Origin of the sequence: Dyadobacter sp. CY356 (assembly GCF_021440195.1) — a bacterium.
Lineage (GTDB): Bacteria > Bacteroidota > Bacteroidia > Cytophagales > Spirosomataceae > Dyadobacter.
Genome location: NZ_JAJTSZ010000009.1, coordinates 57,672 through 115,342 on the forward strand (window position 1 = coordinate 57,672; position 57,671 = coordinate 115,342).

Below are 57,671 nucleotides of genomic sequence, written 5' to 3' on the forward strand. Positions count from 1 at the left end.
CCGCTTTTTTCCTCCATGTACCTCATCCTGACTTATCAGTGTGATGGCTCCGATATAGGCGATTGGCAAAAGTGCTACAAAACCCCACTGCTGAAAAGATTCCGGCAAGACGCTCATGCCCAGTAATAAATTTCCTCCACGACACATACCCATAGTAAGCGGTCCAAAGAAAACATGATGTTTGGCGAAGCGGTTGTATAAAACGGTTAAGGCAGCTACCACAACAGCAATCATTCCGCTTTGAAAACTGAACAACGCGGCGGCTAAAACACCTCCAAAAAGCAGCGTCATACCGAGCATGGTTGCTACCTTCAAGGTCACTTTTCCACTTGGAATCGGACGTTCAGGCCGTTCAATAGAATCCAGTTTTGCATCAAAAACATCGTTCATCACGACACCGCCGCCGTAAAGTCCAAGAGTGGAAACGACCAACAAGGCCGGATCAAAACTTGAAAATGTAAATTGTGCGATTGCCATCCCTGCCAGAATATCCGCTACGGCCGTTACCAGGTTCGCTGGCCTTGTTAATTGTAAATAAGGTTTTAATTCGGCCACAATTATTGGATTACTAATGAATCTTTTGAAACGTCTGGCTGCTGTCCGCCGCGCAAAATAGAATTTCCATGAAACTTCTCTGTTTTTTCAACTGAAAGTCCGCCTTCAAAATCAGAAACATCAATTTGTCCGCTTTTACCAAATGCGTCAATGGCATTTTGGTAGGTTACCATACGAATTGTTTCATCAGAAATACCGCGCATTTTCATTAATGCAGCCGTTTTGGGAATTGCCAACGGATCTGAAATTCCCCAGTCGGCAGCGGAGTTAACCATAATGCGTTCGGGTCCATATTGTTCCACAACTTTTACCATTCTTTCATTACCCATTTTGGTAAAAGGATAAATCGTAAATGCGGCGTAAAAGCCCTGATCCAGAACACTTTTAACTGTTTCCTCATTGTTATGGTCAATGATTACCCAGGAAGGATCCAGTCCATGTTCCAGAGAAATCGCCATACTACGTTCCGTTCCACGTTTTTTATCACGGTGCGGCGTATGGATCTGCACAGGAAGTTTTGCTTCTTTTGCCAGTTCCAGCTGCAAACGGAAATACTTTTCTTCAGCCGGAGTCTGGTCATCAAAACCGATTTCTCCAATACCGACAACACCTTCTTTATAAATATATAAAGGCAGGATTTCCATTACCTGTTCCGCAAGCGGCTCATTGTTTGCCTCCCGGGAATTTAGTCCCATCGTGCAATAATGTTTAATACCAAATTGTGAAGAACGGAAACGCTCCCATCCTACCAGGCTGCTGTAATAATCTTTAAAACTTGAAAGTCCTGTACGTGGCTGTCCAACCCAGAAAGAAGGCTCTATCAATGCGACAATTCCCGCCTGACGCATGGCCTGGTAATCATCCGTGGTCCGGGAAACCATATGGATATGCGGATCAAAAAACCGCATTCCTTTAATCAGTTCGTTATATTCACTCCATGCCATATCAATGTGAGCAGGAGAATTTGCCAGCCCGTCGCCTTCCTCGAAATGCGATGGATTGGGCGCGCTACTATCTTTGCAATGTTGGCACATAGGTATTTAAGTCAGTAAATTCAAGATTGGACCAGGTTAAAGCCCCTTCTGAAATCGATTTTTCGTATTCGGAATATTGAGATAATAAAACTTTGGCAGGCGCAAAATCAGCATCATAACAGGCCAGCGCAGCAGCTTCCTGATTTGGCGTTTGACCTGATTCAAATAAGTGCCTCATGTCAGATAAAAGTGCCTCATTCATGAATTTACTCACCAGACGCCATACGTTAGGCGCCACTGAGCGACCGGCTGCCCAGCGCTCATGTGCAAAATCTGAAAGGATAAGTGCCAGATTTGCATTTTCTCTTTCTTCCAGACCAGTTATAAAATGGACTGGTTTGTCATTGAAAATCGTTTTTAAAACAAGCTGGTTCCAGGCAAGTTCACTAAAATATTTGGCAGGATACGGATTGTGTAACGCAATGGCGTCAAATACAAAACCCATATTGGAACGAACTGCATCCGTTGCTCTGAAAAGCCATTGTTCAGGATATGCCAAAACCGGAAGAGCGGAATAAAGCGCCACCAGTTCATTCATTTCTGCTGTATCAAAAAGTGTTTCAATATTTTTGATAAAAGACTCTTTTTCCGTTTCGTCCAGTTGTGTTAATAACCAAACGCGCGACAAACGGACCAGGCTCCATCCATTAACTGAAAAACCGGGAACAATATCATCAAGTGCTTTTTCTTCCTCTATCTCAACATTGACTATTTTTTTTGACAAAAAACGGGGAGAAGAAACAAATGCGGTCATTAACTCAATGGGTGAGGCATTTCCCTTTTCAGTCAACCAATCTGACTCGGTATCAGAAGTATTCTGGCTGATGATTTCCCAGAGCGTTTTATTTATGAGGTGTGACATAATTTAATTAAAAAGTCAGTTCAGACAAGTTGTCTTCAACTGTTTAAGAAATGGGTTATGGGTACCGGTATTTTTTCAAACACCATTTTTTTTATACTGGTTTAATGATAACGTTTTTATTTGTACATGTGTCTCATTTTCTGAGTCAAATCGTAAAATCTAAGCAAAAATTAATACCAAAAAATAACCGGAGTTTACTAAAAGTCAAATTCTATAATGTCGGTATCATTTAAAAGATATTCTGTCAGTTTTTCGTGCGTCACGTTCGAGCCTTGCAGTAACCAGTTTCCTGTAATATGATTCCCCGATCTATTCTGTTCCGCACCAAGAATGGTCAGACCATAAAGTTTAAAAAGCTCCTCATAATCTTTAAGCGTTTTCTTGTGATAAATGCTCATCAAACGATAACTCCTGATCTGGTTTTTGTTTCTGATCCACTTCTGGATTGGTGATAAAATAACCAGGCACATCCCCGAAACAAGAAAAGCATATAGCGCAATCACATAAAACCCGGCACCGATGGCCATACCCAATGCAGCTGTCACCCAAACAATGGCTGCTGTGGTGATACCGACAACCCGGTTGTTTTCACGGAAAATAATTCCCGCACCGATAAAACCGATCCCTGTGACAATGTTGGCGGCAACCCGGCCGGCATCACCGCTGATCCGGATGGATACCAGGGTAAAAAGCGTTGAACCAACAGCAATTAAAATCAGAGTCCGTAATCCGGCAGACTTGCTCCGGTATTCTCTCTCGGCACCGATGATCGCACCCAGAAAAAAAGAAAAAAGCAGCTTATAAAGGTCTTCGGTATAAAACTCCATGGAATCAGTTCATTCGTTTATTTGACTGAAAAGCCGGAAAATTATAAAATCTCCCGGCTTTTCAGTCAAATTTTATAATTTTCAGGAATTCATGATTTCTTCAATTTCCTCTGCTTCGATAGGAATATGTCCCATCAAATCAATATTTCCATCGGCGGTGATCAAGATATTATTTTCAAGTCTAATTCCTAAACCTTCTTCTTTGATGTAAATCCCGGGTTCGCAGGTGAAGACCATTCCAGGTTCAAAACGGCGGTATTTATTTCCTACATCATGAATATCAAGTCCAAGAAAATGTGAGTTTCCGTGCGGGAAATATTTCTTATATGCTGGCCAGTCCGGATCCTGTTTTTCAATATCATGTTTGGTGATCAATCCCAAACCAAGTAATTCGCTTTCCATAATTTTGCCGACTTCCACATGATATTCGTCCCAAAGTCCGCCTGTAACAAGCATATTTCTTGACGCTTTGAAAACACGTAAAACTGCATCATACACATCACGCTGACGTTTTGTAAAACGGCCATTTACAGGTATACTCCTCGACAAATCAGAGCCGTAATTTGCGTATTCCGCTGCGACATCCAATAAAATCACATCACCGTCCTTACAAGTTTTGTCATTTTGAACATAATGCAAAACACAGGCATTTGCACCAGAAGCGATGATGGGCTGATAGGCAAAACCTTTTGAACGGTTTCGGATAAATTCATGAAGCAATTCTGCTTCAATCTCAAATTCCTCAACGCCGGGTTTTACAAATTTCAACAATCGCTCAAAACCAAGTTTTGTAATATCACAGGCTTTTTGCATCAAAGCAATTTCCTGCGGCTGTTTGATCGCGCGAAGCTGGTGCATCACCGGAGCTAATCTCAGTAACTGATGCAAAGGATATTTTTCCTTAAATTCTGTTATGAAACGTACATCACGGGTTATGACCGGAGAATCGTTTCTTGTGTGTTCGTTTGAATTGAGATACACGTTTTCAGCTTCGTAAACGATATTTCTGAAAACGGTTTCATATTGATGTGTCCAGTAAATCGTCTGGATTCCTGATACTTCCCGCGCCTGTTCCTTCGACAATTTTTCACCTTCCCAAACGGCGATCAGTTCATTTGTTTCACGCACAAACAAAACTTCTCTGAACTTTTCATCCGGATGCCCCGGAAAAACCAGCAAAACCGTTTCCTCCTGATCTACACCCGTCAGATAGAAAAGATCCGTATTTTGGCGAAAACCCATGGAACCGTCTGCGTTCGTAGGCATAATGTCATTGGAATTAAGGATGGCCAATGATTTTGCCTTTAACAAACTGGAAAGTCTGCGCCGATTTTCTATAAACAGGTTTTTATCAATGGCGGAATAACGCATAAGCTTTAATTTTTGTAACTGGTAATTTAATTCGTAAAATTACGTTTTCCTTCTTAAATAATATAAAAGAAAAGTCAAAGTAATCCATGAGAGCGGTCATTCATGAAGAAATTCAAAATTACCTGTTATCTTGGAATAAGATTAGTACGCAGGCAACCTAACAACTTTTAAACAATCAATGAAGCGAATTTTCCTACTGGCACTTTTGTGTGTCCCGGCATTACTATCTGCACAGCCGAAGTACTGGATATATCTGAAAGATAAAAATTTAGACAATTCCCCTGCTGTTTCTCAACTTACGTTGGAAACGCGCCAAAAATTTAACCTTGGCATTGACGATACAGATTTGCCGGTTCGCGCAGATTATCAAAAGCAGCTGCAAGATATTTCGGTTAAAATTGCCAACCGTTCCAAATGGCTGAATGCAGTTTCTGCGGTACTTACTTCGGCACAGGCTCAGGAAGTTCGGGAATTAGGTTTCGTGAAAGAAGTAGTTCCGATGACGTCCGGTTTTTACATTGCTCAAACTAAACCGGTTGAGCGTGCTCAAATGGCCCAGGTTATGTCGCAGGTTCAGGCCAATGCTTTTCAAAAAGCTGGAATTAATGGAAAAGATGTTACCATAGGCGTTATTGATGCCGGATTTTACGGAGCCGATTCGTCGCTTTCGTTAAAGCATATTTTTTCAAATAAAAGAATTCTGGGGATTCATGATTATGTAAAACCAGGAAGATCCGGCGAGTTGCTTTTCAGTACCGCTGAATCTTTTTCAGATATGCACGGAACAGAAGTTTTGACGGCGATATCGGGCATCGACAACCAGGATCAAATGCAATATGGTTTGGCTTTGAACTCGAAATTTTATCTGGCCCGCACTGATTACTCTTTGCGTGAATGGCGCGGTGAGGAAGATAACTGGATTGCTGCGATGGAATGGATGGATAGCCTGGGGGTTCGTTTGATCAACACTTCGCTGGGTTATGCCAAAGGATTTTCTGATCCGTCAGAAAATTACAAGCCCTCCCAAATGGATGGTAAAACGAGTGCTATCACGCGTGCAGCACAAATTGCGGCGGATAGAAAAGGTATTATGATCGTGGTTTCTGCGGGAAATGAAGGAGAAGATAAAAGCTGGGGAATTATTTCTGCTCCGGCAGATGCAAGAGGTGTTTTATCCATTGGTGCAACGAATGCAAAACTTTGGAACCGGATCGGGTATAGCAGCGTCGGCCCGGAATTTTTGAATTATGTCAAACCGAATGTATCCTGTTTCTCTTTGTATGGAACTTCACTTTCTGCTCCTGTTATTACCGGTTTTGCTGCCTGTATGATGCAGGTTAATCCAAAACTTTCAAACAAAGAAGTTATAGAACTTATTGAAAAATCGGCTCATTTATATCCTTACGGCAATAATTATGTAGGTTATGGTGTGCCGCTTGCATCGCGTGCTCTGGCATTGGCAAGAGCGCCTTATTTACCAAATCATTCCAAACTGGTTACGGCAACGGGCAGAAATTGTGAAGTGGATGTAACGACAGACGAAAATCTGGTTGCCATTTACAGAAAGAAAAACAATAAGGATGTGATCTCTCAGCAAACCGCAAAAGTGCAGAACGGAAAAATATCACTGAAACGCCAGAATGGTGAGCATTTCACAACAATTGATCTGAAAGATTACGCCGTGGAAGTGCAGTGGAACTGAATATAAATTAGTTGATAATTTGTACATTGAGTTTTCAAAACAAAATACTAAATCCTCAAATTGTCAATTATGGAATCTTATAATACGCTGGTTGAAGCCATTGAAGGATTGGAAAAAGCAGGATATTCCGAAGAATTCAATCTTAAACAAAATTATCTCGAAAGTAGTAACGGCAAATTTCAAATCCTGCATCATGAATTTGAAATAGATAAATTTTTCCGTTTTGAAGGCGAAACTGATCCTTCGGACGAATCAATTGTTTATGCCATATCTTCTGAAAAGTATAATTTGAAAGGCGTACTGGTAAGTGCTTATGGGATATATAGCGATCCCCTGGTGGATGAAATGATGAAGAAATTTTCTTTTACGAAGTGAGGTTTTAGGCGTTAGCGGCTAGCTGCCGGGCGGCAAAAAGCAAGATATTTGCTGATAAAATATTTTAAGATAAAAAATTTATAAAAAACTCCCTCGAATTTGTATTGAAGGAGTTTTTTTATTTTCACGGTGAATCTCTCAGACGGGCTTCTTCAAAGTCCAGTTCCCTTTCCCGGGCTTTTAGTATTTCGTCAGAATATATTCTTTCTCTTCTCAGTTTTTGCAATTCATCACGCTTGATTGAGACAATCTCAACCAGCATATTTCTGTATTTGGGAAGAAAATCAGCATTCGCACCTTTCGTTTCTTTCTCAACCAGACGATTATTTGCATTGTCAATCATTCGTTCATATCGTTCTTTCAATCTGCTGAAGGCATCAATCATTTGTACTTCCTCTCCATAGGATGACTGCATGTGACCAAGGCTGGCCGATGCCAGGCGAAGACGAACTGCAATTTCCTGCTCTTCCTCATTTCCACCATCATCGGTAATATTCAACCACTTTATAAGATATGGCAGACTTAATCCCTGCAATACAAGTGTGAAAAGTATGACAACAAAAGTGATGAAAAGAATCAGGTCACGTTGAGGAAATGCTGTTGTATTATTTGTCAAAGTAAGTGGCACTGCCAAACCGGAAGCCAACGAAACAACGCCGCGCATTCCGCTCCAACCTACGATAAATACGGTTTGCCAGGATGGCCTGGGTTCACTTTCCCTGACTTTTTTACTTAACAAATGCGGCAAATAAGTACTTGGAAAAACCCATAGCAAACGAATGATGATGGTAACAATACTTATCACTACGGCATAGGTGACCGATTCCATCACTGAATTTTGTCCTAATCCTTCAATAATATCCGGCAGCTGTAATCCGATCAGAATAAATACAATACCATTTAAAAGAAATACGACAGTTTCCCAGACATACTGCGATTGCATCCGGGAATTATACGATAGAATTTCATTGGATCTGTAACTCAAAAACAAACCTCCGCTCACCGTTGCCAATACGCCGGAAAAATGAAAATGCTCCGCAGAGATATACATCAGATATGGGGCTATGAGCGTCAAAGCAGTATCAATACTTGAACTTGTCGGGAAAAACCTGTGAACCAGATAAAGGATATGGGCAATGGCAAGACCGATAATAATACCCATAATGGAAACCAGGAAAAAGTCAACGCCGGCCTTCCAAAAAACGAATTGCCCTGTAAGTAATGTTCCCAACGCCACCCTAAATACGATTAGTGAAGAAGCATCATTTACCAGACTTTCTCCTTCCAGGATTGTCACAACCCGCCTTGGAATTTTCAAACCCTGCAAAACAGAAGTTGCTGCAACCGCATCCGGGGGAGAAATAATCCCACCCAGCACAAAACCCATAGCCAAAGTAAAATCCGGGATCATTGCATCGGATATATAAGCCACGGCAGTCGCTGTAAACACCACAAGACCAATAGCCAAAAGTCCAATCGGACGCTTAAATTGCCAGAAATCTTTCCATGAAGTATTCCAGGCGGCGAAGTATAAAAGCGGAGGTAAAAAAAGCAGAAAAACCCAGTCCGGTTCCAGGGAAATATGCGGAATCCCGGGAATGAAACTGATAAGCAATCCGGCGATAACCAGAAATATTGGATAAGAAATTCGTAATTTTTCGCTCAGCATAGTGAGCATGGAGACAACAAACAGAAGAGATATAACAATTAACAGATTATCCTGAATATTATCCTGAGCCATGAGCCAGACAGATGTTTTCATTTTCAATTTTAATATTCCACAAAGCCAAAGGAATGTATAATTTACGAAATTTAAGTTATCAGGTCACCATTTCCCCTGTGCCTTATCTGGAGTTTAACAGCACTTCCCAACGAATTTTATATTCATTTGGCAATAAAACTAAGAGATTTATTTATCTTTAAACCTTTGCCTATAATAGAATCCGGAGTTGCCAAACTCCTGGATTTTTTGTAAGTTCTAATATTTTAAAACCTAATCCCTTATTTAACATGAATACTTCTCGTAGAGATGTTTTAAAAATGGCAGGCGTGGCTCTGGCTGGCAGCGCTTTACCTGCTATCACGATTCTTAATCCAAATAAAGTCTTTGCCGGAACAAATGCTGATACGCTTAAAATCGGATTGATTGGTTGCGGAGGAAGAGGATCGGGAGCTGCTAACCAGGCCCTGAAAGCTGACCCGAATGTTGTATTACACGCAATGGGTGATATTTTCCCTGACAAATTACAATCTTCACTTGAAAACCTGACGAAAGTACATGGCTCAAAAGTGAAGGTTGATGACGGACATAAATTCATTGGTTTTGATGCCTATAAAAAAGTACTGGAATCTGGTGTTGATGTTGTGCTTCTGGCCACGCCTCCACATTTCCGCCCTGAACATTTAACAGCGGCTATCAACGCAGGCAAACACGTTTTTTGTGAAAAACCGGTTGCTGTTGATGCGCCCGGTGTTCGTAAGGTTCTGGATGCTGCAAAGCTTGCAAAGCAAAAAAATCTTTCTTTGATGTCGGGTTTCTGCTGGAGATACCACGAGCCAAAACGCGCCAGTTTCGGAAGAATTCTTGATGGTGCCGTTGGTGATATCTCAGCGATTTATAATACTTATGATACGGGTACTTTGTGGTCGTTCCCGCGCGTACAAGGCTGGACGGATGCGCAGTATGTTTTGCGTAACTGGACTTACTACACTTGGCTGGCAGGAGATCATATTGTAGAACAGGCTGTTCATAGTATTGATATGATGTCGTGGGCTATGGGTGGTAAATTACCTATTTCAGCAACCGGAACGGGTGGCCGTCAGGTGAGAACTGAGGAGCTTTTTGGTAATATTTTTGACCATTTTGCCGTAACCTACGAATATGAGAACGGCGTAAAAGGCTTCCACCATTCAAGACAACAGGCAAACTGCGAAAACAGTTATCTGGTTGAAACGATTGGTACAAAAGGAAGAGCGATGGTAAACTGTGCCCGTAATGTTCATGAAATATACGGCCAGAATCCATGGAAATATGAAGGGAAACAAAATGATATGTACCAGACTGAACATGACGAATTGTTCGCTTCGATCCGTAAAGGCACACCGTTAAACGATGGTGAATTTATGGCGCAAAGCACGCTTTTGGCTATCATGGGAAGAATGGCTGCTTACACAGGAAAAAGAGTAACCTGGGAAGAAGCAATGAATTCGACAGAAAAACTGGGACCTCAAAGCTCGGCTGATTTCAGCTTTGATATGAAGCCTCCGGTCGTTGAAGTTGCCAGACCAGGTATCACTTCTTTCTCTTAATACCAGTATGGATAGAAGAGAATTTATCAAAAATACTGCTTTTGCAACGGCTGCTTCATCGGGCGCTGTTATGGGAATAGGCACAATGACTGACGTCGTTGCATCTCCATCCAATATTATTCTTCCAGGGCAAACAAGCACCATATTGCCTCCCAAAGCCATGATCAAGAAAAGCTTGAAATGGGGTATGGTGAAAGAAGATTTGTCTGTGATGGATAAATTTAAAATGCTGAAAGATATAGGGTATGATGGTGTAGAGCTGGATTCTCCGAATGATCTGAATATGAAGGAAATTTTGGCTGCAAGGGACAAAACGGGTCTTGAACTTCCTGGAACGGTTAATTCAAAACACTGGAAGTTACCTTTGTCAGATCCGGATCCAAAAAAACGTGCTGAATGTGTAAAATCGATTGAACAGGCTTTATGGGATACGAAACAATATGGCGGGACCACGGTTTTGGTTGTTCCGGGTGTTGTGAATTCGGAAGTTTCTTATTCAGAAGCATACGAGCGTTCGCGGGCTGAGCTTACGAAATTGTTACCAATCGCTGAAAAAACGGGTGTAAAAATCGCTCTGGAAAATGTCTGGAATCAATTTCTGATAAGTCCTTTGGAAGCTGCGAAATATGTTGACGATTTCAAACATCCGATGATCGGCTGGTATTTTGATGTAGGAAATGTGCTGCGTTATAGCTGGCCGGTTTCCTGGATTGAAGCGTTGGATAAACGTATTTTAAAGATCGATTTGAAAGAATTCAGTTTTAAAAAACAAAATGACCTGGGTCTTTGGAAGGGTTTTGATGTTGAATTCTTCGAAGGTGACTGTAACTGGCCGGAGGTTAATAAGGCTTTGCAAAAAGTTGGTTATTCCGGCTGGGCATCTGCGGAAGTTAGCGGCGGCGACCGGAAAAGGTTACAGACAATAAAGGATTTTATGGATAAGATTTTTGCATCGTAAAACTTCTATATCCTTGTTGATAAATTATAAAAGGGCAATTACCGGGATAATCCCTTTAATTGCCCTTTTATAATTTATCGGAATTTCCGGGCGACCACAAGGGTCGCCCCTACCTCATGCTGTAACTTTTGGTCTGGCGGATTTTCAATTCATCGCCGATTACTTCCACGCGTTTAAATTCTTTGAAAACGTTTTCCTTATCCATAAAACCAATAATACACGTTAATGGCCCTGTTCCTTTTTTAACCTCTACCTTAGGTTCAATTCCCAGATTTGGAACAATCAAATCATCTTCCGCTTCCAGTTCTTTGTATTTTACTTTTATCTTATACTTAAAGGTTTGATCGGTCTCATATAAACTTACTGCAAACTTCCAGTCATTAAGACCGTCTTTATCTTTCACAGCTTCACTATAACTCGATACAGCTTCTGGTTTCACTTCTTTTCTTACATCAGAAATCTTTTCAGAAGCGGCGGTGCTATTTTCACCAGATTCGCTCTTTTTATTACAAGCCAACAGTGCCAGCAGGAAAAACAGATAACAGTACTTTTTCATATTTTAAAAGTCGAATTATTATGTTCGTAAAAAAGCGGAAGATAGGAAATCGACTTTTAAAAATGTCAGATCTTAGATGAATATTTCGTTATGTAACCATCCAATTTATTTTACGACCATTTCGGATTCGTTTTTATGCTGCTCCCGATATTCTCTTTTAACGATATCAGCCGTTTTATGATCTCCTGTATGGCTCCAGCCCGGTGGCATGAAAACGTATAAAAATTTATTTTTAAATCCTGGCGCATGGTATACATCTTTTACCAATACCACAATTTCACCAAAATAGGCATCCAGAAAATCACCCTTTTTCATAGGTCTTGAAATTCCATATTCAATATCCAGATCTCTTTTTTCTTCCTGTAAAGTACCAAAAGCCCTGTCCCAGACATTTAAAAGGTTACAGAAATTGGTATCCATGTAAAGTGGATTTTTGGCGTGGTGAACACGGTGATGTGACGGCGTCAGAATGATTTTGTTTAAAAAGCCAAGCCGGCCATCTTTCAAAACATTTTCTCCTACGTGAATAAAAGATCCCCAGGTCCCATCAATAAACATAATTAGAAAAAGCAACGGTGGATTCACACCCAGCAAAATACAAATTGATGTCCTGATAATATCCGCATAAGGCGCTTCCAGAAAAAAATGCGCATATGTCACCGACATATTCATGTATTCGGGGGCATGATGCGTTGAATGAAGACACCAGAAAATCCTGACCTTATGGCCTAAATAGTGATACACGAAATGTGCCAGTTCCCAAACCACATAACCGTAAACAAACCAGTACCAGGTCAGTTCCGTTTTAAAAATTGCATAGGGCTCAAATAAACCGATACAAAATGCCACCATGGCAATGGATATAAACCTGGAAACAAAACGGTTTAATACATAAGTGAAGAGCGAGATCTTGTAATGTGAAAATGTATAATTTCTGTAAAACAGACTTCTGATTATTTCAATCAAAAGTAAAACAGGAACAAAAGGGCCCAAAGCAGACTGGATTCCTTTCCAAGTAAGCAAGACACCGTAATCTCCGGTGTTGATAATCTCCAGCAAATTGTGATAGTTGAAGAAGCCCGTAAATTCTTTATAAATGGTTTCCAGAAATTCCATAATTTCTAATGTTGGTATGTCTATACATTTAAAGATAAAAGTACTTAACATCTTTGATTTACCCATTAGATGAGAAGCCTGAATTACAATCTCAGAAATTTACATTATTTTAGACCCTGGGATACCTTCCAGCCAGCGTATTTTAACCCTTTCGACCAACTTTTACTCCGACAAATGGCCCTTAATTATATTTTCATTGCCTTTTTCACAATAGCTTTTATTGTTGCCTTTGCCAAATTTTTGCTTTTCGGCGATACTGAAACTTTAAAGCTTGTTGTAGAAGGAATTTTAAGTGCCTCGAAAGTAGCTGTAATCGATATTGCCTTGCCTCTTGCGGGTGTTATGACGTTTTTTCTTGGTATTTTAAATGTTGGGGAAAAAGCCGGAGCAATCAATATTCTGGCAAGAATTATCGGACCTTTTTTTAGCAAATTATTTCCTGAAATCCCTAAAAATCACCCGGCAAACGGTCAGATGATTATGAATTTTGGTGCCAATATGCTGGGTCTGGATAATGCCGCAACACCTTTTGGTTTAAAGGCCATGCAAAGTTTACAGGATTTAAATCCAAGCAAAGATACCGCCTCCAATGCGCAGATCATGTTTTTGGTACTGCATACTTCCGGACTTCAAATCATCCCTTTGAGTATCATCGCCCAGCGGGCTATCCTGGGTGCCAAAGATCCTTCCGATGTTTTTATTCCCTGCGTCATTGGTACTTATATCACAACGGTTATTGCTTTAATAATCACTGCTGCCTGGCAAAAAATCAATCTTTTTAACAAAACAGTTGTGCTTGGCCTGGGAGGCGTAACCGCAGTGCTTGGTCTGCTGTTATGGTATTTGTCAGGTTTACCAAAAGAACAAATTGAAACAATCTCAGTCGTTTTTGGGAACTCGGTACTGCTTTTTCTTATCACTTCTTTTCTGCTGGGAGCACTTTACAAAAAAGTAAATGTTTTTGAAGTTTTTATTGACGGCGCAAAACTAGGCTTTGAAACATCTGTCAAAATCATGCCCTACCTGGTCGGAATGCTGGTTGCAATCAGTGCATTTCGTACCTGCGGTGCGATGGATTATCTGATAAACGGACTTCGGTATATAGTGATCAGTTCCGGTATTAATAGTGATTTTACTGATGCTTTGCCCGTTGCTTTAATGAAACCGTTAAGCGGCAGCGGAGCCCGGGCTTTGATGATTGAAGGCATGACAAAATTTGGCCCGGATTCCTTTGTAGGCCGCTTGGGTTGCATTTTTCAGGGATCAGCAGATACAACACTATATATAGTAGCACTTTACTTTGGATCTGTCGGTATTAAAAACTCCCGGTATGCCATCGTAGTTGGCCTGATTGCCGATTTAATAGGCGTGATTGCCGGCATTTGGCTGGGATATTTATTTTTCCACTAAGTCAATTTATTGTAAAATACCCATTTACCTACATATGCAACCGTCCGTACTAAATGGATGGTTGTTTTTTGTAGCATCATGTAATATTGAATATCTAACACAGAATAACATATGATGAATTCGTTACCTAAATCCGCATTCCTAGCCTTTATGCTTTGTGGACTTGTATTGTTTCAGTCAGTTTACGGACAAACGAATATTCCCAAGAAAGCAGATAATACCTATTCTCTGGAAGATTGTATCCGGATTGCCCTGGAAACAAATCCACAGGTCAAACAGTCTGAAATCCAGGTTCAGCGCGACAACAACATTCATGAACAATCACGCTGGCAGCGCTGGCCGAGTTTGAGTTTTAATGCCGCTCAGGGTTTTAACTCTGGTCGTAATATTGACCCGTTTACCAACCAGTTTGTTCAGCAAAACATAAGCCAAAACCAATTCCAGTTAGGTTCCAGTGTAATTTTGTTTAGTGGTTTTCAATTGAAGAATACTGTTAAACGTAATGAAATCAATATTAAGGCAAGTCAGAAAGATCTTGACGCTGCCAGAAATGATATAATGCTGAATGTTGCCCTTTCTTATTTACAGGTGATAAGTAACGAAGAATTGATCGGGGTAGCCCAACGCCAGGTAGATGCTTCCAATTTGCAGGTTGACCGTACAAAAAAACTTGTAGAAGCCGGAACGCTTGCCGAAAGCAATCTTTTGGATCTTAGAGCCCAGCTTGCCAACGACGAATTGACGCTGGTTAATGCGCAAAATAATCTTGAAACGGCAAAACTTAATTTGAAGCAATTAATGAACATGCCGGGAAGTGACGAAATCAATCTGATAAAAATACCAGTCGCAGATCCAAATCTAAAAGCTTATGACGCCACCATCCAGCAGATATATGAAAGCGCTATGAGCAATTTACCTCAAATGAAGGCGGCAGAATTGCGTACAGAAGCTGCCAAAAAGAACATCGAAATTATCCGCGGCTCAGCAATGCCAACCTTATCATTGAATGGTGGAATCAATACAACATTTTCAAGTGTTGCCCCAAAAGAAAGATTTATTTCGGATGGCTCTCCGAGCAAGTCGCAAGTTGTAACTTCTTCAAGCGATTACATCATTGTCAACGACCAGCAATATCCTATTGTACAAACGGTTTCGACGCCGGGTGGTACATTAAAGCATTTCGGTTATCTGGATCAGCTTAATTTCAACAGAAACTCTTCTGTCAATTTAAGTTTAAGAATTCCAATTTTTACTAATTTTCAGGTTCGATATAATCTTGCAAACGCGAAACTGCAACAGCAAACCACCGAATTCCAGGCCCAGCAGGTTCAGCTGACCATTCGTAAAAATGTTGAACAGGCTTATATTGATATGAACAATGCCGCCAAACGTTATTCTGCAACGGCAAATCAGGTTAGGGCACTTACAGAAGCTTTCCGGGTATCTCAGGTTCGTTTTGATGTAGGTGCGATAAATTCTGTTGAATACAACATTGCCAAAGCCAACCTTGACCGCGCAAATGGTAATCTTGTCCAAACAAAATACGATTATGTGTTCCGCACAAAAATCCTTGATTTTTACATGAACAGACCATTGTCTGATTTTTAAAAATCAATGCAAGTCTTATCAGAAAGACAAAATCATCAGAAAACATTAACCGTAGCAGAATTCCTGCTGGCCTGAAAAATAAATAACCGTAAACAAAAAACGAATTATGGCGCGTAAATCTTCAAAACGAATATGGTGGATTGTAGGAGGTATTGTTGTACTTCTTGTCGCCGGATTATTCGGAGCAAAACAGGCCGGATATATCGGACAACCGAAACCGACCGAAGTAGAATTTACAAAGGTAAAACGCGCAGATATTATTGAGCGTGTGAGTGCTTCCGGGAAAGTTCAGCCCGAAGTGGAGGTAAAATTAAGTCCGGATGTGTCCGGGGAGATTACCAACCTGTATGTTGCCGAAGGGGATTCAGTTGTGAAAGGACAACTTCTTCTAAAAATACGTCCGGATAATTACGAATCCTTAATGGCCCGCGCTCAGGCTGCGGTCAATTCCAGCAAGGCAAATCACGAACAAACGAAAGCACTGGTTTTACAGGCCGAAGCCAAATTGTCCCAAACAAAAACAATTTACGAACGGAACAAAAAATTGTTTAATGATAAAGTGATTTCTGCCTCGGATTTTGAACAGTTCAGTTCTAATTATGATGTTGCAAAACAGGATCTTGAATCGTCAAAAGCAAATGTTTCAGCAGCGCTTTATAATATCAAAAGTGCAGAAGCAAGTCTTCGCGATGCTGCTGAAAACTTACGTAAAACAACAATTTTCGCTCCGGTTAGCGGGATTATCTCTTTGCTTAATGTTGAAGTGGGAGAACGCGTTGTGGGAACTTCACAAATGGCCGGAACGGAGATGATGCGTATTGCCAATTTGAGTAATATGGAAGTACGGGTAAATGTTAACGAAAATGATATTGTCCGTGTTACCCTGGGCGATACTGCCGAAATTGACGTAGACGCTTACAGCTCATCCGGACGCAAGTTTAAAGGTATTGTAAAAGAAATTGCAAATACCGCCGCCGGACTTGCATCCTCTACCTCAACATCCGCAGCCAGTACGTCAACAGATGCTGTCACCGAATTTGAGGTTAAAGTAAAAATCCTGAATACTTCATTCAGTGACCTGATGTCATCACGAAATAAAAGATCTTATCCTTTTAAACCGGGTATGACTGCTTCCGTAGAAATTATAACAAACAGAAAAGATAGAGTTATTTCTGTCCCGATTGCATCTGTAACAACAAGAAATAACAAACCAGCTGTCGACGAAAATAAGAATCCGGATGAAGCAGAAGCTGCGCCGGAAAAGCCAAAAGGACAAAAAGAAGAGGCAATTAAAGAAGTTGTCTTTGTGGCAGTAAATGGAAAAGCCGAGATGCGTGAAGTAAAAACCGGTATCAGTGATTTTGAAAATATTGAAATTTTATCAGGATTAAAAGAGGGTGATCAGATAATCTCCGGACCATATATCGTTGTGTCTAAAACACTAAAAACCGGCGACTTAGTTGAGAAAAAGAAAGAAGAAGTGAAAAAAGATGAAAAAAAATCAAATGAAAACTAGAACGTGTGCGTTACAAATATGTAATAAGTTCGATTTAGTTTAGGTTAAAAAGAAATCCTTGCGGCTTTGCTGCAAGGATTTTTTATTTAATCTTTAATTCCAAAGCAGTAAGACCGCTTTTCACTATGTGACTGAGGATCACAAATTATTTTACTGCCCGATATTTTTCCACAGTTCAGAAACTGCAAAACCAATCATCACCAGACAAAGTAAAACCTGGATAACAATACCCGTCAGAAAACCGACAAATGAACCCAAAGCAGATTTTAGCGCAGCATTAATTTTCGCCCCTCCGATTAATTCCCCAAGCAAAGCGCCAATAAATGTTCCGATGAAAATCCCGATAGCCGGAATAAAAAAGAAACCGATAACCAAACCAACAGTCGCACCAATCGCCCCGTTTCTGGTCCCGCCAAATTTTTTTGTCCCCCAAACCGGAATATAATAATCGAGCACACCTATGACGACGGTAATAAAACCGAGTGTGTAAAGTGTGGCCTGACTGAATTCAGCAAATTTGCTCATATGCAACAAAATAAGTCCAAAGAAACTTAGTGCTGGCCCGGGTAGCGGTAATATGGCGCCGGCAAGTCCGGCAAATAAGCAGGCAATACCAGCAACGAGAAGCAAAATATCCATGAGGCTAATGTTAAATTAACGCTGAATTAACAAAAAAACCTTTGGCCGTCCTATCTTTGCAATTGAAAAGGCGATTATACAAGCAAGGAGCTTTTAGCAAGCTGGTTGTAACTTTATCGTCTGCAATTTGTGAACAAGTGATCCCTGGCATTCTATTTAATTCATGAAGCCGGTAAACGCATCGCTCATTCAATCATTCACTCAGTTATTCATTAAAAAAACAAATGTCCAAAGTTCTTATTATAGGTGCCGGCGGCGTCGGAAGTGTGGTGGCGCATAAATGTGCACTGAACAGCCATGTATTTACGAGCATTATGCTTGCAAGTCGTACAAAGTCAAAATGCGATAAAATTGCAGGTGAAATTAAGGAAATGCATGGAATTGATATCGAAACAGCTCAGGTTGATGCTGACATCGTTGCAGAAACTGTGATGCTGATCAAGCGCTTCCAGCCAAAATTGCTGATCAACGTTGCACTTCCATACCAGGATCTGACGATCATGGAAGCTTGTCTGGCGACTGGCGTTCATTATCTGGATACGGCAAATTATGAACCAAAAGATGTTGCCAAATTTGAATATAGCTGGCAATGGGCATATCAGCAACGTTTCAAAGAAGCTGGTTTAATGGCTTTGCTGGGATGCGGTTTCGATCCGGGTGTGACGCAGGTTTTCACCTCTTATGCCAACAAACATTATTTCGACGAAATGCATTATCTGGATATCATCGACTGTAATGCCGGTGACCATGGAAAAGCATTTGCAACTAATTTCAATCCTGAAATCAACATTCGTGAAATTACCCAGCCAGGTCGGTATTGGGAAAATGGAGAATGGGTTGAAATAGAAGCCATGTCGGTTCATAAACCTATTGAATATCCTGGAATCGGGCCAAAAGAAAGTTATGTGCTTTACCACGAAGAACTTGAATCTCTGGTAAAAAACTTCCCTACCTTGAAACGTGCACGTTTCTGGATGACATTCGGACAGGCTTACATTACACACTTAAATGTGCTTGAAAATGTTGGAATGACCAGTATCAAACCTATTAAATTCAATGGAATGGATATCGTTCCGCTTGAATTCCTGAAAGCGGTTCTTCCTGCTCCTGATTCATTGGGAGAAAATTATTCAGGACAAACTTCAATCGGCTGCCAGATCAAAGGAACAAAAGATGGCGAAGAAGCTACATACTACGTTTGGAACAACTGTGATCACGCTGAATGTTACAAAGAAGTTCATGCACAGGCAGTTAGTTACACAACCGGTGTTCCGGCCATGATTGGCGCAATGCTTATGCTGACAAATGAAGAGTGGATGAAACCAGGTGTATGGAACTGCGAAGAGCTAAACCCTGATCCGTTTATGGCACATCTGAATACACAAGGCTTGCCATGGAACGAAAGAATTAATATTCCGCTTCCCCACGAATATCCTGCCTGATAAAAAATAAATTTTAAAGCGCAAAATACTCTAAAACCAGAAAAGCCAACTCTAAAAGTTGGCTTTTCTATTATAAAAACTCTTTAATAATCTATCAATTTCAAGCTCAAATCATTAACCCTTAACAATTAATCATTAACAATTAAAAAAGATCATCCTTCCATCATAATCGTCGCCCGCGTACAAACCCCGCCAATGGGTGGATTAAATTTGGAAACCCTGACAGTTACTTTCTGTACATCAGGATAATGTTCTCTTACACTGGCGATTACTTTAAAACCGATATGCTCCAGTAATTTGGCAGGTTCCTGCATCACATTTGCGGCAATCTGGTAAAGTGTTTCATAATTGACCGTAGCACTTAATTTGTCTTTGACAGCCGCTTCTATGAAATCAGTGTCAATTGTGATATCCAGCGCGTACTTGTTACCAATTCTTTGTTCTTCCGGGTAGTAGCCATGATAGGCAAAAAACTCCAGGCCTTCTAATGCGATCGTACCCAATGTAAATTATATTTGGTCAAAGAATGATCCGCCAGTGCTTTTTGGCAAAACGGGTTCCTGAGGTTTTTCTCTGAATGTGTTAACCGCTTCACGTTGTGCCGGTTCACGTTGCGTCGTTTCGCGCGTTTCACGTTGTTCCGTTTCCCGCGTTTCACGAGATTTTCTAAGTTCTGCCAACGCTTCTGTCGCTGCATCGGCTACACTTAAATCTTCCTCTCTTACCGTCGGAACCGGAATTTCCTCTATTTCTTCAATAACGGCAACAACCTGTTCCTGTTCCAAAACCGTTACTGGTTCCTCTTCAATGATCTCCTCCTCTACCAAAAATGGCTCATCAGAAGCTTCCGGGGTCGAAACTATTTCAAATGCAACTTCAGGAGACTCATCTTTTAAAACGACAGCTGCTTCTGCAACCTCTGTCTCTGATTTTTCAACCTCAACTGGAAATACAAGTTTTTTTGGAATTTCAATTTCAGCAACATGCTGTTTGATTTCCTCCATCCTGTTCAATACGGATTCCTTATCATATTTACTTTCAAATCTTTCAACAGTTTCAATCGTATTGTTGGCAAGAGAAGAAAGCTGCACAACGAGATTGTCCCTGAAATTTTCAATCGCACGAAAATCGCGCTCCTGATTTTTCACTTCAATTGCAAAATCCTCTTTGAATTTCTTCAGGCGATTTTCAGTTTCAAGAATAATCTGATTTGTTCTTTTCTCGGCTTCCTCGATCAGGTTGTTAGCCTGCTCTTTTGATTCACCTATGCGTTTATCCGCAGATTCAATCGCCTCTTTTTCAATTTGTCTACTAACATCTTCCGCAGATTTAAGCGTACGAAAAAGTGTAGATTCTATATCTTTTAATTTGCTAAGTTCTTTTTCTGCATAATCCAACTGCATTTTTAACATGCTGTTTTCACTCGAAAAGCGCTCCCATTCCTGCGACAAAGAGTTAAGAAATGCATCAACTTCGTCGGGATTGTAACCTCTGAAAATCTTTTCAAACGTATGTTTACGTATGTCTATTGCGGAAATTTTCATGATGGATATATGCTTTTTAATTTAATTCGTAACGGTCGTCTAAGATAAAGACATATGACCAACATTTCAAAGTATTTGACTGAATTACACTTTTTAACCATATTAAATGGCCACTTCCCAAACCGAAATCATACGATCATCGCTGCATGATACCAACTGATTTTCAAAGTTTGTCCAGATTAATTTATTCACCGAAGTAGCATGTCCGGCCAGACGAGAACGGTCAATGATCTTTTTCAGCCTGAATGTTTCCGCATCCCATAACTTGATGGATTTATCCATGCTGCACGTTGCAAAGTGTTTTCCATCCGGACTAAAAACTATATTATTGACCGCATACATATGCGCAGCAACATCTTTTACAGCCTCGTAATCGTTCCGAACATCCCAGATTTTGATGTGCGCATCTCTTCCGGTTGTGAAAAGAAAATTGCCATCCGGAGAGTATTGAACGGAAAAAACTGAATTAGTGTGTGCAGAAATTGTTTTTTTTAATTTGAATCCGTCAAAATCAAAAATGTGAACGTTCCATTCACTATCTCCAACAGCGAATTCTCCGGTAGATGGATTTACAGAAATAGACCTAACACTATTGCCTGAAACTTTGATATGTTTTTGTACCGAAAGCGAGGGCACATCCATCACTGCAATTACACCATCACCTAAGGCAAGCAAAGCTTTATTGTTCCAGATTTTTATATCAAAAATCGCCGAAGCCGTCACTTTTGATGCATATTCAATTTTATTATTAACAATATCAAGCACCTGAATTCCTTCAAAATTCTGACCGATCCAAAGAAAATCATTCGTAGTATCCAGACAAAGGGAATACACTGAAACACCTGCTTTCGCAACCAGTTTTCCCAAATCCGGTTTTTTTAAATCCCACTGTATTACAAACCCGTCGCCACCGGCGGAGTAAAATCCATGATCCGTGTTATCTGAAATAATTGTATAAACGCTGTCGCGATGACCGGAAAAAGTGTCTACTTTGCGAATTATCATTGTTGAGAAGCTGTTAGCGTCTAGCAATTAGGGATTAGCTATCGGCCGGAAGCATTAAATAGTAATAAAAACAGTACGTTGTCTTTGTCAATTAACATGAAATTTAAGATGTTAATTTGAAAAACCAGGCAAACAAAAATAGTTACCTTATCGATTACAATAGATCGAGCCGCACTAAAAGCTAATCGCTATTAGCCAAAAGCTCATTTTAAACATAAACAATATGCCGCTCGTTCATTCCGAAAAGATTGAAGAGTCCAGTACCTTATTACTCTGGAAACTGACAGAAACTGAAACTGAATTACACGAAAGCCTTGGCTCTTTGTATAATCTGGACGACCTGGAAACAATTTCGCATCCGCAAAAAAAACGCGAATGGCTGGCGAGCCGTATCCTCATTAAAATTCTGGTTGAAAAATTCGGATTCAACTATGAAGGAACGCATAAGGACGAACATGGCAAAGCATTTCTGGTTAACAACGCATCGCACATTTCCATAACACATACTTTTGACTATGTGGCCGCGGTGATCAATGCATCCGCACCCGTTGGAATTGATATGGAAAAAATCGACCTGAAACTTCAGCGAACATCCGGAAAATTTCTGTCTTCTCCTGAATTTGAACATGCCAATAATCACCTTGCAAAACTTTGCATGTACTGGTGCGCAAAGGAAGCGATTTACAAGTTATACGGGAAAAAGAAAATCAGTTTTAAAAACTCGATCTATATCCAACCGTTCGATAAGTCACAACCAATTGTAGAAGGTATTTTATCCGACGATGACGAAGACCTTAAAGTTCACTCCAGAATCCACGTCCGCTGGTTTGAAGATTACTGTCTGGCTGTTTCAGTTTAAACACTATCGTCACCAAAACTCTCCAAAGTTGATTTCAGTATATTTTCAATTTCCTTGATCTTTTCCTGCTCGCCTGTTTTTTCGTAAGACAAAATAAGATTACGCAAAACCCGCTGAATGATTTCGAGATTTGTGCAGGGATTATAAAAAATATCCTTTGGTTTGATGTTCAGCTGGGCGATGTAATGATCAATATCGGTTTTGGAAAAGATAATCCCGCGATTGAATACATTGATATAAAATTGCGTATTATGGCTCTTATATGTCAAAACAAACAAGTTTGGAAGATTGACCCCATATACCGGCAAGCCAAGTTTGCGAGCAATCAGCAAATAAATCACGCACAAAGTAATAGGATTGCCCCTGCGGTTTTCCAATACCACATTAATCATTGAATTCGACGGCGAATGGAAACTTTTCGTATTCGCAGCGAAGTTCATGGTCCCAAAAAATATACTGTTGATACGCTTAATCTGATCAATCGGATTCATTTCTTCCTGAAACTGAATCCAGATATCATAGTAAAGCTGTTCAACAATCGTTTTAAGATTATCAAGTGAAAGTTCAGGATAGTGGTAGGTCGATAAAATCCACATGCCTTCCATTAAATCCAGACCGCCGCCGTTTTTCCACGACTGCAATCGTTCATTCATGATACTCAGTTGCAGCTCATGAATCAGTTCTTCAATTTTACGCTGAAGATTCGGGTTGAAGCTTTCTTCCCACTCTGTTTCCAGAAACGGAATTACATTTCCTCCTAATGATAAGATCTTCCCCTCAACGTGCTGTGTTACTTCATGATCTTCGTCATCAAGTAAAGATATCAGCGCTTTTATTTCTCTCTTGTTCATTTTATGTGGAATCTGCTTTTAACAACCAACGGATAAATAAAAACATTTTTTTTTTATGGACGTCAAATTTTCTACTTTTGCCCGGAAAAAAATTGTATTTTGAAGAGATGTTTCACACACTATAATACTTCAAAATTCAGTTTTGGAAGTTCAGAATGAAACTTTTAGACACAATTTTCACACTTACCACCAATCTCTTTTAAGATCATTCCTATGAAAATTCTTGTTACCGGCGGAGCGGGCTTTATTGGTTCACATACCGTTGTTGAACTTCATGAAGCCGGTTTTGAGCCTGTTATTCTTGACAATCTCTATAATTCAAATCGCGATGTACTCAACGGAATTAAAGGCATTACGGGCAAAGATTTCCCCTTTTATGAAATTGACTGTAATGATATTGAAAAAGTAAGAGCTGTATTTGAAAAAGAAAAATTTGACGGTGTAATTCACTTCGCAGCTTACAAAGCAGTGGGAGAATCAGTTGAAAAACCGTTGAATTATTACGAAAATAATATCATTTCCCTGCTTGTCTTATTAAAGGTAATGAAGGAATTCAACGTTGACAAATTTGTTTTCTCTTCTTCCTGTACCGTTTATGGCCAGCCAGATGCGCTTCCTGTAACAGAAAGTACGCCCCGCAAACCGGCAAATTCGCCATACGGTAATACCAAAGCAATAGCCGAAGATATCATTCGCGATCACGTGCATTCGGGACCTGGCGTAAAGGCACTTTCCTTGCGATATTTTAACCCGATCGGGGCACATGAAACTTCTTTGATTGGTGAATTGCCAAATGGCGTTCCAAGCAATCTGGTGCCTTTTATTACACAAACAGCTGCCGGACTTCGCAAATCACTGACGGTTTTTGGAAGTGATTATGATACACCGGACGGAACTTGCGTACGCGATTTTATCCACGTCGTAGATTTGGCAAAAGCGCATTTAAAAGCTCTTCAATTACTTGATGAACAGACTGATAAAAATTATTACGATGTTTTCAATGTAGGAACGGGACAAGGTTACACCGTTTTAGAACTTATCAATACATTTGAAAAAGTAAGCGGCGAAAAACTGAATTATTCTATCGGTCCACGCAGAGAAGGCGATGTAGAAAAAATATATGCACAATCAGACAAAGTAAATTCTGTCATGAAATGGACTGCTGAAAAAACAATGGCAGATGCACTTCTTGATGCATGGAACTGGCAACTAAAAATTACACCAAAAAAATGAAAAAGATATTAATTACCGGAGGCGCCGGCTTCATTGGTTCGCACGTCGTTCGCCGTTTTGTATTACACCATCCTGAATATCATATCTATAATCTGGATGCCCTGACTTATGCAGGAAATCTTGAAAATCTTCGTGATATTGAAAATGCGCCGAATTACACTTTCGTAAAAGGTGATATCATTGATGCCGAATTTATTGACAAATTAATCTCTGAAACAGATTTTCACGGAATTATTCATCTTGCCGCAGAAAGTCACGTTGACCGTTCGATCTCTGATCCGATGTCATTTGTGATGACCAATGTGGTTGGAACTGTGAATTTGCTTAACGCGGCGAAAAAAGCATGGAAAGAAAATCTGGCTGATCATAGATTTTATCACGTTTCGACGGATGAAGTTTATGGTGAATTGCACGATCCGGGTACTTTCTTTACTGAAACTACCAGCTACGATCCACGTTCGCCATATTCTGCTTCAAAAGCATCTTCTGATCACTTTGTGAGAGCATACCAGAATACCTATAATCTTCCGGTTGTAATTTCAAACTGTTCAAATAACTACGGCCCAAATCATTTCCCGGAAAAACTGATTCCGTTGATGATCCACAACATTATTCAAAATAAACCGCTTCCTGTTTATGGAAAAGGCGAAAATGTTCGTGACTGGCTTTTTGTTGAAGATCACGCTATTGCGATCGATACCATTTTCCACAAAGGAAAAAATGGCGAAACTTATAACATCGGCGGACATAACGAGTGGAAAAACCTTGACCTGGTTCTTTTATTATGCCGTGTAATGGATAAAAAACTGGGGCGTGAAGAAGGTGAAACTGAAAAATTGATCACTTACGTTACCGACCGTGCCGGACATGACCTTCGTTATGCAATCGATGCTACGAAACTTTCGGAGGAACTTGGCTGGAAACCATCTCTTCAGTTTGAAGAAGGTCTGGAAAGAACTGTGACCTGGTATCTGGATAATCAGGAATGGTTAAACAATGTTACCTCAGGCGAATACCAAAAATATTACGACGGAATGTACTCCACCAGATAGTTCGTATGTTTGCCGGTTGTCTGTGGACAATTGATAAAACAACAACTATAAAACCATTGAAAGAGTCAAAATGAAAGGAATTATTTTAGCTGGTGGATCCGGTACAAGACTTCATCCACTTACATTGGCGGTGAGTAAGCAGCTTATGCCTGTTTATGACAAACCAATGATTTATTATCCGTTATCGATTTTAATGCTGGCCGGGATTAAAGAGATCCTGATCATTTCTACACCACATGACTTACCTCATTTTGAGAAATTGCTGGGTGACGGAAGCCGTTTGGGATGTTCCATTTCTTATGCCGTACAGCCTAGCCCGGATGGACTTGCGCAGGCATTTATAATTGGTGAAGAATTTATCGGAAAAGAAAAAGTAGCACTTATTCTGGGAGATAATATTTTCTACGGATCAGGACTTTCTCAATTGTTACAATCCAATAATGATCCTGAGGGTGGCGTTATTTTCGCTTATCAGGTTCAGGATCCTGAACGTTACGGTGTTGTTGAATTTGATAAGGATTTCAATGCCTTATCTATTGAAGAAAAACCGGAAAAACCTAAGTCAAATTATGCAGTTCCTGGTTTGTATTTTTACGATAACCAGGTTGTTGAAATTGCAAAAAGCATCCCCCCTTCCCCACGTGGAGAATTGGAAATTACAGATGTAAACCGGGTTTATCTTGAAAAAAATCAGTTGAAAGTGGGTGTTCTGAACAGAGGAACAGCCTGGCTGGATACGGGTACCTTCCAGTCTTTAATGCAAGCCGGACAGTTTGTTCAGGTTATTGAAGAACGTCAGGGTTTGAAAGTGGGATGCATTGAAGAAATTGCCTATCGTATGGGCTTTATTACCGCTGAACAATTACGCGAAATTGCCAAACCGTTGGTAAAAAGCGGTTACGGTAAATATTTATTGGGCCTTGTGGCCAATGTTTAATTATTGAAAAAAGCAGTTGTTAGGGGATTATCCAGAGTAAATAATTCAATAACAGCTGCTTTTTGATTATAATCCTTAAAATTCATTCAACAAATGAAGTTTCTGGCGGAAGAAATAGAGGTGTATTCCGAAACTCATACTGAGAATGAAAACGAGTTGCTAAAATCTCTTAACCGGGAGACACACGCTAACGTACTCAATCCACGTATGCTTTCCGGGCATCTGCAAGGGCGGTTTTTATCGATGATCTCCCGCATGATTTGCCCTGAGAAAATTTTGGAAATCGGTACTTACACAGGTTATTCAGCGCTCTGCTTGTGTGAAGGATTGAAAACCGGGGGGAAACTTATTACCCTCGATATAAATGAAGAGCTTGAAACCCTTACCCATCGTTATTTTGAGCAGTCAGAATTCAGTAATCAGATCGATTACCGGATTGGAAATGCGATTGATATCATCCCGACTTTAACAGACACTTTTGATCTGGTGTTTATGGATGCGGATAAGATCAATTATATAAACTATTTTAACCTTTGTATTGACAAAGTCAGGCCGGGAGGTTTTATCCTAGCCGACAACGTATTGTGGAGCGGAAAAGTAGTGGACAAAGAATTAAAGAAAATAGATAAGGACACTCAAGCGTTATTGGATTTCAACAATATGGTTCATGAAGATCATCGCGTTTCCAATATCCTGCTGCCGATCCGTGACGGACTCATGATCCTTCAAAAACTGTAACTCGCAAAATCTAACAAGCCAAGCTTTCATCATTTATGAACAAAATTTCCAGCACATACTTAAAAATAACCACACTAGTTTTCTTCTCTTTTGTATTTCAAATCGCTGTTGCCCAAAGCACTTCCCCCGAAATTCCGGCGAGTGTAATGTTTGGTGGTATTACGGTAAAATTTGACAGAAGTGCGCAAAGCCTGATTGAAGAAGATATCAAAAGCCTGATGTCGAACAAAAAATTCTGGGAAGAAAAGATGGACCGGGCAATATTATATTTCCCGATTGTGGAAAGTATCTTGATGGACGAAGAAGTTCCAATTGATTTCAAATATCTGGCCGTTCAGGAAAGTTCATTCAAGCCGGATGTCGTTTCCAGTTCCAATGCAGTTGGTTTCTGGCAGTTTAAGCCTGAAACGGCACAGGAATTAAATTTACGCATTGACAAAGATGTTGATGAACGAAAAAATATAAGCTCTTCCACACATGCTGCGGCCTGGTATTTAAAGAAAAATAACACGCAGTTGAATAACTGGGTTTCTTCTCTTTATTCTTATTATCAGGGTGTTGGCGGTGTAAAAAAACTGGTACCTGCAAACTGGGCATATGCCAGGGAAGTTACCCTGAACGGAAAAACTGATCGCTACATGCTTCGCTTTTTTGCACATAAAATTGCTTTAGAATCTGGCATTGAAAGATATCGCACAACTAATTCAATGGTTCTTATCGAATCTGAATATGGCAAGGGAAAAACATTCTCTGAAATTTCCAGCGAACTGGGCATTCAGGAAAGAGATTTAAAAAGCTATAACCGCTGGGTAAGCGGAGACAAAATTCCGTCTGACAGAGAATATCTCGTTACACTGCCGGTTCCTTCAAATCTTGTTGCTTCAGTGCGTTCCAAATTGTCGCTACCTGCACAAAGTCAGCCTGTATTGGCTTCATCGTCAACATCTGTGTCTAACGCGATCGCTGATGAAACGGGTTTCCCTATTTTGAAAAAGTCAAACGTAAAATCAAAGGATAAAAACGGATATGGATTTTACGAAATAAACGGCTTGCCTGGTATTGAAGCCAAAGCGGGTGACGACGCAAAAAGTATTGCCAAAGCTGGAAATCTGAGAAGACCCAAATTTTTGAAATACAATGATATGTCGGTTGATATGCCGATTATCCCCGGCAACGTTTATTACCTCGCCCGTAAAAATAAAAAAGCGGCTACGCCATTTCATACAGCAAAAACGGGAGATTCATGGCAGAGTATTTCTCAGCAATATGGTTTGCGTTTGGTAAACCTTTTGAAATATAACCGCACAATCAGCAAAACTTATCCACTTCAAACGGGACAGGTTGTTTGGTTAAATAAAAAACGTCCAAAGAAAACACCGATCGAGATCATTACGCCAAAGCCGGGTGACAAAACAGTTACAGAGCCAATGATCACTTCTGCGCCAACGCAGCCACAATCGGGTAACGATATCCCGACGAATGCTTCGGGAAGAAAAAAATACACGCCTGTTTTGGTTGATAAAAGCGAGAGCAGTATCGCAAAAGAAGATCAAAAGTTCGAGCCGGGTGTTGTCCCAACCGTTTCCTCGCCTGCCACTGTCGAAATTCCAACAGTTGCAGCCTCGCCGTCAGGCAATACGAATGACCGCGTTGTGATTATCACACAGGATGGAGGTGACGGATCTTTCAAACAGGCTCCTGAACCAAAAGCGGTTCCGAGCAAACCCGCAGCGAAACCTGCCGGCAAGCCTGTTGCTGTTGCGAAAAGAGCGGATAGCAATCCATTCTCAACACCATCCGAAAATGCTTCACGGACACCTGCTAATACACAGCCAGCGGCCTTTGATAATCCGCTCCCTCCGGTAAAGGAGAAACCTGCGGTTACTGCGGTTAAAGAATCAACAAATTTCCATACGGTGCAGGCTGGACAAACTTTTTACAGCATTTCCAGAATGTATAATTTGTCTGTAAAAGAGCTTCTTGCGATAAATCATTTGAATGATATAGTAAAATTGAGTGTTGGACAAAAACTGATTGTTGGCAAAGAAGCCGCAACGGTTTCAGAAAGCGTAACAAACAAAACTTCGGGAAATACAAAAGCCGTTGCGGAAGAACGTTCATATCCCCGCTCGGGCGTGACAACACATACTGTGGCTCCTGGCGAAACACTTTTCCGTATCTCTCAGAATTATCATGTGGGTATTGAAGAACTTCAAAAGCTTAACAAATTATCAGGAAATACTGTTATAGTGGGACAAAAACTTAAAATTCCACAACAATAATAAACGAAATATAAAGTGATACTTATTGACAATACCTGCATCAGCGACGATATTGAAGACCAGCTTTTTGTCTGCAACCTGGACAAATGTATGGGCGCATGCTGTGTGGAGGGAGATTCCGGTGCACCACTGGATCCGGAAGAATTACCTATTCTGGATAGCATATACAGCATAGTGGAACCCTATTTGACAGAAGAAGGAAAAAAAGTAATCGCTGCCGAGGGTACCTATACAACGGACGACGATGGTGACTTTGTGACGCCGGTCATCAACGGAAGAGAGTGCGCTTATGCAATTTATGACGAAAGAAAAATATTAAAATGCGGAATTGAGCAGGCATATAACGACGGCAAAATAGATTATAAAAAACCGATTTCCTGCCACTTGTATCCTATCCGCGTTACCAAATACGAGCAATACCATGCGCTCAATTACGATCGCTGGGAAATTTGCAGTCCGGCGTGCAGTTTCGGACAACAACTTGGCGTTCCGCTTTATCAGTTTTTGAAAGAACCATTAATTCGTGCCTACGGCCCAAAATGGTATAAGGAACTAACGCAGGAAATTGATGAGCGCAAAGAAGGAAGAAAAATATAGTCCGGCAACTAATGACTTCTTCGGAAATGTTTATGATGTCGTTCGTTTAATTCCAAAAGGACGCGTTACTTCATATGGCGCAATTGCTGCTTATTTAGGCTCTAAAAGAGGCGCGAGAATGGTTGGCTGGGCGCTTGGAAATAGTTTCACTCAACACAATGTTCCGGCCCACCGCGTGGTAAACAGGAATGGTGTTTTAAGTGCAAAACATCAGTTTGAAACACCAACTACCATGCAGGAAAAACTCGAAAGCGAAGGCGTAGAAATTAAGGATGATAAAGTGCAGGATTGGAATAACAAATTCTGGGATCCGGAAAAAGAGTTATCCTGATTCGATATTTAAGACACAAAAAAAGCTTGACTGTTGTGGCCAAGCTTTTTTTGTGTCTTAAATCTTTTTACAAAACCACCTCTTTGCTGTTTGAGGTTTCAATTTCCAATTTTTTGATGATCTTATTGTCTTTGTTATACAATTCAAAGTGGTACTTTCCGTCTTCCATTCCTTCCACATCAAAAACACGGCGGTATGGGCGGTCATCGTTTTTCTTCAATATTTCCTGATAAACGATATTTCCTTTGTTATCTCTCAAAATCACATTAACTGAGGCTTCCGGAATTTTGTCGATGGCTAACTTCACTTTATTGGTATTGATCAATTTATACAAAGAAGCATCAAATGTAGCTACCGAAGCTTTGGCTTTTTTGTCAGTTTTCTCCGCCTTATTTTCTTTGGCATACGAAAAAGATACAAAGGAAAGAGATAATGTCAATGACAAAACGAATTTGGAAACTGTTGAAATTTTCATGGCTATAATGATTAGAATTTGAATGTTTATTTAACATGGTTATCTATCTATCAAAAAAGTCCGTGCCAAATAAAATTTTGCATGCCAATTACTACTAAAATCAACATAAATAACTTATTATCAGGCACTTAATTTTAAAAAGAATTATTACCAAGCTTAATAAAGTGTTCATTAGTGAACAAAAAGATCCGATACTGAACATTTTGGACACATAAATCAATATTGTGCGTTTCAAGTAAATATTTCCTTCTTCCAAAAATGCATCATGAAGATTTATTACGTTGAAATAAGTATCCAGGAGCGACTTGAAATTATTACTTTATACACTTTCAATTATGTAAACACTTAGCCATCAATACGATTGGTTTACACTAAATGCATTGATCAAATCTTTAAAATTGTAATAACAAAAAAAGCTCCGCCATTTACGGCAGAGCTTTTCTCTTATTGAAAAATGTTTGTTACAAAACCACAACTTTATTATTGGAAGTAGCTATTTCAAGCTTTTTAGTGATTTTACGGTCTTTATTATACAATTCAAAATAATATGTTCCATCTTCCATTCCTTCCACATCGAATACACGACGATATGGTTGGCTATCACCTTTCAGTGCTTCCTGATAAATAATGCTTCCTTCACTATTTTTAAGAACAACACTTACTGTGGCTTCGGGAATTCTGTCAATGGCCAGTTTTACTTTGTTGGTATTGGCTACTTTATACAAAGAAGCATCGAATGCTACGGCTGATGTTTTAACTTTTTTATCCAGCTTTTCACCTTCATTTTCTTTGGCGTAAGAAAATGATACAAGAGAAAGAGACAATGTCAATGATAGAACAAATTTGGAAATAGTTGCGATTTTCATGGCTATTATTATTAAAGTTTGAATGTTTATTTAACATGGTTATCTAACTATTAAAAAAGTCCGTGCCAAATAAAATTCGGTGTGCCATTTCACACCATACTAAACACAATAATCTATCTATCAACACATTAAGATAAAAACCAATAAATCATACCATATATCAGATGTTCATAAGCGAACACAAATTTCTGATACCGAACAATCCGGACAATTTCAGATCTTCGTTTTACCTCCGCTTTCGTTGGCGATTCTTTGAATTTGAGGTAATCGGCTTGCGGGAATGAGGTTTTTATAATCCCAGAAAGCAGAAACGCAGACTATTTTCCATTGTCCGTCTATCTTTTCCATCAGCCTTACTTCCTTACTGTGGTGAAAATTCTTTTCAGGTTTGTCGCTATTGAACTGGTCCCAGGTAAGGTAGGCTACATTATCACCGTAGAACTTGTACTTCATATTTTTCCGTTCCACCTTGGGATGACTGGACACCGGCTCCGGATTTTCAGTGATATATTTTCCGATTTGTTTATTGATATCATTCCAGCCAACATTGGAATCAAAAGTTCCATCATCGTTACTCCAGGCCTGGAAAGCGTAATCGGTTTGGGCATAATTTGATTTCCATGCCTCGTAGTCTCTTGCGAAAAAGGATTCAGTTTCTTTTTCAATGGTTGCCGTTATAGCTTTCTTTTCGGCATCCATATTAATTTCCTTTGCGGGGTTATCTTTCTTCGGAGTGTCGTAACAAGCAGCGCACATAAAAGCTGCCATGAGCATTAATGATACTGTTTTCATAATCCAGAAGTTTAAATTGTTTAACTAAGGTTCTCTTATTCTCTTCATTCGAATTCAAATATTTACTAAAAAAAACATCGTAATTTATCACCGATTGATGGAAGAAAGTTACATTAATTATAGAATTAAAACAAGATAAAAATTACCTATTCCAACTAATAATTTAAATGGATTGTACAGAATTATTCTTAACGGAAAATTTCAGAACTGTCCGGCTGGTTTTTAAAAAATTTGAAGTGTTTTTACTTGCTAAGCAGACTTTTTAGCCGGTCGTAGAATCCGGTATCCTGGAAAGTAAACTTTTTGTGAAGCGTGTAATTGCTGATAAAACTAATTCCGGTACAGGTCAGGAGACTAAATAGTTGATTAATATCTACCAATTTTACAGAAAATGGTATTTGAAATTTATACTGACCGACAAGTTTTAAAGAAAGTTGAAATAAGGCATCGGAACCATAAACGGTTATGCAAAATGAGAGCGCAGCGACCAGAGCAAATTTGATCATCTCTCTTTTACTTTTAGTGTTGAAGGCAAATATTTTTGTCAGAAAAAAGCCGGCAACAAAGGCAACGAGATATCCCGCAGTCAGAGATTGTACGTAAGTAATGCCAAACCAGTCCTGCGCTAAAGTGCCGATTATAAGCTGTATCAGCACACCCGCCGCTGCTACCAGAAAGTAAGCAAAGATATCACGCAGGTTTAGTAAGTCGTTTTTCAAGTTGTGTATTTTTATTCTATTCTTTTAGATCCGCTTAAAAAAACAGGATTGACCGAAACCAGATCAGTCAATCCTGTTTTTAAATATTGCACAAAATTACGCCAATTTCCCGGCCTTTTTATCGGTAAGCAGCCAAAGTCCTATAAAAGTGATCAGCCCGTTAATAATCAATCTTTCAAAACCGAATTTATATCCGTTAAACCACTCTTCTGAATGATTATTGATATAGTAAGTTAAAATCGGTGCCAGGATACATACGAAAGGAACGTAACGGTCCAGAACGGGTCGTTTCAGGTATAAACCAAAAACAAATAATCCCAGTAACGGACCATAAGTATATCCTGCCAGATCGAAAATAGCAGTGATAACTTCTTTATTATTCAGCCTGTTAAAAATCAGGATTACAACATAGAACAAAACTGAAAAACCAATATGCACCCAGAATTTAATACTGGATCGCTTGGCTTCCGGCTTTTTCTCAATTTCCATAAAATCGATACAAAATGCCGTGGTCAGGGCCGTAAGCGCGGAATCTGAGCTTGCGTAGGTTGCGGCGGTGATACCCAGTAAGAACGTAATGCCAACGGCCAGACCTAAATGATTGAGTGCAAGCATCGGGTAAAACTCATCTGTCCTGGCGGTTGCAGGAATTCCTTTCGCTGCTGCATATACGTAAAGTAATGCGCCGAGGGATAAAAACAGGAAGTTTACCACGACCAGAACAGCCGTAAACCAGAACATGTTTTTTTGCGCTTCACCAATATTTTTACATGTTAAATTCTTCTGCATCAGATCCTGATCCATTCCTGTCATGACAATGGCAATGAACATCCCCGCAAAAAACTGCTTGAAGAAATTCTTTGAATCATTAAAATCCCAGTAAAAGATCTTGGAATAACCGCTATCCTGAACCGTATTCCACACATCAGACAGGCCATGAAGATTTAGCTCCTGTGATACCAGAACAATGGTGAGAATAACCGCGGTCACCAGGAAAAAGGTTTGCAGGGTATCCGTTACGATAATTGTTTTCACTCCTCCTTTAAAAGTATAAATCCAGATCAGAAGAATCGTGATGGCTACGGCAACCTCAAATGGAACACCAAGCGGCTTGAAAAGTGCCAGCTGCAAAACCTGGGCAGCAACATATAAACGCACAGCGGAACCAACCGTTCTGGACAAAAGAAAAACAGCTGAACCAGTTTTATATGACCAAAAACCAAAACGCTGCTCTAAATAGGAATATATGGAAATCAGGTTCAGACGATAATAAAGAGGCAGCAAAACGGTACCAATCACCAGATAACCAAAAATATATCCGATAACAACCTGAAAATACGAAAACTGGATGTTTGCAACAGCGCCGGGAACAGAAATAAATGTTACGCCGGACAGAGAAGTACCGATCATTCCGAAGGCAACCAAATACCAGGGCGACTGTCTGTTGGCGGTGAAAAATGTATTGGTATCAGCTCCGCGAGAGGTATAAACTGACACCGTAATGAGCATTGCAAAATAGACAATGAGTATAATTAAAGAAATGTAGGGATTCATTCACCTGTGGGTTTTAAGAAAGCATGAATAATAAAAGAGGTGATAAAAGACTTCGAATAATCTCCACTTTTGATTAGATTTGCTAAACAAACAGAAATTTGGTTGTTATGCAAGTGCTAATAGAAACAGATACAGAAATTCTCGAAAAAACGGTTGAGACCGATTTGATGAAGCTGGTCGTTTATAATGATGATATAAATACATTTGACTGGGTTATAGATACTTTGATGGAGGTTTGCAAACATACCAGCGAGCAAGCCGAACAATGTACCCTGATTATCCACTTTAAGGGAAAATGTTCTGTTAAAGAGGGAGAATTTGAAGAACTGGCCAGTATGAGGAATGAAATTTGCAGGAGAGGTATTTCAGCAGAGATTCATTAATTAAAATCGGCGGTTACTTACTTTATTGCTACACATGAATTATCCGTCCCGTCTTATTGAGGATGCAGTCAGTGAAATTTCCCGGCTTCCAGGAATCGGAAAAAAAACAGCGCTCCGCCTTGCCTTACATTTACTGAAACGTGACGAACAGCAAACACGCGGATTGTCAGAGGCGCTCCTGAAAATGCGGACGCAGACCTGCTACTGCGTTCAATGCCATAATATTTCTGATGAAGAATTTTGTAATATCTGCAAAAATCCAAAACGTGATTCTTCGATTATCTGCGTTGTCGTGGATACAAGGGATGTTTTGGCAATTGAAGCAACCAGTCAGTTCAAAGGTTTGTATCATGTATTGGGCGGAATTATTTCTCCGCTGGAAGGCATCGGACCATCAGATCTCAACATCGATTCACTGATCAGAAGAATTGAATCAGCCCCTCAGGATGAGCGTGTGCAGGAAATAATTCTTGCATTAAGTCCTACTATGGAAGGTGATACAACTGCCTTTTATTTACAGAAAAAACTAAAACCCAGCGAAGTCAAGGTAAGTACTATCGCCCGTGGAATCCCCATCGGCGGTGATCTTGAATATGCTGACGAAATAACACTTGGTCGCAGTATCGTTAGCCGGGTGGCTTACGATTGAAATGTTTATTTAAAAATCAAAGTATTATGAATAGAACAGATTTTTTGCGCACATTAGCCGGAGGCTCTTTAGCCGTTGGCGCACTTGCTGATTTCGCATTTGCAAAAACTTCATCAGGAATATTGCTTGAAACTGCGCCGTTCAAACAGGCTCCTCTTCCTTACGATTTTGCAGCTTTGGAACCGAGTATAGATAAAATGACGATGGAAATACATTATGGCAAACACCATGCTGCTTATGTAAAAAATCTGAATGATGCTGTAAAAGGCACAGAATACGAAAAGAAAACGCTTGAAGAAATCGTAAAAACCGCTGGAAAAGCACCGGCTGCAATTCGTAATAATGCAGGCGGACACTGGAACCATACTTTTTTCTGGGAAGTAATGGGCGCGGGAAAAGGCGGTGCGCCAAAAGGAGCTGTTGCTGATGCGATCAACGCACAATTTGGTTCTTTTGATAAATTTAAAGAAGCATTTGGCAAGGCTGCTACAACCCGTTTCGGATCTGGCTGGGCCTGGTTAACTGCAAAGGATGGCAAACTTGCTATCAGTTCAACTGCAAATCAGGATAATCCGATCATGGATATCGCCGAAACTAAAGGAACACCGATTTTAGGATTAGACGTTTGGGAACATGCTTATTATTTGCACTACCAAAACAAACGCGCAGATTATATCGCAGCATTCTGGAATGTTGTGAACTGGGACAAGGTTGCTGAAAACCTTAAAAAAGCCTAATTTAATTGTTAATGGTTAATTGTTAATGGCCGATTCTGAGTCATTAACAATTAACCATTGACAATTAACAATTAATTACAGTAAGTGCTTATTACTTTGTAAGAAGGCATATAGCCAAGTTCTCCGGCTTTGCTTAAATCCAGACACCCTTCATTGACTTGCCCCAGGCTGTGCTTGATAATTCCTCTGATATAATACGCCTCGGGAAAATTTGATTTCAGTTTTATAGAACTTGAAAAATCCAAAACCGCACCCATTTGTTCACCAATGGATGATTTAATCAACCCTCTTGAAAAATAGGCATCCGCATAAGTCGGATTTAATTCAACTGCCGTACTGATATCTATTAATGCACCTTTACTATCACCACTTTTAGATTTACTTACACCCCGGATGTAATAAGCCTCTGAACGCTCTGTCGTCAGATCGTCTATTTTGATATGTTCCTTGATCTGATTGCGTAATTCATCCAAAACACTTTTGGTTATTTTTCCGTCGTACACGATCTTTTTAGGATCTGAAATGTAAAGGTTTTTTATTTCAATCGCTTTTGTAAGATCCAGAACGGCACCACGCTGATCATTTAGTTTTGTTTTGGAAAAACCCCGCCCGTAATAAGCCTTGTAGTTTTCAGGTTCAATTTGCAATGTTTTGTCATAATCAGAAATCGCACCCTGGAAATCTTCAATTTTATTTTTGGCAAAACCTCTTTTGTCATAATACGAACCTTCATTCGGGCTTAATTCTATTGCCTTCGTAAAATCAGCTGCCGCTCCTGCAAAATCATTTAATTCAATTTTGGCATTACCTCTGCCCGCATAAGCTCCGGCACGTTTAGGACTCATTTCAATAACTTTGGAAAAATCAGCAAGACTTCCTGCATATTCGTGTAAAAGCTGTTTGCAGTTACCGCGCGCATACAAGGCACCCACATCGCCCGGATCCAGCATAAGCGATTTGTCCAGATCAGTCATTGCACTCCTGTGATTTCCTAATTTCGCATAACTTACCCCACGATAATAGTAAGATTTCGCATCTTCCGAATTTAATTCGATCGCTCTTGAATAATCCTGAATTGCGGCACGATAGTCGTCCTGCATACTTTTACTCACACCACGGCTCTGGTAATAAAGCGCTTCCTTAGGGTTTATTTCAATAGCACGGTCATAATCCAGAATGGCTCCGCGATGATCTTTCAGATTAGCTTTTGCCAATCCTCTGTTAAAATAACTTGGTGCATGTTCAGGATTGATCGAAACCACAACACTGTAAGCCTGAAGAGCACCGGCGAAATCACTTGCACGGGCTTTGGAATTTCCTTCTTCAAAATATTCGGCTGCGGAACGTTGTGCAAATGTCTGAGAAGGTAAAATGAAGACGGTAAAAAGAAGAGGAAGCAGAACTTGTTTAAATTTCATGAATGTATAGTTTTTCAATAGATAAGGATTTTGTGATGTTAATATGGATATAAAAGTATTCAAATTATGACTGCGATTAGCAAAGAAGTTCTCTATTTTTTGAAGCTTTGTATAGAATTAATATCTTACATAATATAACTACTTTTACAGATAGAAAAATTTCTATCATTCTAATACCAAAATTATTACGTTTATCAATTATGACCAGCACACCCAAAAAGCTTCTGATTTTCGGTTTATCAATTTTGGCTTTTGTAGCCATTTATTTTGTTGTTTTTGCCCCTAAAACAGAGATTCCATCAAACGAAAATGTGGGAGCTACTTCGGAAATTCCATCGTCGGTGTATCTGCCTTCCCTGACGGATCTGAAAGGAAACACCGTTAAAATGGATGAAAATAAACTGATATTTCTAAATGTCTGGGCTACGTGGTGTGGGCCTTGCAACATGGAAATGCCGGGCATTCAAACGTTATACAACAAATATAAAACCAACAAAAAAGTGGATTTCTTTATCGTTTCTGATGAAGATGCGGAAACGGTCAATCCTTTTATAGCGCGAAAAGGATATGAGCTACCATTTTATCAATTCGCCGGTCCATATCCGCCGGCACTGGACGGAAATGCTATTCCGAGAACTTATATTATTTTCAAAGGGAAAATAATAGCACAGGAAGTTGGAGCATCTCAATGGGACACACCAGAGATTAACAGTCTGATTCAAAAACAGCTTGCAGAAATTTAACAATGCATAAAAAAACCGGTCTGGAAGTTCCAGACCGGTTTTTTTATGAATTTCTCGTCAGATTATTCAACAATGAAAGTTCCTTTCATCAAAGCATAATGACCAGGGAAGCTGCAAATGTAAGTGTAGGTTCCTTTTTTAGGAGCTGTAAACTCGATTGTATCGCTTTCGCCGCCACCTACTAATTTTGTATGCGCGATGATGCTTGCTTCTTCCGATTTAGGGATATATTCAGTTTCTCTTGCAGCCGCTGCTTTTGAAGCAAATGCAGCAATGTCAGTACCTGGTTTTAGCAAAACAAAGTTATGACCCATCGCAGCCTTAGCCAATTTACCAGAATGCGTAAGCGTCAATTTTACTTTCTGTCCTGCTTTAACTTTAACTTCCTTTACATCATATTGCATAGCATCACTACCTTTAATTACGATAGTTTTAACTTGCTTAACGTCACGTACCTCTGTACCAAGTGTTGTCGCCTGTGATGGGCTAACAGAAACCGCTCCGAATGCCAAAACTGCGGCAAGAAACAAGGCGCTGGACTTAATCATTTTCATATAAGGATATAGATAAACTTTGTTTATTGAATTTAACTGGTGCAAGTTAGTATACATAACAATAAAAAAAGAATGCATTAACAATTGTTTGGAATAAAATCTCAGAAAAGAATTTTATACTGATCCTTAACCGCCCGGCCAACACAGATAATCGCTAAAACAACAATGTAATGGTTTAAATCAAGCGGGTGCATGGGTAAGGGAATTGACTGCGATTTGGCAGAAACTGCAAGCAAGGTCATCGCAAAAACTACCCAAAGAGCACTTTTTTGCCGGTAAGCAAGTCCAAGACAGGAAATGCACAAAGTGACAACAATACAGAACGGCTGGATGATCAGGCCTATAAAAGGAACTTGATAGAGAAGCATGCTCAAACATAAAGTCAGCCCAAGCGCCAGGGTTGATATCATCACCATCAATGAAGGCGTATATTTCAATATCAAACTAAAAGAAGCTACTACCAGACAAATTGCTCCCAGGGTAGTTTCCGCGGCTTGTGTTATCATATTAAAGGTCAGCAATTGTTGCATACCTGCAATAACCAACAATTCCACAACCGCATTTATTGAAATACTTAACAAAAAAATCCCCCATAATAAACGGCTTTGTAATGTCTGAGCCTTGAAATATTTCAAAAAAACGAGGACACCGGCAATACTTAAAACCAGATTGGAAAAGATATGGGAATTCGTCAGTATATTCATGGGCAATTTTGAAGATTATGAATAAAGCAAGTTACAAATTATAGTTTCATTTTGCTACTTCGTGCTTTTCGAGCTACTTTTACCAAAAAAACTGATTTACCAACATGAGCGTTTTAGTTAATAAAAATTCTAAGATTATAGTTCAGGGATTTACGGGTTCTGAAGGTTCTTTTCATGCCCAGCAGATGATCGAATACGGAACTAACGTAGTAGGCGGTGTTACACCGGGCAAAGGAGGACTTTTCCACCTTGACAGACCTGTATTTAATACAGTTGAACAGTCTGTACGTGCAACAGGCGCTGACGTAGCGATCATTTTTGTGCCGCCGGCTTTTGCCGCTGATGCTATTATGGAAGCAGCGGACGCGGGTATTGGTGTAATCGTTTGTATAACTGAAGGTATTCCTACAAAGGATATGATGCAGGCGAAACAATATCTACAAGGTAAAAATGTTCGTTTGATCGGCCCTAACTGTCCGGGTGTTATTACTGCGGAAGAATGTAAAGTCGGTATCATGCCAGGTTTTATCTTCAAAAAAGGAACAGTAGGAATTGTTTCCAAATCCGGAACATTAACGTACGAAGCGGTAGATCAGCTTACACGTGCAGGTCTTGGACAAACTACTGCAATTGGTATCGGTGGCGACCCGATCATTGGTACAACTACAAAAGAAGCGGTTGAATTATTGATGAATGACCCTGAGACAGAAGCGATTGTAATGATTGGTGAAATCGGTGGAAGCATGGAAGCTGACGCAGCAAACTACATCAAATCAACCGGAAACCTTAAACCTGTTGTAGGATTTATTGCTGGTAAAACTGCTCCGAAAGGTCGTCGTATGGGCCATGCTGGTGCGATTATCGGTGGTGCTGATGATACTGCAGAAGCTAAAATCCGTATCATGGAAGAGTCAGGTATTTTTGTTGCTGAATCTCCTGCACTTATCGGCGAGACCATGCTTTTGGCTCTTGGAAGAAAATAATTCAAAATAACAATATAATTTTTTATGAAAGGGCTGGGGAAACCCCGCCCTTTCTTGTAGCAATGAAGTCCATTCATTCACTGCTTTTTCTGGTCGTTTGCACGATTTTCATTTTCGCCGGGTCCAGTGCCCGGGGTGCCGTTAAGGCTTTGCCTCCCGAACAATTTTTTCCGGTTTATGATTATCAGAATGACTGGCTGGTTTACAGCAACCAGTATAAAAACTATGTTCCTTTTTCAAAAGGAATTAACGAAGGGACGAAATCGGTAAGTTTATATATTGATTTATTAAAAAACCGGAGATATTTTCTGCTCGTAAAAGCTGATAATGAAAGTTATCTGTTTTTAGAAGGAGCGCTTCAAAAAAAAATAATTGCCGGCCAATGGCTTGAACTGAACATTGACAGCCTTTTCCGTATCTATAAAAAAGAAGAATTATTGCTTTCCGTTTATGGAAATGCGGGTATAGATGATAAGGATGTGCTCATTTGCCACAAGAAATCTCAGGATGCAAGCGGGATAATAGAGAGAACAGCATCCACACTTATCAATATAAAACCAATTAATTTTTCCCCTTTTGGAAATTTTTCCATCCTTGCAATGCTCGTCATTCTGATCCTGAATGCCTGGATTTTCAATGTCAATCCGCTTGCATTTTCAAGGCTTATTAACCCTCTCGAATTTTTCAATAACGACCCCAGGGAACAACTTTCAAAATTAAATAAACCATACAGCAATACAGTTATCTTCCTGGTCATAATCGTTTCCATGCTTATGGCTTTCATGTTGGTATTCTTTGCCAACAATAAGCTGAATCTGTTCTCTGTTTCCGCAATACTTTCCGAAGAATCAAACCTGATACAGTTTCTGGTCGATTTTTTCATGCTCTCCACAATCTTTTTTGTGCTGACTTATGGCAAATTTATTTTCATGGTTTTAGTAGGACAAATGCTGAATCTGGATAAGCTGGTTGAAACGTTGTTCCTAAAAATAATACAATCCTCCTACTTCTTTTACGTTGCCCTTTTTCTTCTTGTTTTTATGCTGAGTCTGAACAACGCCATCTGGCTTGTTCCGCTACGCCCCTACATCCTGTTTCCTTTCCTGATTTTTTATGTAACACGGTTCTTTACGCTTTATGTTGTGACTAAGCCGCCGGCATCGTTTATTAATCTGTATTTATTTTCGTACCTTTGCGTCATCGAAATAATCCCGTTGATTATCGGCATAAAGTTCGCTATGTAAGTTTCAGGGATGATTTTGAAATTAAACTAATGAGAATTATACATGAGTGAGACCATCAAATTTGATCAGGATCGGCTCAAAAAGGTTACCAGCATTCTGGTAAGCCAATCCAGGCCGGCCGACGAAAATTCACCATATTTTGAAATAGCGAAGAAGTATGGCATTAAAGTGGATTTTCGGCCATTTATCCAGATAGACGGAGTCTCTTATAAGGAGTTTCGTAAGCAAAAGATTAATATCCTGGATCACACGGCTGTGATTTTCACAAGTCGTAACGCTATTGATCATTTCTTTAGAATTTGCGCAGAAGGCCGTGTAGAAGTTCCGGCTACTATGAAATATTTCTGTATTTCAGAACAGACAGCAAATTACCTTCAGAAGTATATTGTTATCCGCAAACGTAAAATTTTTGCAGGAACAAAAACGGCTGTTGAATTAATTGAGCTGATCCGTAAACACAAAAAGGAAAAATTCCTTTATCCCTGTTCTGATGTACGTAAAAATGAAATCCCTGAATTCGCGGATGTAGAAGAATTTCAGTTTACAGAAGCTACAATGTACCAGACAGCTTCCGCTGATCTTTCTGATCTTGAAGATGTTTATTACGATATCATTGCGTTTTTTAGTCCATCGGGAATCAAGTCACTTTTTGACAATTTCCCTGATTTCAAACAGAACGTAACACGTATTGCCGCGTTTGGTCCTACGACTGCAAAAGCTGTGGAAGATGCAGGCTTGATTCTTGATATTCAGGCACCTTTACCCAACGCCCCATCCATGACCGGAGCGCTTGATCTATACATCCGCAAAGCAAATAATATTTAGCATAACCTGCTGACTAAAAAGGCCGAGAAATTTTCCCGGCCTTTTTTATTATTATATCAATTTTTTTCCAGAATATGCGTTATGAAATAAACCTCTTAAGCACTCAAGTGTTCTTTAACCTAATCCATACGCATGACCTTGACGTTTATCTATCGTGTTAATAAACTGGGCTATATATTTGGGATATTATTACTGACAATATCTCCTGGAGCCTCTGCGCAAACAGATGCTCAATTCAGCCTTTTTTCTTTAAATCAGCTCTATTTAAATCCGGCAGCCGCAGGCGCAGACGGTCTGACTAAATTTCAGCTCACCCACCGTACGCAATATGTTGGCTATCAGGGTACAAATAATGATGAAGGAGGTGCACTCTCTACGCAGCTTTTTTCTTTCAGTATGCCAGTCAAGAACTTCGGGATTGGTTTTTATGCTTTAAATGACAAAACCGGACCACGTACCAATCAGGATTTTAAATTATCTGCTTCTTATCATTTTCCGCTTGCAGGTGGAAATCTGCATGTCGGAGCCAGTGCCGGACTTTTCAGACAATCAATAGACTACAGTAAACTTCGGGCACGCGATCAGGATGATCCTTTGATTCAAACCGGAACTGTCTCGGAAATGAATCCCGATTTTGCGGTAGGTGTCCGTTATGTTAGCGATGCTTTTTATGTAGGTGCTTCATTAAATCACTTACTGGAACCAAAATACCAGCTTGGATCAGCAACTGCGACCAATCCTTTGCCTAAAACAGTTTATCTTAATGCAGGTGTAAATCTTGAATTGGGATATTTGCTGGACGTCCAGCCTATCGTTTTAGTTAAATCCGATATTACCACAGTTTCTGTTGAAGGAGGAGCTACTGTTACATACAACAAAAAGTACTGGGCCGGTGCTACTTACAGACAACAGGATACCTACTTTATCATTATGGGCGGAATTTATTTGTTATCCGACCAATCTCTGAGATTATCCGGAGCGTATGATATGGTAATTGGTGGAAATAAAGCAAAATCACCATCTTCTTTTGAAGTAATGTTATCTTATGCACTGCCTTCTCCTAAATTTGGTAAGAAAACAATCATAAGGACTCCTCGTTTCAGATTTTAATTTTTTCGAACAAAAATGAGTGGATATTAAATCATAATTATGTACAATCAAAAAGCAAAACATTGCAATTTGATTAAATAACGGGCATTTAATTTATTACTTTTTTAGTAACTGGCCCAGACACATGTCACTCAGTTTGCAAAACTTTAATTTATATTTGTAAAATTTTCAAGTGTTATACCAACGACATACGTTCTTACGTTAAGTCGGTTAAATGATTAGAGTAAAATTGGATAAGCATTTCCTTTACCGCTTTCTCATTCATTTTTAGTGGTTCGTTACTTTTGTTTTTATTTTAAGTATACTATATATTAATCGATTGACGTTTTTAGGCTAACATTTATTATTTCAAATATCAAAAACCACTATGAATGTTAAAGTGATCTATCGGGATGGGGTCAAAAGTTTGCTTTTGATAGCTGCTCTTATGCTGATGCAAAGTTGCGGATTTATCAAAAATAAATTTGGCAAGGGAGGAAAAGAAGACGTCGGGATCGCAAATGGCGAAATCACCGCGACGGCGCGTAAAGGGTTCAAACAAACAACACCGGCAGGTATGGTCATGATACCATCCGGTTCGTTTACAATGGGACAGGCTGATGAAGATATAGCAGCTTCGATGAATAACATGAACCGTCGCGTAACGATCAGTTCTTTCTTCATGGACGACACCGAGATTACGAACAACGAATATCGTCAATTCGTTAATGCACTTCTTGTTGACTCAGTATCTGTATTGGGAGAAGAAGAAATTATGACGAAATATTATCCGGATACAACAGCCTGGAAAAAAGATTTTGCGTACTCTAATGGAGATCCATTTGTTGAATATTACTATCAGCACCCAGGTTTCGACACTTACCCGGTTGTAGGTGTTAGCTGGTTAGGTGCTCAATACTTTGCAAAATGGCGGACCAACCTTTATCATGATTATCAGAATAAAGAAGGTCAGTTCAATTCTACTGCTTTCCGTTTGCCTAGTGAAGCAGAATGGGAATGGGCAGCACGCGGCGGCCGCGCAGTGGCTAAATATCCATGGGGTAATCCATATACAATGAATACAAAAGGTTGCTTCCTTGCAAACTTTAAACCGCAGCGAGGTAACTATGACGCGGATGGATATCCATACACAGCTCCTGCAAATGCATATAACCCGAATGATTTTGGCTTATACAATATGGCCGGAAACGTAGCAGAATGGACACTTGATGCCTTTACTGATAACGCAACAGCAATTGTTTGGGATATGAACCCAAGATATGATAACCCGGACGAGCCTCGTAAAGTAGTTAAAGGCGGATCATGGAAAGACGTTGCTTACTTCCTTCAAACCGGAACACGTACTTATGAGTACGAAACTGAGCGCAGAGCCTTTATCGGTTTCCGTTGCGTGATGGATAATGTTAACGGTCGTGCGGGTGGACGTTCACGTCGCTAGAAAATTTACGCAAAGAAGTAGCAGCGTTTTGTGACACTGCACTCTTCTTTGCGTCATTATTTTATAAACACAACAAATTTTATTATCACTATTCACTATAATTTATTTCAATTCGTATGGCTAAGAGTAACGGATCTAGTTTTTTATGGGACAAACTAGTACCAACAATTTACAGCGCAGGTGCTGCAGTTGTTATTATGGGAGCATTATTCAAAATTCAGCATTGGGATGGAGGAAGTGAAATGCTTACAATAGGTCTTGGGACAGAAGTTGGTATTTTCTTATTATATGCACTGCAAACATTAACGCAATCAACAAATACTGATCCGGACTGGACACGTGTTTATCCTGAACTTGCTGATGACTATAACGGACCAGCGATCACACGCGGCGGAACTTCATCAGGAAGCGGTATCACAGCTAAACTTGATACAATGCTTGACAATGCCAAGATTTCTCCGGACGTTTTTGACAGTCTGGGAAAAGGATTTAAAAATCTTTCTGAAACTGTTGGTAAAATCACAGATTTGACGGATGCAACTGTTGCAACAAATGATTACGCTAAAAACGTGAAATCTGCTTCGCTTGCAATGAACGATATGAATAAATCATATGGAGTCGCAATTACTGCAATGACTTCTATGGCTGATGCAACGAAAGATGCACAATCATACCGTGACCAGTTTCAGCAGATCACAAAAAATATGGGTGCCTTGAATGCGGTTTATGAACTTGAACTTCAGGATACAACAAAACACCTTAAAGCGATGAATGCTTTTTATGGTAACCTTACGGCTGCTATGGAAAACATGGCTGATGCTACCAAAGAATCACAAATATTTAAGTCTGAAATGTCAAAATTAACAACTAACATTTCTTCACTTAACGGTATTTATGGTAATATGCTGACTGCCATGCGTGGTGGAAACGCGTAATATCAACCGGGCAAACAGTGTTGTAAACCCTAACAGGATCTTATTATTGTTTGTTATCTTAACTATTTAATCACTGATAACTGATTACTGAATAATATGGCAGGTGGAAAAGAAACACCCCGTCAGAAGATGATTGGAATGATGTATCTGGTTCTTACAGCAATGCTCGCATTGCAGGTAAGCTCAGCGATTATCGAAAAATTCGTCCTACTGAACAATTCTTTGGAACTATCTTCGGGAGCAGCCAATAAAATAAACCAGGAAACCGTACTAAAAATAAAAGCAGCAGTTGAGAAGTCAGGCAATCGTGCAGCGGATGTTGCAGTTTTAAAGCAGGCTGATGACGTACGGAAATCTTCGGCTGACATTATAAATGAAATTAATGCGCTTAAACAGGAAATCATTACAAGTGCCGGTGGCGGACTAAACGAGCAGGGTGGAATTAAAAATCCTCAGGAAGAAGCCAAAGTTGGTGAATTGATGATTGGTGGAAAGAAAAATGGTAAGGCGTATAAGCTGAAACAAGATCTGAACGCCTTTACTGATCGTTTGAGTGGTCTGAATCCTACCAAATTCCAGTCCATTGCTATGGACGGTAAGGAGGATCCGGTTACTAAAACAAGCGTTGATCAAAGAAATAAAGATTTTGCTGAATTGAATTTTGCCGAAACACCTGTTGCTGCTGCCCTGGCAGTTTTGAGCCAGAAGCAAACCGATATCCGCAGAATGGAAAGTGAAGTGTTAAGTTACCTTGCAAGTAAAGTAGGTGCAGCTGACATTAAATTTGACAGAATTCTGGCGATGATCAGTGCTGATGCAAAAACAGTTGTTGCCGGTACTAAATTCAAAGGTGATATGTTCATTGCTGCTTCGGCCAGTGGTATCACGCCTCGTATGAGTTTAAATGGTGGTGGTGTTAAAGTTGAAAATGGTGTAGGTAAAATCGAATTCATTGCGCAGGGTGGCGGATACAATGCAGAAGGTATTGCACGTCGTGAGTTAACCGGAGCAATCTCCTTCCCTACTCCATCTGGCCGAGATACTACCGTAAATTTGAGACAGGAATATTTTGTAGTAAAGCCAACTTACCAGATTGAAACGGGTACTTTGCCTCCTTTATATCTTGGTTGTGCTAATAAACTGAGTATTCAAAGTCCGGCATTGGGCGCACTTTGGGCTCCTACTTTCTCAACAGATGGTGGTGAAATCATCCCTAGTGGTCAAAAAGGTAAGTTTACAATTGTACCAAACCGTGCACAATTGACTCTGACAGTTAGCAATCAGGGTAGCGTATTGGGTACTGACGGTTTCCGTGTGAGACTTGTTCCTAAACCGACAATTGAAATTCGTGTGAACGGAACTGCTTTGGATGAACGTCGCGGGATTGCTGCAAGTGCTGCACGTAGTATTCAGGTGGTAGCTTTGGCAGATGAAAGCTTTAAAACTTTCTCACCGGAAGATGCCCGTTTCCGCGTTTCGTCAATTCAGGTTTCTCTTGCAAGAGGATCAAGACGTATCGGAAGTCCTATCAGTTTAGGTGGTGGCGGATCAATTTCTTCACTGGCACAACAAGCAGAACCTGGCGATCGTTATGTGATTGAAGTATTGAAAGTAGAACGTCAGAATTTCAAAGGAAATGTAAGCGAAGTAGAAATGGGTCAGATTATCAGATCTGTATCGCTTAACTAATAAGATACAATTGCTGATTGGATAAGATAAAAATATAAGCAATGAGAAGAATGAACGGAAAAACAATTGCATGGTCAATATTATCCCTTACGATGGGATCTACCATGGTATTTGCTCAGGAGAAGGAAGACTCTACCGCGAATCAATTTTCGTCACATCCAATCAGTGAGGGTGATGTGATGATGAAAAGAACATTATGGAGAAGAGTGGATCTTAAAGAGAAACAAAACTCTTCTATGTTCTCTAAAAATAATGAGATTACAAGATATCTTTTAGAAGCAGCAAAAGCAGGTCTTATTGATGCTTACACAAATGACTCTTGTACTACCAAATTATCAAGTGATCTGATTCACAAAAAGCTTCTTATTCCAAATCAGACAGCTGGTTTGTCTGCTGAAGAAATTGCAGCCGGATTTGGAAAACCTGCCGCAGATGCTGGCGGTTGGGATGATAAGCCAAAGGTAGATACCAAGAAAACCGAGAAAACAGCTGCGGCTGACGACGGATGGGGAGCACCTACCAAAAAAACAGCTGTTGAAGATGATGGTTGGGGAGCACCTAAGCCAAAAAAATCAACGAAAAAAGGAGCAAAAGGAAAAGCAATAAAAGAAGAGCCACCAGTTGTAGCTGCTATGCCTGTTGATACTTTCCAGGTTGCTGCTACGATGGCAACCGAGGAAGAGTTTTTCCCGGATCAAATTAACCTGATGGAGGTTAAGGAAGACTGGACTTTTGATAAAAAACGTTCTCGTTTGTATATGGACATTCAGGCAATCACCCTTCTGATTCCGTCTGACATGAATGCTGCGACAGGTCTTGAATTACCAATTGCTTCATTCCGTTACAAAGATGTGGAACGTCTTTTCAGAAGCGATCCTAAAAAATACATCTGGTATAACACCAAAAATACTGCTCAAAACAAAAACCTTGCTGATGCCTTTGATCTTCGTTTATTCTACGGACGTATCACAAAGTATTCAAATGCTTCTGACAAGTCATTTATTGATATTTACAAAGGTGATAAAGAAGCATTGATCAAGTCTCTTAACTACGAACAAGAGTTGATGGAACTTGAACACGGTCTTTGGGAGTATTAATCCAAACCGAAAAAATTTAAAAAGCGAAAGTACCGGAAGGTGCTTTCGCTTTTTTGTTGTTCCCCCACTTTCCATTCGTAAATCAGAACAATGGATCGACAGCTATTCTTACATTGTCGGGAATCTTTATCAATATAAAGACTGCGTCTCCCATCCCTTATAAAAAATTAGTCTCGAATACGGCACAAAAAAATCCCTGCCACTTTCGTAACAGGGATTTGAGGATTAAGATGTTTCGGATTATTTCTTTTTGTACAATCCTGTTTTTGTCAAACTTACATCTGTCAAGCCCAGTGCTTTAATGGTTGCGTCATAACTGCTCCAATTGATATCTGCTGATAATCTTGCACCTGTATCCGGAAGCAACACAACTCTGATATCATCAAAACTTCTTGTTGGTGCAGTTGAAGCTCCTTCCGAATTTCCTGTTGTAAAAATATCTACGAAAAATGTGCCGCTGTCAACGCCATGAACAAAAGTGAAACCACTTACCGCACTGTTTGCAAACTGAACATTTCCAGGAAGAGGCCACCATACACCAAGTGACTTGGCGTAAACCAATACGGCAACACCACTGTCGTAAAAATCTTCTTCGTCAGCAGTTAAACTATCTACAAGTGCGAAAGATAAATCTCCGCCTGAACCTGTTCCGGTAATTGCACCTGTCGTTAAAATAATTGCGGAAGAACCAGAACCGTCAGCTCCCGTGGCACCTGTTGCTCCGGTGGCACCTGCAGGGCCTGCCGGACCCGCCGGACCTACCGCTCCATCATCACCTTTACAACCTGCAAGGAAAACAACAAAACAAACACATATAACCGCTAATAATTTTTTGAACATAATCGTAAAGTTTAAGGATGAAATATTGAACAGTTAGAGATTAAATTAATAGTTTGGATTTAACAACATATACGCGGCTTTTAAAGAAAGTGATGAAGAAGATTGAATAAATATTCTATTCTTCTGTTTTTTTATTGAGCGATTCTATTCCTGCTTCCACAGGTTTGTACGAAGAAAACTCGTCAATAATGTTTTTATTGGTTTCCGGCAACTGCATATCAATGTTCCAATTCATAGTAGCTGCCAATTGAAACATCATCAATTGTACCTGGTTTGTAGCTATGCGGGGAAGATCACTTTGGAGCGCCTTCTCATTCATCGTTTGTTTGGCTTCGTTTAAAATGGAAGTATAATCATCACTTTGAAAACGATTTAACCAACCCTGCTCAATATCGTAAAATTTATAATCAGTATCCATAGAAAGTACTTCCGGTTCAGGAAAATAATCAATGACTATTTTTCTGTTTATCCCTTCTACATGAAATCGTAGTTTGCCGAAATCATATCCAACCAGTACTTTCGCCTTTGCTATGACCAAAGCCTTTTTTTTATCTTTTATCAGATTCCAGAAATTTTTGTCGTGTTGATAATTGTAGATCTCTGTAAAATAACCTTCGGCCATGACCACTTTGAAAACTTTCTCTATTCTTTCAAGTAATATGGTGGCTTCCCGTTGTGGTTCAGATTTTGCCATATGCTTCCCCGACCAAAAATAATAGGCACCCGCACCGAGTGCGCCGCCTAAAAAAACAGATAATATAAAGAAAAGTAGTGTGCTCATTTCCATGATGTGTATTTTTGTGTTTACTAAAATCACATAAAAAGTCCAGAATGCCAAATAGCCGGGTAAAATACCTGATCATCATCGCAGGCCCCACAGCAGTAGGAAAAACAGAACTGGCAATCAGACTCGCCAGGACGTTAAATACGGAAATTATCTCAGCAGATTCCCGTCAGATTTTTCGGGAACTTTCAATAGGAACAGCCAAACCATCAGAAGAGGAATTAAAAGAAATACCACATCATTTTATTAATTCTCACTCCATTGCGGAACAGTACAGTGCGGGAGATTTTGAGCGTGATGCATTGATATTACTTGATCGTCTATTTCAGGATCATGATTTTGTAGTGATGACAGGTGGTTCGGGGCTTTACATCAAAGCGGTTTCAGAAGGATTGGATGCGCTGCCTGCACCCAAAGCCGGCCTGCGGGAAATGTTGACAGATCGTTTATCAAATGAAGGATTGGAAAAATTACAGGAAGAAGTCAGAAACCTGGATCCTGATTTTGCCGCAACAAAGGAAATATTAAATCCCCAGCGGGTTGTACGCGCCCTGGAGGTTTTCTATACTACCGGAATTCCAATATCCCGTTTCCAACAAAAAAATCTGATTAGCCGGCCTTTTAAACAAATATTGATTGCGCTGGACCGTGACCGGGCCGAACTTTATCATCGCATTGACAGCCGAATGGATCAAATGCTCGCGCAGGGACTGGTTGATGAAGCCAAAAGTGTAATTGAATATCGTACAAGTCATGCACTTCAAACGGTGGGATATAAAGAAGTATATGGCTGTCTGGATGGATTATATAATGAGAAAGAAATGGAGCGTTTATTGAAGCAAAATTCAAGAAGATATGCGAAACGGCAGCTTACCTGGTTTCGTCATCAGGGTGATTTTAAATGGTTCAAGCCCGAGGAATTTGATAAAATCCTGGATTATATAAACTCCGAATCCAGTCTGAAATAAAAACAGCCGGCTGTTTTTATAAAACAACCAGCTGCCCTATTGAATAAGATTTCTAAACTTCTTCCTCCAATTCGCGGTAAGCAAGAATTCCACCAATCACGTTACGTACATTAGTAAAACCCTGAGCTTCAAGAAAAGCCTGCGCTTTTCCGCTTCTTGCGCCTGAACGGCAGTGAACGATAATTTCTTCGTCTTTCAAAGGTTCAAGCTCATCCAGGTGATCCGGTAACTCTGCAAGCGGAATCAGCGTAGCACCTAAATTGTCTTCTTCATATTCATGCTCTTCACGAACATCGTAAAAATTCAAAGCTTCACCTTTATCTAAACGTTCTTTTAATTCTGCAACTTTAATATCCATGATAATCAAATTATAATTGTTATTACCCTTATTTTACTATCAACATCTTTTGGACGAAAGATCGTTTCCCATCCGACGCTTTAAATATATAAATACCATCCGGTAATTCATGAACAGATGCCGATCTGTTATCATTTTTAGCAGCAATCGTCTTGACCAGAATACCCCCGACAGAATAAATTTCAATCTGTCTAATCCAGTTTTCATTCCAGCCAATAATACCTTTATTCGGATTTGGATAAAAGAAACTACTTGAATTAGTAATTGGTTCTGTACCGGTAACCGTCTCTCCCACGCTTCCTCCCATATATGGACGGATGATTACGCTTCCTTTCAATGAGGTTTCCTGCACCCATTGTGTTCCCAGATTATAGAAAATCTGATTGTTTCCAAGCAGGGAATTCCTGTCGTATCCTACACTCAATGGCTGCTCGTCTACCTGAATCCAGCCGACGTAAAATGTATCTTTTAAGGCGACGGGGGAAGCAAAAGCGTACTGGATCAAACTATCACGAGCTGATGCATACGAAGCAAAAACTGACCTTTGCGCTAAAACCTGATCCGGCTTCCCGTTTTTATTACTTAATATCTGAATAGTAAATGCCTGGCCGGCTACATTTTGATTAAATGGCACGATTGACATCCTGACACCACTTAATGTATCTGGCTGTGAAAGTGCAAAACGAACTGATACCCGGCCTAACCGCTGGTTGATCTGAACGCCATATTCCGCACTTCCATCATCATAAGCATAATAATTACTCAAATTTGTTCTGGCACTGATCGTGTCATTTCTACGTAGATTGACAGACGGGATTGTTGGATTCTGGTCGTCCGTCGTGATCAGGTTCAGTTTATATTTCAGTTTCAAAGACTTGATTGATCTGTCAACAGGGATTGGAGAAACGGCCATTCGCTTACTTTGTCCTTTTTCCCCACCAATAAAAACAGCAGAGGTCGCATTGAAATTGGTAAATTCCTTTCCTGAAATTTCATCTTTAACAGTAAAATTGAAAGTCGTAAAGTTGAAATCGTTGAAAAGATTAATAATGTTTGTTCCAACAGAATCCGAAGTAGCCGATGCCGGATTTGCCCAGTATTGCCTGATCGGCATTGCGGTATATTTACTCAAAAAAGGCGTAAGCGGAGTCCTGACTGCGATATCTTTTATGAATCGATCGGTGATTGATCTACCCTTATTTAAATACAAATAGTCCAGATGCCAGGTATCATATGGCCCCGACAGCCTGCCGTAAGTCCTGAACCGGAATTGGAAATTGCTGTGAAAAAAAACTGGATTTGTAACTGCAACAAACTGTCTTGTAAAAAGAGTATCAAACGACGGTCCGGTTGTTGACCAAACAGAAACCCATTGCTGATCATTTCCAAGAAATTCCAGACGTAAGGTGTCATTGTCGTCAGGCAATTCTCCCAGACCTTTAGCAAGCCAGTAAAAACTCAGATAAACAGAATCAGAAGGACTCAGACTTCCCAGATCTATGGACTGTGAAGTAAGTGTGTCCGTATGCCCCTGCGATAATTGATTGCTGTAATTATACGGAACGCCGTTGCCGTCAAGTCCGTCAAAAGTTGCCATGTTCACAGAAGGCTGTGTGGTGGCTAACGTATTGTTAATATACACTCCACTTTTTGGCATCCAGAAATTGGTATCTGGATGAGAAGTTGCAGTTGTAGAAAAATCATCAAAAAACGGCAAACCCAATGCCTGGATTCTGGCTAATGCGCCGGAATTCACTTCGAGATCCCCACTTGGCGCACTTCCAATGGGTACCAGTCTGAGCTGTCCAAACACGATATTAAACTGACAGGAACTCAGTATTAATATTGATAAAAACAAAAATTTACAAATACCTGATAAAATGTCTTTACGGTTGTGTGTTTTCTTCATTTGGGGCATTTGGTTCAGCACCTGCCGGGATAACCCACAGGTCAATTACATCGCCGATTCGAACTTTATTACCTGTTTCAGGATTCTGCTTTACAACAGTTCCGGGAATCTGGCCTTCTTCTGCTTCAATTTGCATTACCTGACCAACTTTTAATCCTGCACCGACAATCTGTATCTTGGCTTCATCCAGCGGCATCCCCAAAACAGACGGCAGCTCAAACTGGGCTGAACCCAAACCTTCACCAAGTTCAAGATCAATTTTAGATCCTTTTGCAATAGGTTGTCCGGGAAGAATTTCAACGCCCTTATACATTTGTCTAAGCACCGCATTTTGCGCCATATCAGGAACGTAAGATATTGTACCTTCTTCCAAACCTAAACTTTTAAGCTGCATCTGAGCACTTCTGTGCGTCATGTCTGTCAGTTTAGGCATTTTGATAAGTGGAGCAGTCAATGAAACTACTGTAACATATATCTTTCTCCCCTCTTTTACCTTTGCCCCCGGTTTTGGATATTGCTGAATTACCGTCAGAGGCGGCAGATTGGGAACATACGTAGAGTCAACCTCAAAGCGCAGATCACGACTATCCAGAAAATCCTCCAACTCACTCAGGTTTTTCTTACGAAGGTCCGGTACCGTGATGGCCTCCCCGTGATTGGTCGTGAAAGGCAGATAAATGAAGAAAAAGCCGAGAAAAAAGACCAGTATAAGTGATACTACAATGCCAATATGTGTAAAAAGATCCTTGCGGGATTGTGTGCTAATTTTTGCCATGGACGTACATGCTGCGGGTAATTTCTAAAAACGGTAAAAATAGAAGGAATAATTCAAGATGCAAATTACTTACATCGTATATGAACCAAGAATTCGTTTGATATATTTTCCAAGAATATCAAATTCAAGATTTACGACGTCGCCTTCCTGCAACTGGTGAAAATTTGTAAAGGAATAGGTATAAGGAATAATGGCAACACGGAACGAATTTTCTTCTGAATTGAAAACAGTAAGACTTACGCCATTGACACATATAGAGCCCTTTTCGACGGTCATATTTCCCAGCGCCGCATCATATTGAAAATCAAATAACCAGCTTCCATCTCTTTCTTCGATACGGGTACAAATTGCGGTTTGATCCACATGGCCCTGCACAATATGGCCGTCAAATCTGCCATTTGCCGGCATACAGCGTTCCAGATTTGCCTTGCTGCCTTCTTTAAGATTTCCGAGATTGGTTTTATTCAAAGTTTCTTCAATCGCAGTAACCTGGTATGTGTCTTCTTTTAATGAAACTATGGTAAGGCAAACACCATTATGGTTTAAACTTTGGTCGATTTTTAATTCAGGAGCCAGCGTCGAACGAAAGGTGAAAGTTTTGTTGGTACCTTCTGTTTCGACATTTAATACTTCTCCAATGGTTTCTACAATTCCTGTAAACATTCTGCTTTAAAAATGAATTGGTTTATCATGTAAATGTACAACTTCTTTGCCGACCTTTTTGTTGCCAAAAGTCCGTGAATCGTTATTTACTTTGTATAAATCTTTTCAATACCATATAGTTTGCGAACTTTGCGGTGGTAAAATGGCAGCTGCCATTTTACCACCGCATTGAAGTTTGTTCAAAACCTTTGATTCTTTGTATCCTTTTTAAATGAAAAAAGTATTATTTATCGATCGTGACGGAACGATCATCGTTGAGCCGCCAACGGATTTCCAGGTTGATTCACTTGAAAAACTTGAATTTCTTCCAAAAGCAATTTCAAATCTTCGCAAAATAGCCGAGGAAACTGATTACGAACTCGTCATGGTAACCAATCAGGATGGTTTGGGGACACAATCTTTTCCGGAAGAAACCTTTTGGCCAGCCCACAATAAAATGCTTCAGATTCTTGAAAGGGAAAATATACATTTTACAACGGTTCATATCGACAGAAGTTTTCCTGAGGATAACCTTCCAACCCGAAAACCTGGTATTGGTATGCTCACTTCCTATTTTTCAGAAGATTATGATCTGGCAAACAGTTATGTAATCGGCGATAGACTGACCGACGTTCAATTGGCGGTAAATCTGAAATCGAAAGCAATTTTGATCCAGAACGAATTGCCAACAGAAGGTATTTCAGAAGAAATGAATAAAGCAATTTCTTACATTTCTACCGACTGGGATGCAATTTACGAGCATTTGAAACTACCTTCCAGAACGGCGATCGTGCAGCGTAATACGAAAGAAACCCAGATTCATATTGAATTAAATCTGGATGGAAGCGGAAGATCCGATATCCATACCGGTCTTGGATTTTACGATCATATGCTGGATCAGGTGGCAAGGCATTCAGGTGCAGATCTGACCATTCATGTGGAAGGCGATTTGCATATTGACGAACACCATACAATTGAAGATACTGCGCTGGCATTAGGAGAAGCATACAGAATTGCCATCGGTGATAAGCGGGGAATCAGCCGTTATGGATTTTTATTACCAATGGACGAAGCTCTTGCGCAAGTTGCAATTGATTTCTCAGGACGGCCGTGGCTGGTTTGGGATGCTGAATTTAAAAGAGAAAAAATCGGGGAAATGCCAACGGAAATGTTTTATCATTTTTTCAAATCATTCTCTGATACCTCTTTATCAAATTTAAATATAAAAGTGGAAGGCCAGAATGAGCACCATAAAATTGAGTCTATCTTCAAAGGATTCGCAAAAGCGATAAAAATGGCTGTGCGCCGTGACCTGAAAGCATTAGATTTTATGCCATCTACCAAAGGGGTTTTATAATTTTTTGAAGTGGTGGGTCGGTGGTTGACTTTTTTTATATATTTTTGTTTTATCAAATCAAGACCTAATCAGATATTATTATGTTCATGACGATTGTAATGATAGCTTTTTATGTAGTTCTTTTAAGCTCAGCCTTTTTGGTTGGACGCTGGTTAGAGAACCACGAGAAAAGTTACAAGTCTTAATATAAAGGGATGTGTTAAACATCCCTTTTTTTATGCTCCTTAATTTGCCGCTTGTACAAAAAATTGGATTTTATAAAATAAAAGAAACCAATTTTAGTTTTCTTTATGTTGTAAAACGTATAACCATATATAAAACAACACAATATTTTGTTCAAAAAACTTTGCCTTTTACTATTAACGGTCTTCCTCATCTGTAAAGCCACAGATGTAGCAAGCATTCTGTTGGCCA

Annotated in this window: 58 protein-coding genes (2 of these 58 cut by a window edge); 31 read left to right on the plus strand and 27 right to left on the minus strand. The window is 39.9% G+C overall.

All coding sequences use genetic code 11. From position 1 onward, the window contains the following. The 5 genes from eboC to LXL81_RS24060 form a co-directional block, all read right to left on the minus strand. Positions 1-555: the 5' portion of a UbiA-like protein EboC gene (gene eboC / locus LXL81_RS24040; RefSeq protein ID WP_234649661.1), read on the minus strand. It extends 315 nt beyond the left edge of the window; the window shows 555 of its 870 coding nt (coding positions 1-555); the start codon lies at positions 553-555; its stop codon lies off the left edge, out of view. A gap of 2 nt (positions 556-557) precedes the next feature. Beyond that, entirely contained in the window at positions 558-1,589 is a 1,032-nt protein-coding gene (locus LXL81_RS24045) for a TatD family hydrolase (protein WP_234649662.1), read from the minus strand. Further along, positions 1,567-2,451, minus strand: coding sequence for an EboA domain-containing protein (locus LXL81_RS24050; RefSeq protein WP_234649663.1), 885 nt, complete (start codon positions 2,449-2,451; stop codon positions 1,567-1,569). Before LXL81_RS24050 ends, LXL81_RS24045 begins: the two co-directional genes overlap by 23 nt. Before the next feature lie 197 nt (positions 2,452-2,648). Beyond that, positions 2,649-3,278 (minus strand): MgtC/SapB family protein, encoded by a 630-nt coding sequence (locus LXL81_RS24055; RefSeq protein WP_234649664.1) that lies wholly within the window; start codon positions 3,276-3,278, stop codon positions 2,649-2,651. An 81-nt stretch (positions 3,279-3,359) separates the two neighbouring features. Continuing rightward, positions 3,360-4,649, minus strand: coding sequence for an aminopeptidase P family protein (locus LXL81_RS24060; RefSeq protein WP_234649668.1), 1,290 nt, complete (start codon positions 4,647-4,649; stop codon positions 3,360-3,362). A gap of 178 nt (positions 4,650-4,827) precedes the next feature. On the opposite strand from LXL81_RS24060, the gene LXL81_RS24065 reads away from it, so the two are divergent. Continuing rightward, positions 4,828-6,351, plus strand: coding sequence for a S8 family serine peptidase (locus tag LXL81_RS24065; protein WP_234649670.1), 1,524 nt, complete (start codon positions 4,828-4,830; stop codon positions 6,349-6,351). A gap of 69 nt (positions 6,352-6,420) precedes the next feature. Further along, complete coding sequence (locus LXL81_RS24070) at positions 6,421-6,726, plus strand: phosphoribosylpyrophosphate synthetase (protein WP_234649672.1); 306 nt, start codon at positions 6,421-6,423, stop codon at positions 6,724-6,726. Positions 6,727-6,850: 124 nt separating this feature from the next. On the opposite strand, the gene LXL81_RS24075 is transcribed toward LXL81_RS24070, so the two are convergent. Beyond that, positions 6,851-8,488 (minus strand): Na+/H+ antiporter, encoded by a 1,638-nt coding sequence (locus LXL81_RS24075; RefSeq protein ID WP_234649675.1) that lies wholly within the window; start codon positions 8,486-8,488, stop codon positions 6,851-6,853. Positions 8,489-8,766: 278 nt separating this feature from the next. Between LXL81_RS24075 and LXL81_RS24080 the strand changes: the two genes are divergently transcribed. Both LXL81_RS24080 and LXL81_RS24085 read left to right on the plus strand, forming a co-directional pair. Further along, positions 8,767-10,035 (plus strand): Gfo/Idh/MocA family protein, encoded by a 1,269-nt coding sequence (locus tag LXL81_RS24080; RefSeq protein WP_409013967.1) that lies wholly within the window; start codon positions 8,767-8,769, stop codon positions 10,033-10,035. 7 nt (positions 10,036-10,042) lie between these two features. Next, positions 10,043-10,993 (plus strand): sugar phosphate isomerase/epimerase, encoded by a 951-nt coding sequence (locus tag LXL81_RS24085; RefSeq protein WP_234649679.1) that lies wholly within the window; start codon positions 10,043-10,045, stop codon positions 10,991-10,993. Between the two features lie 109 nt (positions 10,994-11,102). Here the strand turns inward: LXL81_RS24085 and LXL81_RS24090 are convergent, their stop codons facing one another. Both LXL81_RS24090 and LXL81_RS24095 read right to left on the minus strand, forming a co-directional pair. Beyond that, positions 11,103-11,549 (minus strand): hypothetical protein, encoded by a 447-nt coding sequence (locus LXL81_RS24090; protein ID WP_234649681.1) that lies wholly within the window; start codon positions 11,547-11,549, stop codon positions 11,103-11,105. Between the two features lie 105 nt (positions 11,550-11,654). Continuing rightward, positions 11,655-12,665 carry a sterol desaturase family protein gene (locus tag LXL81_RS24095; protein WP_234649683.1) on the minus strand — a complete coding sequence of 337 codons (1,011 nt, stop codon included), beginning with the start codon at positions 12,663-12,665 and terminating at the stop codon, positions 11,655-11,657. A 174-nt stretch (positions 12,666-12,839) separates the two neighbouring features. Here LXL81_RS24095 and LXL81_RS24100 point away from each other — a divergent pair, with 174 nt between their 5' ends. The 3 genes from LXL81_RS24100 (at position 12,840) to LXL81_RS24110 (ending at position 17,199) form a co-directional block, all read left to right on the plus strand. After that, positions 12,840-14,075, plus strand: a complete 1,236-nt coding sequence (locus LXL81_RS24100) for a nucleoside recognition domain-containing protein (RefSeq protein ID WP_234649685.1) — start codon at positions 12,840-12,842, stop codon at positions 14,073-14,075. 111 nt (positions 14,076-14,186) lie between these two features. Then, positions 14,187-15,683 (plus strand): TolC family protein, encoded by a 1,497-nt coding sequence (locus tag LXL81_RS24105; RefSeq protein ID WP_234649686.1) that lies wholly within the window; start codon positions 14,187-14,189, stop codon positions 15,681-15,683. A gap of 106 nt (positions 15,684-15,789) precedes the next feature. Next, entirely contained in the window at positions 15,790-17,199 is a 1,410-nt protein-coding gene (locus tag LXL81_RS24110; RefSeq protein WP_234649688.1) for an efflux RND transporter periplasmic adaptor subunit, read from the plus strand. A gap of 150 nt (positions 17,200-17,349) precedes the next feature. Here the strand turns inward: LXL81_RS24110 and LXL81_RS24115 are convergent, their stop codons facing one another. After that, positions 17,350-17,838, minus strand: a complete 489-nt coding sequence (locus tag LXL81_RS24115; RefSeq protein ID WP_234649689.1) for a DUF456 domain-containing protein — start codon at positions 17,836-17,838, stop codon at positions 17,350-17,352. A gap of 224 nt (positions 17,839-18,062) precedes the next feature. Here LXL81_RS24115 and LXL81_RS24120 point away from each other — a divergent pair, with 224 nt between their 5' ends. Beyond that, positions 18,063-19,280 carry a saccharopine dehydrogenase family protein gene (locus tag LXL81_RS24120; RefSeq protein WP_234649691.1) on the plus strand — a complete coding sequence of 406 codons (1,218 nt, stop codon included), beginning with the start codon at positions 18,063-18,065 and terminating at the stop codon, positions 19,278-19,280. Between the two features lie 152 nt (positions 19,281-19,432). Here the strand turns inward: LXL81_RS24120 and folB are convergent, their stop codons facing one another. The 3 genes from folB to LXL81_RS24135 all read right to left on the minus strand — a co-directional run bounded on the left by folB (position 19,433) and on the right by LXL81_RS24135 (position 21,829). Continuing rightward, positions 19,433-19,783, minus strand: a complete 351-nt coding sequence (folB, locus tag LXL81_RS24125) for a dihydroneopterin aldolase (RefSeq protein ID WP_234649693.1) — start codon at positions 19,781-19,783, stop codon at positions 19,433-19,435. A 6-nt stretch (positions 19,784-19,789) separates the two neighbouring features. Continuing rightward, entirely contained in the window at positions 19,790-20,824 is a 1,035-nt protein-coding gene (locus tag LXL81_RS24130; RefSeq protein WP_234649695.1) for a DivIVA domain-containing protein, read from the minus strand. 102 nt (positions 20,825-20,926) lie between these two features. Continuing rightward, on the minus strand, positions 20,927-21,829 hold the full coding sequence (locus LXL81_RS24135) for a WD40 repeat domain-containing protein (protein ID WP_234649697.1): 903 nt from the start codon (positions 21,827-21,829) through the stop codon (positions 20,927-20,929). A 223-nt stretch (positions 21,830-22,052) separates the two neighbouring features. Between LXL81_RS24135 and LXL81_RS24140 the strand changes: the two genes are divergently transcribed. Beyond that, positions 22,053-22,688, plus strand: a complete 636-nt coding sequence (locus LXL81_RS24140) for a 4'-phosphopantetheinyl transferase superfamily protein (protein WP_234649699.1) — start codon at positions 22,053-22,055, stop codon at positions 22,686-22,688. On the opposite strand, the gene LXL81_RS24145 is transcribed toward LXL81_RS24140, so the two are convergent. Then, positions 22,685-23,539: a transglutaminase-like domain-containing protein gene (locus LXL81_RS24145; RefSeq protein ID WP_234649701.1), complete on the minus strand. Its 855-nt coding sequence runs from the start codon at positions 23,537-23,539 to the stop codon at positions 22,685-22,687. The two genes, LXL81_RS24140 and LXL81_RS24145, sit on opposite strands and share 4 nt — an antisense overlap. Positions 23,540-23,752: 213 nt before the next feature. Here LXL81_RS24145 and galE point away from each other — a divergent pair, with 213 nt between their 5' ends. The 7 genes from galE (at position 23,753) to LXL81_RS24180 (ending at position 30,709) form a co-directional block, all read left to right on the plus strand. Further along, the gene (gene galE / locus LXL81_RS24150; RefSeq protein ID WP_234649703.1) at positions 23,753-24,772 is read left to right on the plus strand and encodes a UDP-glucose 4-epimerase GalE; all 1,020 of its coding nucleotides are present in this window, start codon (positions 23,753-23,755) and stop codon (positions 24,770-24,772) included. After that, entirely contained in the window at positions 24,769-25,824 is a 1,056-nt protein-coding gene (gene rfbB / locus LXL81_RS24155) for a dTDP-glucose 4,6-dehydratase (protein ID WP_234649705.1), read from the plus strand. Before galE ends, rfbB begins: the two co-directional genes overlap by 4 nt. Positions 25,825-25,894: 70 nt before the next feature. Further along, positions 25,895-26,761 (plus strand): glucose-1-phosphate thymidylyltransferase RfbA, encoded by an 867-nt coding sequence (gene rfbA / locus LXL81_RS24160; RefSeq protein WP_137340402.1) that lies wholly within the window; start codon positions 25,895-25,897, stop codon positions 26,759-26,761. Between the two features lie 93 nt (positions 26,762-26,854). After that, the gene (locus LXL81_RS24165) at positions 26,855-27,499 is read left to right on the plus strand and encodes an O-methyltransferase (RefSeq protein WP_234649707.1); all 645 of its coding nucleotides are present in this window, start codon (positions 26,855-26,857) and stop codon (positions 27,497-27,499) included. Positions 27,500-27,534: 35 nt separating this feature from the next. Next, complete coding sequence (locus LXL81_RS24170) at positions 27,535-29,781, plus strand: LysM peptidoglycan-binding domain-containing protein (protein ID WP_234649709.1); 2,247 nt, start codon at positions 27,535-27,537, stop codon at positions 29,779-29,781. A 15-nt stretch (positions 29,782-29,796) separates the two neighbouring features. Further along, a complete protein-coding gene (locus tag LXL81_RS24175) occupies positions 29,797-30,378 on the plus strand; it encodes a DUF3109 family protein (protein WP_234649712.1) in 582 nt (193 codons plus the stop codon). After that, entirely contained in the window at positions 30,350-30,709 is a 360-nt protein-coding gene (locus LXL81_RS24180; RefSeq protein ID WP_234649714.1) for an MGMT family protein, read from the plus strand. The genes LXL81_RS24175 and LXL81_RS24180 overlap by 29 nt, the downstream gene beginning before the upstream one ends. A 67-nt stretch (positions 30,710-30,776) precedes the next feature. On the opposite strand, the gene LXL81_RS24185 is transcribed toward LXL81_RS24180, so the two are convergent. The 5 genes from LXL81_RS24185 to LXL81_RS24205 form a co-directional block, all read right to left on the minus strand. Next, a complete protein-coding gene (locus tag LXL81_RS24185) occupies positions 30,777-31,184 on the minus strand; it encodes a hypothetical protein (protein WP_234649715.1) in 408 nt (135 codons plus the stop codon). A gap of 461 nt (positions 31,185-31,645) precedes the next feature. Further along, complete coding sequence (locus LXL81_RS24190; protein WP_234649717.1) at positions 31,646-32,050, minus strand: hypothetical protein; 405 nt, start codon at positions 32,048-32,050, stop codon at positions 31,646-31,648. A gap of 213 nt (positions 32,051-32,263) precedes the next feature. Next, positions 32,264-32,842 carry a hypothetical protein gene (locus LXL81_RS24195; protein ID WP_234649719.1) on the minus strand — a complete coding sequence of 193 codons (579 nt, stop codon included), beginning with the start codon at positions 32,840-32,842 and terminating at the stop codon, positions 32,264-32,266. Positions 32,843-33,084: 242 nt separating this feature from the next. Continuing rightward, on the minus strand, positions 33,085-33,561 hold the full coding sequence (locus LXL81_RS24200; protein ID WP_234649721.1) for a GtrA family protein: 477 nt from the start codon (positions 33,559-33,561) through the stop codon (positions 33,085-33,087). 96 nt (positions 33,562-33,657) lie between these two features. After that, entirely contained in the window at positions 33,658-35,115 is a 1,458-nt protein-coding gene (locus tag LXL81_RS24205; RefSeq protein WP_234649723.1) for a sodium:solute symporter, read from the minus strand. A gap of 107 nt (positions 35,116-35,222) precedes the next feature. Between LXL81_RS24205 and LXL81_RS24210 the strand changes: the two genes are divergently transcribed. From LXL81_RS24210 to LXL81_RS24220, 3 genes are read left to right on the plus strand one after another with little or no spacing between them, the layout of a single operon-like run. After that, positions 35,223-35,498, plus strand: a complete 276-nt coding sequence (locus LXL81_RS24210) for an ATP-dependent Clp protease adaptor ClpS (protein WP_159471960.1) — start codon at positions 35,223-35,225, stop codon at positions 35,496-35,498. Between the two features lie 34 nt (positions 35,499-35,532). After that, a complete protein-coding gene (recR, locus tag LXL81_RS24215) occupies positions 35,533-36,147 on the plus strand; it encodes a recombination mediator RecR (RefSeq protein WP_234649725.1) in 615 nt (204 codons plus the stop codon). 26 nt (positions 36,148-36,173) lie between these two features. Then, positions 36,174-36,884 (plus strand): superoxide dismutase, encoded by a 711-nt coding sequence (locus tag LXL81_RS24220; RefSeq protein WP_234649727.1) that lies wholly within the window; start codon positions 36,174-36,176, stop codon positions 36,882-36,884. A 71-nt stretch (positions 36,885-36,955) separates the two neighbouring features. Here LXL81_RS24220 and LXL81_RS24225 read toward each other — a convergent pair whose 3' ends face one another. Then, positions 36,956-38,302, minus strand: coding sequence for a tetratricopeptide repeat protein (locus tag LXL81_RS24225; RefSeq protein WP_234649729.1), 1,347 nt, complete (start codon positions 38,300-38,302; stop codon positions 36,956-36,958). 200 nt (positions 38,303-38,502) lie between these two features. On the opposite strand from LXL81_RS24225, the gene LXL81_RS24230 reads away from it, so the two are divergent. Beyond that, positions 38,503-39,045, plus strand: coding sequence for a TlpA disulfide reductase family protein (locus LXL81_RS24230; protein ID WP_234649730.1), 543 nt, complete (start codon positions 38,503-38,505; stop codon positions 39,043-39,045). Positions 39,046-39,107: 62 nt separating this feature from the next. Here LXL81_RS24230 and azu read toward each other — a convergent pair whose 3' ends face one another. Both azu and LXL81_RS24240 read right to left on the minus strand, forming a co-directional pair. Next, positions 39,108-39,599: an azurin gene (gene azu, locus LXL81_RS24235; RefSeq protein WP_234649732.1), complete on the minus strand. Its 492-nt coding sequence runs from the start codon at positions 39,597-39,599 to the stop codon at positions 39,108-39,110. Positions 39,600-39,700: 101 nt separating this feature from the next. Further along, positions 39,701-40,303: a hypothetical protein gene (locus LXL81_RS24240; protein WP_234649733.1), complete on the minus strand. Its 603-nt coding sequence runs from the start codon at positions 40,301-40,303 to the stop codon at positions 39,701-39,703. Positions 40,304-40,407: 104 nt separating this feature from the next. Between LXL81_RS24240 and sucD the strand changes: the two genes are divergently transcribed. The 8 genes from sucD to gldN all read left to right on the plus strand — a co-directional run bounded on the left by sucD (position 40,408) and on the right by gldN (position 49,624). Further along, positions 40,408-41,286 (plus strand): succinate--CoA ligase subunit alpha, encoded by an 879-nt coding sequence (gene sucD / locus LXL81_RS24245; RefSeq protein ID WP_234649735.1) that lies wholly within the window; start codon positions 40,408-40,410, stop codon positions 41,284-41,286. Between the two features lie 62 nt (positions 41,287-41,348). Then, positions 41,349-42,530, plus strand: a complete 1,182-nt coding sequence (locus tag LXL81_RS24250) for a DUF4271 domain-containing protein (RefSeq protein WP_234649737.1) — start codon at positions 41,349-41,351, stop codon at positions 42,528-42,530. Between the two features lie 42 nt (positions 42,531-42,572). After that, entirely contained in the window at positions 42,573-43,355 is a 783-nt protein-coding gene (locus LXL81_RS24255) for a uroporphyrinogen-III synthase (RefSeq protein WP_234649739.1), read from the plus strand. A gap of 132 nt (positions 43,356-43,487) precedes the next feature. Beyond that, entirely contained in the window at positions 43,488-44,465 is a 978-nt protein-coding gene (locus LXL81_RS24260; RefSeq protein WP_234649741.1) for a type IX secretion system membrane protein PorP/SprF, read from the plus strand. A 367-nt stretch (positions 44,466-44,832) separates the two neighbouring features. Continuing rightward, positions 44,833-45,903: an SUMF1/EgtB/PvdO family nonheme iron enzyme gene (locus LXL81_RS24265; protein ID WP_234649744.1), complete on the plus strand. Its 1,071-nt coding sequence runs from the start codon at positions 44,833-44,835 to the stop codon at positions 45,901-45,903. A 116-nt stretch (positions 45,904-46,019) separates the two neighbouring features. Beyond that, a complete protein-coding gene (gene gldL / locus LXL81_RS24270; protein ID WP_234649746.1) occupies positions 46,020-46,838 on the plus strand; it encodes a gliding motility protein GldL in 819 nt (272 codons plus the stop codon). A gap of 96 nt (positions 46,839-46,934) precedes the next feature. Further along, positions 46,935-48,527: a gliding motility protein GldM gene (gene gldM, locus LXL81_RS24275; RefSeq protein ID WP_234649749.1), complete on the plus strand. Its 1,593-nt coding sequence runs from the start codon at positions 46,935-46,937 to the stop codon at positions 48,525-48,527. Positions 48,528-48,577: 50 nt separating this feature from the next. Further along, on the plus strand, positions 48,578-49,624 hold the full coding sequence (gldN, locus tag LXL81_RS24280; RefSeq protein ID WP_234650100.1) for a gliding motility protein GldN: 1,047 nt from the start codon (positions 48,578-48,580) through the stop codon (positions 49,622-49,624). Positions 49,625-49,864: 240 nt separating this feature from the next. Here the strand turns inward: gldN and LXL81_RS24285 are convergent, their stop codons facing one another. Continuing rightward, complete coding sequence (locus LXL81_RS24285) at positions 49,865-50,464, minus strand: hypothetical protein (protein ID WP_234650104.1); 600 nt, start codon at positions 50,462-50,464, stop codon at positions 49,865-49,867. Between the two features lie 115 nt (positions 50,465-50,579). Next, positions 50,580-51,245 (minus strand): DUF4230 domain-containing protein, encoded by a 666-nt coding sequence (locus LXL81_RS24290; RefSeq protein WP_234649752.1) that lies wholly within the window; start codon positions 51,243-51,245, stop codon positions 50,580-50,582. A gap of 50 nt (positions 51,246-51,295) precedes the next feature. Between LXL81_RS24290 and miaA the strand changes: the two genes are divergently transcribed. Beyond that, on the plus strand, positions 51,296-52,216 hold the full coding sequence (gene miaA, locus LXL81_RS24295) for a tRNA (adenosine(37)-N6)-dimethylallyltransferase MiaA (RefSeq protein WP_234649754.1): 921 nt from the start codon (positions 51,296-51,298) through the stop codon (positions 52,214-52,216). A 52-nt stretch (positions 52,217-52,268) separates the two neighbouring features. Here the strand turns inward: miaA and LXL81_RS24300 are convergent, their stop codons facing one another. From LXL81_RS24300 to LXL81_RS24315, 4 genes are all read right to left on the minus strand, one after another. Continuing rightward, on the minus strand, positions 52,269-52,574 hold the full coding sequence (locus tag LXL81_RS24300; RefSeq protein WP_234649756.1) for a rhodanese-like domain-containing protein: 306 nt from the start codon (positions 52,572-52,574) through the stop codon (positions 52,269-52,271). A 28-nt stretch (positions 52,575-52,602) separates the two neighbouring features. Next, positions 52,603-54,483: a T9SS type A sorting domain-containing protein gene (locus LXL81_RS24305; protein WP_234649758.1), complete on the minus strand. Its 1,881-nt coding sequence runs from the start codon at positions 54,481-54,483 to the stop codon at positions 52,603-52,605. Further along, on the minus strand, positions 54,461-55,258 hold the full coding sequence (locus LXL81_RS24310; protein WP_234649761.1) for a PASTA domain-containing protein: 798 nt from the start codon (positions 55,256-55,258) through the stop codon (positions 54,461-54,463). Before LXL81_RS24310 ends, LXL81_RS24305 begins: the two co-directional genes overlap by 23 nt. A gap of 69 nt (positions 55,259-55,327) precedes the next feature. Next, positions 55,328-55,921: a riboflavin synthase gene (locus LXL81_RS24315; protein WP_234649763.1), complete on the minus strand. Its 594-nt coding sequence runs from the start codon at positions 55,919-55,921 to the stop codon at positions 55,328-55,330. 211 nt (positions 55,922-56,132) lie between these two features. Between LXL81_RS24315 and hisB the strand changes: the two genes are divergently transcribed. Beyond that, positions 56,133-57,257, plus strand: coding sequence for a bifunctional histidinol-phosphatase/imidazoleglycerol-phosphate dehydratase HisB (gene hisB, locus LXL81_RS24320; protein WP_234649765.1), 1,125 nt, complete (start codon positions 56,133-56,135; stop codon positions 57,255-57,257). Between the two features lie 332 nt (positions 57,258-57,589). Beyond that, positions 57,590-57,671, plus strand: the beginning of a protein-coding gene (locus LXL81_RS24325) for a hypothetical protein (protein ID WP_234649767.1). It continues 218 nt past the right edge of the window; 82 of the gene's 300 nt are visible here — the first part of the coding sequence; it begins with the start codon at positions 57,590-57,592; its stop codon lies beyond the right edge, outside the window.

Coding starts and splice junctions, on each gene's coding strand:
- LXL81_RS24045 (WP_234649662.1), bottom strand. CDS start 1,589: ATGTGCCAACATTGCAAAGATAGTAGCGCGCCCAATCCATCGCATTTC.
- LXL81_RS24050 (WP_234649663.1), bottom strand. CDS start 2,451: ATGTCACACCTCATAAATAAAACGCTCTGGGAAATCATCAGCCAGAAT.
- LXL81_RS24055 (WP_234649664.1), bottom strand. CDS start 3,278: ATGGAGTTTTATACCGAAGACCTTTATAAGCTGCTTTTTTCTTTTTTT.
- LXL81_RS24060 (WP_234649668.1), bottom strand. CDS start 4,649: ATGCGTTATTCCGCCATTGATAAAAACCTGTTTATAGAAAATCGGCGC.
- LXL81_RS24065 (WP_234649670.1), top strand. CDS start 4,828: ATGAAGCGAATTTTCCTACTGGCACTTTTGTGTGTCCCGGCATTACTA.
- LXL81_RS24070 (WP_234649672.1), top strand. CDS start 6,421: ATGGAATCTTATAATACGCTGGTTGAAGCCATTGAAGGATTGGAAAAA.
- LXL81_RS24075 (WP_234649675.1), bottom strand. CDS start 8,488: ATGAAAACATCTGTCTGGCTCATGGCTCAGGATAATATTCAGGATAAT.
- LXL81_RS24080 (WP_409013967.1), top strand. CDS start 8,767: ATGGCAGGCGTGGCTCTGGCTGGCAGCGCTTTACCTGCTATCACGATT.
- LXL81_RS24085 (WP_234649679.1), top strand. CDS start 10,043: ATGGATAGAAGAGAATTTATCAAAAATACTGCTTTTGCAACGGCTGCT.
- LXL81_RS24090 (WP_234649681.1), bottom strand. CDS start 11,549: ATGAAAAAGTACTGTTATCTGTTTTTCCTGCTGGCACTGTTGGCTTGT.
- LXL81_RS24095 (WP_234649683.1), bottom strand. CDS start 12,665: ATGGAATTTCTGGAAACCATTTATAAAGAATTTACGGGCTTCTTCAAC.
- LXL81_RS24100 (WP_234649685.1), top strand. CDS start 12,840: ATGGCCCTTAATTATATTTTCATTGCCTTTTTCACAATAGCTTTTATT.
- LXL81_RS24105 (WP_234649686.1), top strand. CDS start 14,187: ATGATGAATTCGTTACCTAAATCCGCATTCCTAGCCTTTATGCTTTGT.
- LXL81_RS24110 (WP_234649688.1), top strand. CDS start 15,790: ATGGCGCGTAAATCTTCAAAACGAATATGGTGGATTGTAGGAGGTATT.
- LXL81_RS24115 (WP_234649689.1), bottom strand. CDS start 17,838: ATGGATATTTTGCTTCTCGTTGCTGGTATTGCCTGCTTATTTGCCGGA.
- LXL81_RS24120 (WP_234649691.1), top strand. CDS start 18,063: ATGTCCAAAGTTCTTATTATAGGTGCCGGCGGCGTCGGAAGTGTGGTG.
- LXL81_RS24130 (WP_234649695.1), bottom strand. CDS start 20,824: ATGAAAATTTCCGCAATAGACATACGTAAACATACGTTTGAAAAGATT.
- LXL81_RS24135 (WP_234649697.1), bottom strand. CDS start 21,829: ATGATAATTCGCAAAGTAGACACTTTTTCCGGTCATCGCGACAGCGTT.
- LXL81_RS24140 (WP_234649699.1), top strand. CDS start 22,053: ATGCCGCTCGTTCATTCCGAAAAGATTGAAGAGTCCAGTACCTTATTA.
- LXL81_RS24145 (WP_234649701.1), bottom strand. CDS start 23,539: ATGAACAAGAGAGAAATAAAAGCGCTGATATCTTTACTTGATGACGAA.
- galE (WP_234649703.1), top strand. CDS start 23,753: ATGAAAATTCTTGTTACCGGCGGAGCGGGCTTTATTGGTTCACATACC.
- rfbB (WP_234649705.1), top strand. CDS start 24,769: ATGAAAAAGATATTAATTACCGGAGGCGCCGGCTTCATTGGTTCGCAC.
- rfbA (WP_137340402.1), top strand. CDS start 25,895: ATGAAAGGAATTATTTTAGCTGGTGGATCCGGTACAAGACTTCATCCA.
- LXL81_RS24165 (WP_234649707.1), top strand. CDS start 26,855: ATGAAGTTTCTGGCGGAAGAAATAGAGGTGTATTCCGAAACTCATACT.
- LXL81_RS24170 (WP_234649709.1), top strand. CDS start 27,535: ATGAACAAAATTTCCAGCACATACTTAAAAATAACCACACTAGTTTTC.
- LXL81_RS24180 (WP_234649714.1), top strand. CDS start 30,350: ATGAGCGCAAAGAAGGAAGAAAAATATAGTCCGGCAACTAATGACTTC.
- LXL81_RS24185 (WP_234649715.1), bottom strand. CDS start 31,184: ATGAAAATTTCAACAGTTTCCAAATTCGTTTTGTCATTGACATTATCT.
- LXL81_RS24190 (WP_234649717.1), bottom strand. CDS start 32,050: ATGAAAATCGCAACTATTTCCAAATTTGTTCTATCATTGACATTGTCT.
- LXL81_RS24195 (WP_234649719.1), bottom strand. CDS start 32,842: ATGAAAACAGTATCATTAATGCTCATGGCAGCTTTTATGTGCGCTGCT.
- LXL81_RS24205 (WP_234649723.1), bottom strand. CDS start 35,115: ATGAATCCCTACATTTCTTTAATTATACTCATTGTCTATTTTGCAATG.
- LXL81_RS24210 (WP_159471960.1), top strand. CDS start 35,223: ATGCAAGTGCTAATAGAAACAGATACAGAAATTCTCGAAAAAACGGTT.
- recR (WP_234649725.1), top strand. CDS start 35,533: ATGAATTATCCGTCCCGTCTTATTGAGGATGCAGTCAGTGAAATTTCC.
- LXL81_RS24220 (WP_234649727.1), top strand. CDS start 36,174: ATGAATAGAACAGATTTTTTGCGCACATTAGCCGGAGGCTCTTTAGCC.
- LXL81_RS24225 (WP_234649729.1), bottom strand. CDS start 38,302: ATGAAATTTAAACAAGTTCTGCTTCCTCTTCTTTTTACCGTCTTCATT.
- LXL81_RS24230 (WP_234649730.1), top strand. CDS start 38,503: ATGACCAGCACACCCAAAAAGCTTCTGATTTTCGGTTTATCAATTTTG.
- azu (WP_234649732.1), bottom strand. CDS start 39,599: ATGAAAATGATTAAGTCCAGCGCCTTGTTTCTTGCCGCAGTTTTGGCA.
- LXL81_RS24240 (WP_234649733.1), bottom strand. CDS start 40,303: ATGAATATACTGACGAATTCCCATATCTTTTCCAATCTGGTTTTAAGT.
- sucD (WP_234649735.1), top strand. CDS start 40,408: ATGAGCGTTTTAGTTAATAAAAATTCTAAGATTATAGTTCAGGGATTT.
- LXL81_RS24250 (WP_234649737.1), top strand. CDS start 41,349: ATGAAGTCCATTCATTCACTGCTTTTTCTGGTCGTTTGCACGATTTTC.
- LXL81_RS24255 (WP_234649739.1), top strand. CDS start 42,573: ATGAGTGAGACCATCAAATTTGATCAGGATCGGCTCAAAAAGGTTACC.
- LXL81_RS24260 (WP_234649741.1), top strand. CDS start 43,488: ATGACCTTGACGTTTATCTATCGTGTTAATAAACTGGGCTATATATTT.
- LXL81_RS24265 (WP_234649744.1), top strand. CDS start 44,833: ATGAATGTTAAAGTGATCTATCGGGATGGGGTCAAAAGTTTGCTTTTG.
- gldL (WP_234649746.1), top strand. CDS start 46,020: ATGGCTAAGAGTAACGGATCTAGTTTTTTATGGGACAAACTAGTACCA.
- gldM (WP_234649749.1), top strand. CDS start 46,935: ATGGCAGGTGGAAAAGAAACACCCCGTCAGAAGATGATTGGAATGATG.
- gldN (WP_234650100.1), top strand. CDS start 48,578: ATGAACGGAAAAACAATTGCATGGTCAATATTATCCCTTACGATGGGA.
- LXL81_RS24285 (WP_234650104.1), bottom strand. CDS start 50,464: ATGTTCAAAAAATTATTAGCGGTTATATGTGTTTGTTTTGTTGTTTTC.
- LXL81_RS24290 (WP_234649752.1), bottom strand. CDS start 51,245: ATGAGCACACTACTTTTCTTTATATTATCTGTTTTTTTAGGCGGCGCA.
- miaA (WP_234649754.1), top strand. CDS start 51,296: ATGCCAAATAGCCGGGTAAAATACCTGATCATCATCGCAGGCCCCACA.
- LXL81_RS24300 (WP_234649756.1), bottom strand. CDS start 52,574: ATGGATATTAAAGTTGCAGAATTAAAAGAACGTTTAGATAAAGGTGAA.
- LXL81_RS24305 (WP_234649758.1), bottom strand. CDS start 54,483: ATGAAGAAAACACACAACCGTAAAGACATTTTATCAGGTATTTGTAAA.
- LXL81_RS24310 (WP_234649761.1), bottom strand. CDS start 55,258: ATGGCAAAAATTAGCACACAATCCCGCAAGGATCTTTTTACACATATT.
- LXL81_RS24315 (WP_234649763.1), bottom strand. CDS start 55,921: ATGTTTACAGGAATTGTAGAAACCATTGGAGAAGTATTAAATGTCGAA.
- hisB (WP_234649765.1), top strand. CDS start 56,133: ATGAAAAAAGTATTATTTATCGATCGTGACGGAACGATCATCGTTGAG.